The organism is Neobacillus sp. SRL179 (assembly GCF_984799095.1).
The window spans coordinates 35,001-92,671 of sequence record NZ_OZ481792.1 but is presented as its reverse complement, the minus strand read 5'-3'; the positions used below and the strand labels follow the sequence as shown (position 1 = coordinate 92,671).

Annotated in this window: 53 protein-coding genes and 4 rRNA genes (2 of these 57 cut by a window edge); 1 reads left to right on the top strand and 56 read right to left on the bottom strand. The window is 41.0% G+C overall.

What is annotated here, in order from left to right; genetic code table 11:
- The 44 genes from AC4E8C_RS00450 to metG form a co-directional block, all read right to left on the bottom strand.
- Window positions 1–1,640 (bottom strand): 23S ribosomal RNA (locus AC4E8C_RS00450) (it extends 1,297 nt beyond the left edge of the window).
- 196 nt (window positions 1,641–1,836) lie between these two features.
- A 16S ribosomal RNA gene (locus AC4E8C_RS00445) occupies window positions 1,837–3,386 on the bottom strand.
- The 16S and 23S rRNA genes sit together here, the layout of an rRNA operon.
- A 347-nt stretch (window positions 3,387–3,733) precedes the next feature.
- The gene (lysS, locus tag AC4E8C_RS00440; protein WP_490209417.1) at window positions 3,734–5,218 is read right to left on the bottom strand and encodes a lysine--tRNA ligase; all 1,485 of its coding nucleotides are present in this window, start codon (window positions 5,216–5,218) and stop codon (window positions 3,734–3,736) included.
- Between the two features lie 205 nt (window positions 5,219–5,423).
- Window positions 5,424–6,425 carry a tRNA dihydrouridine synthase DusB gene (dusB, locus tag AC4E8C_RS00435; protein ID WP_490209415.1) on the bottom strand — a complete coding sequence of 334 codons (1,002 nt, stop codon included), beginning with the start codon at window positions 6,423–6,425 and terminating at the stop codon, window positions 5,424–5,426.
- A 74-nt stretch (window positions 6,426–6,499) separates the two neighbouring features.
- Window positions 6,500–6,703, bottom strand: a complete 204-nt coding sequence (locus AC4E8C_RS00430; RefSeq protein ID WP_490209414.1) for a helix-turn-helix domain-containing protein — start codon at window positions 6,701–6,703, stop codon at window positions 6,500–6,502.
- Window positions 6,655–7,182 carry a 2-amino-4-hydroxy-6-hydroxymethyldihydropteridine diphosphokinase gene (folK, locus tag AC4E8C_RS00425; RefSeq protein WP_490209412.1) on the bottom strand — a complete coding sequence of 176 codons (528 nt, stop codon included), beginning with the start codon at window positions 7,180–7,182 and terminating at the stop codon, window positions 6,655–6,657. The genes AC4E8C_RS00430 and folK overlap by 49 nt, the downstream gene beginning before the upstream one ends.
- Before the next feature lie 2 nt (window positions 7,183–7,184).
- A complete protein-coding gene (gene folB / locus AC4E8C_RS00420) occupies window positions 7,185–7,544 on the bottom strand; it encodes a dihydroneopterin aldolase (RefSeq protein WP_490209410.1) in 360 nt (119 codons plus the stop codon).
- A complete protein-coding gene (gene folP / locus AC4E8C_RS00415) occupies window positions 7,537–8,379 on the bottom strand; it encodes a dihydropteroate synthase (protein WP_490209408.1) in 843 nt (280 codons plus the stop codon). Before folP ends, folB begins: the two co-directional genes overlap by 8 nt.
- A 175-nt stretch (window positions 8,380–8,554) precedes the next feature.
- Window positions 8,555–9,484 carry a cysteine synthase A gene (gene cysK, locus AC4E8C_RS00410; RefSeq protein ID WP_490209407.1) on the bottom strand — a complete coding sequence of 310 codons (930 nt, stop codon included), beginning with the start codon at window positions 9,482–9,484 and terminating at the stop codon, window positions 8,555–8,557.
- Window positions 9,485–9,632: 148 nt separating this feature from the next.
- Entirely contained in the window at window positions 9,633–10,532 is a 900-nt protein-coding gene (locus AC4E8C_RS00405; RefSeq protein ID WP_490209406.1) for a peptidyl-prolyl cis-trans isomerase, read from the bottom strand.
- A 97-nt stretch (window positions 10,533–10,629) separates the two neighbouring features.
- On the bottom strand, window positions 10,630–11,508 hold the full coding sequence (hslO, locus tag AC4E8C_RS00400; protein WP_490209405.1) for an Hsp33 family molecular chaperone HslO: 879 nt from the start codon (window positions 11,506–11,508) through the stop codon (window positions 10,630–10,632).
- Window positions 11,509–11,544: 36 nt separating this feature from the next.
- Entirely contained in the window at window positions 11,545–12,312 is a 768-nt protein-coding gene (locus tag AC4E8C_RS00395; protein ID WP_490209403.1) for a type III pantothenate kinase, read from the bottom strand.
- 107 nt (window positions 12,313–12,419) lie between these two features.
- Entirely contained in the window at window positions 12,420–14,381 is a 1,962-nt protein-coding gene (gene ftsH, locus AC4E8C_RS00390; RefSeq protein ID WP_490209402.1) for an ATP-dependent zinc metalloprotease FtsH, read from the bottom strand.
- A 135-nt stretch (window positions 14,382–14,516) separates the two neighbouring features.
- Window positions 14,517–15,056, bottom strand: coding sequence for a hypoxanthine phosphoribosyltransferase (gene hpt, locus AC4E8C_RS00385; protein ID WP_490212425.1), 540 nt, complete (start codon window positions 15,054–15,056; stop codon window positions 14,517–14,519).
- Window positions 15,057–15,082: 26 nt separating this feature from the next.
- Window positions 15,083–16,468: a tRNA lysidine(34) synthetase TilS gene (gene tilS / locus AC4E8C_RS00380; protein WP_490209400.1), complete on the bottom strand. Its 1,386-nt coding sequence runs from the start codon at window positions 16,466–16,468 to the stop codon at window positions 15,083–15,085.
- Window positions 16,469–16,926: 458 nt separating this feature from the next.
- The gene (locus AC4E8C_RS00375; RefSeq protein ID WP_490212424.1) at window positions 16,927–17,946 is read right to left on the bottom strand and encodes a protein kinase domain-containing protein; all 1,020 of its coding nucleotides are present in this window, start codon (window positions 17,944–17,946) and stop codon (window positions 16,927–16,929) included.
- Window positions 17,915–18,652, bottom strand: coding sequence for a vWA domain-containing protein (locus AC4E8C_RS00370; protein ID WP_490209399.1), 738 nt, complete (start codon window positions 18,650–18,652; stop codon window positions 17,915–17,917). Before AC4E8C_RS00370 ends, AC4E8C_RS00375 begins: the two co-directional genes overlap by 32 nt.
- Window positions 18,653–18,746: 94 nt before the next feature.
- Entirely contained in the window at window positions 18,747–21,221 is a 2,475-nt protein-coding gene (spoIIE, locus tag AC4E8C_RS00365) for a stage II sporulation protein E (protein ID WP_490209398.1), read from the bottom strand.
- Between the two features lie 311 nt (window positions 21,222–21,532).
- Window positions 21,533–21,970, bottom strand: coding sequence for a S1 domain-containing RNA-binding protein (locus tag AC4E8C_RS00360; RefSeq protein ID WP_490209396.1), 438 nt, complete (start codon window positions 21,968–21,970; stop codon window positions 21,533–21,535).
- Between the two features lie 95 nt (window positions 21,971–22,065).
- The gene (locus AC4E8C_RS00355) at window positions 22,066–22,485 is read right to left on the bottom strand and encodes an FtsB family cell division protein (RefSeq protein WP_490209395.1); all 420 of its coding nucleotides are present in this window, start codon (window positions 22,483–22,485) and stop codon (window positions 22,066–22,068) included.
- Complete coding sequence (yabQ, locus tag AC4E8C_RS00350) at window positions 22,464–23,096, bottom strand: spore cortex biosynthesis protein YabQ (RefSeq protein WP_490209393.1); 633 nt, start codon at window positions 23,094–23,096, stop codon at window positions 22,464–22,466. Before yabQ ends, AC4E8C_RS00355 begins: the two co-directional genes overlap by 22 nt.
- Window positions 23,093–23,395: a sporulation protein YabP gene (yabP, locus tag AC4E8C_RS00345; RefSeq protein WP_490209391.1), complete on the bottom strand. Its 303-nt coding sequence runs from the start codon at window positions 23,393–23,395 to the stop codon at window positions 23,093–23,095. Before yabP ends, yabQ begins: the two co-directional genes overlap by 4 nt.
- Window positions 23,396–23,473: 78 nt before the next feature.
- Window positions 23,474–23,746 carry an RNA-binding S4 domain-containing protein gene (locus AC4E8C_RS00340; protein WP_490209390.1) on the bottom strand — a complete coding sequence of 91 codons (273 nt, stop codon included), beginning with the start codon at window positions 23,744–23,746 and terminating at the stop codon, window positions 23,474–23,476.
- Window positions 23,747–23,764: 18 nt separating this feature from the next.
- Window positions 23,765–25,237, bottom strand: a complete 1,473-nt coding sequence (gene yabN / locus AC4E8C_RS00335) for a bifunctional methyltransferase/pyrophosphohydrolase YabN (RefSeq protein ID WP_490209388.1) — start codon at window positions 25,235–25,237, stop codon at window positions 23,765–23,767.
- Window positions 25,238–25,241: 4 nt separating this feature from the next.
- Window positions 25,242–26,873, bottom strand: a complete 1,632-nt coding sequence (locus tag AC4E8C_RS00330; protein WP_490209386.1) for a putative polysaccharide biosynthesis protein — start codon at window positions 26,871–26,873, stop codon at window positions 25,242–25,244.
- Window positions 26,874–27,300: 427 nt separating this feature from the next.
- Entirely contained in the window at window positions 27,301–27,837 is a 537-nt protein-coding gene (spoVT, locus tag AC4E8C_RS00325) for a stage V sporulation protein T (RefSeq protein ID WP_490209384.1), read from the bottom strand.
- 188 nt (window positions 27,838–28,025) lie between these two features.
- Entirely contained in the window at window positions 28,026–31,562 is a 3,537-nt protein-coding gene (gene mfd, locus AC4E8C_RS00320) for a transcription-repair coupling factor (protein WP_490209383.1), read from the bottom strand.
- 133 nt (window positions 31,563–31,695) lie between these two features.
- A complete protein-coding gene (gene fin / locus AC4E8C_RS00315) occupies window positions 31,696–31,926 on the bottom strand; it encodes an anti-sigma-F factor Fin (RefSeq protein ID WP_490209381.1) in 231 nt (76 codons plus the stop codon).
- Window positions 31,927–32,064: 138 nt separating this feature from the next.
- Window positions 32,065–32,625, bottom strand: a complete 561-nt coding sequence (gene pth, locus AC4E8C_RS00310) for an aminoacyl-tRNA hydrolase (protein WP_490209379.1) — start codon at window positions 32,623–32,625, stop codon at window positions 32,065–32,067.
- A 339-nt stretch (window positions 32,626–32,964) separates the two neighbouring features.
- Window positions 32,965–33,594: a 50S ribosomal protein L25/general stress protein Ctc gene (locus AC4E8C_RS00305; RefSeq protein WP_490209377.1), complete on the bottom strand. Its 630-nt coding sequence runs from the start codon at window positions 33,592–33,594 to the stop codon at window positions 32,965–32,967.
- A gap of 142 nt (window positions 33,595–33,736) precedes the next feature.
- Window positions 33,737–34,693: a ribose-phosphate diphosphokinase gene (locus tag AC4E8C_RS00300; protein ID WP_490209376.1), complete on the bottom strand. Its 957-nt coding sequence runs from the start codon at window positions 34,691–34,693 to the stop codon at window positions 33,737–33,739.
- A gap of 23 nt (window positions 34,694–34,716) precedes the next feature.
- A complete protein-coding gene (gene glmU / locus AC4E8C_RS00295; protein ID WP_490209374.1) occupies window positions 34,717–36,090 on the bottom strand; it encodes a bifunctional UDP-N-acetylglucosamine diphosphorylase/glucosamine-1-phosphate N-acetyltransferase GlmU in 1,374 nt (457 codons plus the stop codon).
- Window positions 36,091–36,306: 216 nt separating this feature from the next.
- A complete protein-coding gene (gene spoVG, locus AC4E8C_RS00290; protein WP_003347151.1) occupies window positions 36,307–36,597 on the bottom strand; it encodes a septation regulator SpoVG in 291 nt (96 codons plus the stop codon).
- A gap of 168 nt (window positions 36,598–36,765) precedes the next feature.
- Window positions 36,766–37,140: a 2-iminobutanoate/2-iminopropanoate deaminase gene (ridA, locus tag AC4E8C_RS00285; protein WP_490209372.1), complete on the bottom strand. Its 375-nt coding sequence runs from the start codon at window positions 37,138–37,140 to the stop codon at window positions 36,766–36,768.
- Window position 37,141: 1 nt separating this feature from the next.
- Window positions 37,142–37,969: a pur operon repressor gene (gene purR, locus AC4E8C_RS00280; protein WP_490209370.1), complete on the bottom strand. Its 828-nt coding sequence runs from the start codon at window positions 37,967–37,969 to the stop codon at window positions 37,142–37,144.
- Window positions 37,970–38,023: 54 nt separating this feature from the next.
- Window positions 38,024–38,893 (bottom strand): 4-(cytidine 5'-diphospho)-2-C-methyl-D-erythritol kinase, encoded by an 870-nt coding sequence (ispE, locus tag AC4E8C_RS00275; protein WP_490209369.1) that lies wholly within the window; start codon window positions 38,891–38,893, stop codon window positions 38,024–38,026.
- A 525-nt stretch (window positions 38,894–39,418) separates the two neighbouring features.
- Window positions 39,419–39,604 (bottom strand): small, acid-soluble spore protein, alpha/beta type, encoded by a 186-nt coding sequence (locus tag AC4E8C_RS00270; RefSeq protein WP_490209367.1) that lies wholly within the window; start codon window positions 39,602–39,604, stop codon window positions 39,419–39,421.
- A gap of 122 nt (window positions 39,605–39,726) precedes the next feature.
- Window positions 39,727–39,990: a biofilm formation stimulator Veg gene (veg, locus tag AC4E8C_RS00265; protein ID WP_007084178.1), complete on the bottom strand. Its 264-nt coding sequence runs from the start codon at window positions 39,988–39,990 to the stop codon at window positions 39,727–39,729.
- Between the two features lie 246 nt (window positions 39,991–40,236).
- Window positions 40,237–41,121 carry a sporulation peptidase YabG gene (gene yabG / locus AC4E8C_RS00260; protein WP_490209365.1) on the bottom strand — a complete coding sequence of 295 codons (885 nt, stop codon included), beginning with the start codon at window positions 41,119–41,121 and terminating at the stop codon, window positions 40,237–40,239.
- A 274-nt stretch (window positions 41,122–41,395) separates the two neighbouring features.
- Entirely contained in the window at window positions 41,396–42,274 is an 879-nt protein-coding gene (gene rsmA / locus AC4E8C_RS00255; protein WP_490209364.1) for a 16S rRNA (adenine(1518)-N(6)/adenine(1519)-N(6))-dimethyltransferase RsmA, read from the bottom strand.
- Window positions 42,267–42,827 (bottom strand): ribonuclease M5, encoded by a 561-nt coding sequence (gene rnmV / locus AC4E8C_RS00250; RefSeq protein ID WP_490212423.1) that lies wholly within the window; start codon window positions 42,825–42,827, stop codon window positions 42,267–42,269. Before rnmV ends, rsmA begins: the two co-directional genes overlap by 8 nt.
- Window positions 42,828–43,045: 218 nt before the next feature.
- Complete coding sequence (locus tag AC4E8C_RS00245; protein ID WP_490209362.1) at window positions 43,046–44,227, bottom strand: ubiquitin-like domain-containing protein; 1,182 nt, start codon at window positions 44,225–44,227, stop codon at window positions 43,046–43,048.
- A gap of 237 nt (window positions 44,228–44,464) precedes the next feature.
- On the bottom strand, window positions 44,465–45,232 hold the full coding sequence (locus AC4E8C_RS00240) for a TatD family hydrolase (RefSeq protein ID WP_490209360.1): 768 nt from the start codon (window positions 45,230–45,232) through the stop codon (window positions 44,465–44,467).
- Window positions 45,233–45,701: 469 nt separating this feature from the next.
- Window positions 45,702–47,657: a methionine--tRNA ligase gene (metG, locus tag AC4E8C_RS00235; protein ID WP_490212422.1), complete on the bottom strand. Its 1,956-nt coding sequence runs from the start codon at window positions 47,655–47,657 to the stop codon at window positions 45,702–45,704.
- A gap of 460 nt (window positions 47,658–48,117) precedes the next feature.
- Here metG and abrB point away from each other — a divergent pair, with 460 nt between their 5' ends.
- Window positions 48,118–48,402, top strand: a complete 285-nt coding sequence (gene abrB, locus AC4E8C_RS00230; RefSeq protein ID WP_488327220.1) for a transition state genes transcriptional regulator AbrB — start codon at window positions 48,118–48,120, stop codon at window positions 48,400–48,402.
- A gap of 31 nt (window positions 48,403–48,433) precedes the next feature.
- Here abrB and rsmI read toward each other — a convergent pair whose 3' ends face one another.
- The 12 genes from rsmI to AC4E8C_RS00170 form a co-directional block, all read right to left on the bottom strand.
- Complete coding sequence (rsmI, locus tag AC4E8C_RS00225; RefSeq protein WP_490212421.1) at window positions 48,434–49,312, bottom strand: 16S rRNA (cytidine(1402)-2'-O)-methyltransferase; 879 nt, start codon at window positions 49,310–49,312, stop codon at window positions 48,434–48,436.
- Window positions 49,275–49,577 (bottom strand): GIY-YIG nuclease family protein, encoded by a 303-nt coding sequence (locus AC4E8C_RS00220; protein WP_490209358.1) that lies wholly within the window; start codon window positions 49,575–49,577, stop codon window positions 49,275–49,277. The genes rsmI and AC4E8C_RS00220 overlap by 38 nt, the downstream gene beginning before the upstream one ends.
- Window positions 49,567–50,307 carry a tRNA1(Val) (adenine(37)-N6)-methyltransferase gene (locus tag AC4E8C_RS00215; RefSeq protein ID WP_490209356.1) on the bottom strand — a complete coding sequence of 247 codons (741 nt, stop codon included), beginning with the start codon at window positions 50,305–50,307 and terminating at the stop codon, window positions 49,567–49,569. The genes AC4E8C_RS00220 and AC4E8C_RS00215 overlap by 11 nt, the downstream gene beginning before the upstream one ends.
- Before the next feature lie 61 nt (window positions 50,308–50,368).
- On the bottom strand, window positions 50,369–50,743 hold the full coding sequence (gene yabA / locus AC4E8C_RS00210; protein WP_490212420.1) for a DNA replication initiation control protein YabA: 375 nt from the start codon (window positions 50,741–50,743) through the stop codon (window positions 50,369–50,371).
- 13 nt (window positions 50,744–50,756) lie between these two features.
- A complete protein-coding gene (locus AC4E8C_RS00205; RefSeq protein WP_490209355.1) occupies window positions 50,757–51,584 on the bottom strand; it encodes a PSP1 domain-containing protein in 828 nt (275 codons plus the stop codon).
- A complete protein-coding gene (gene holB / locus AC4E8C_RS00200; RefSeq protein WP_490209354.1) occupies window positions 51,577–52,584 on the bottom strand; it encodes a DNA polymerase III subunit delta' in 1,008 nt (335 codons plus the stop codon). The genes AC4E8C_RS00205 and holB overlap by 8 nt, the downstream gene beginning before the upstream one ends.
- A gap of 32 nt (window positions 52,585–52,616) precedes the next feature.
- On the bottom strand, window positions 52,617–52,946 hold the full coding sequence (darA, locus tag AC4E8C_RS00195; protein WP_490209353.1) for a cyclic di-AMP receptor DarA: 330 nt from the start codon (window positions 52,944–52,946) through the stop codon (window positions 52,617–52,619).
- 245 nt (window positions 52,947–53,191) lie between these two features.
- Window positions 53,192–53,818, bottom strand: coding sequence for a dTMP kinase (gene tmk, locus AC4E8C_RS00190; RefSeq protein WP_490209352.1), 627 nt, complete (start codon window positions 53,816–53,818; stop codon window positions 53,192–53,194).
- A gap of 106 nt (window positions 53,819–53,924) precedes the next feature.
- Complete coding sequence (locus AC4E8C_RS00185) at window positions 53,925–55,373, bottom strand: aminotransferase class I/II-fold pyridoxal phosphate-dependent enzyme (RefSeq protein ID WP_490209350.1); 1,449 nt, start codon at window positions 55,371–55,373, stop codon at window positions 53,925–53,927.
- 95 nt (window positions 55,374–55,468) lie between these two features.
- The gene (locus AC4E8C_RS00180) at window positions 55,469–55,684 is read right to left on the bottom strand and encodes a sigma factor G inhibitor Gin (RefSeq protein ID WP_490209349.1); all 216 of its coding nucleotides are present in this window, start codon (window positions 55,682–55,684) and stop codon (window positions 55,469–55,471) included.
- 207 nt (window positions 55,685–55,891) lie between these two features.
- A 5S ribosomal RNA gene (gene rrf, locus AC4E8C_RS00175) occupies window positions 55,892–56,008 on the bottom strand.
- A gap of 78 nt (window positions 56,009–56,086) precedes the next feature.
- Window positions 56,087–57,671, bottom strand: a 23S ribosomal RNA gene (locus AC4E8C_RS00170) (it continues 1,353 nt past the right edge of the window).

Here is a 57,671-nt window from a genome sequence, read left to right as displayed (position 1 = left end):
CTCGCTAGAGGCTTTTCTTGGCAGTGTGGAATCAGGAACTTCGGTACTAAATTTCCCTCGCTGTCACAGCTCAGCCTTCACGGTGAACGGATTTTCCTATTCACCAGCCTAACTGCTTAGACGCGCATATCCAACAGCGCGCTTACCCTATCCTCCTGCGTCCCCCCATCACTCAAACGATAAAGAGGTGGTACAGGAATATCAACCTGTTGTCCATCGCCTACGCCTTTCGGCCTCGGCTTAGGTCCCGACTAACCCTGAGCGGACGAGCCTTCCTCAGGAAACCTTAGGCATTCGGTGGATGAGATTCTCACTCATCTTTCGCTACTCATACCGGCATTCTCACTTCTAAGCGCTCCACCAGTCCTTACGGTCTAGCTTCAACGCCCTTAGAACGCTCTCCTACCACTGACACCTGATGGTGTCAATCCACAGCTTCGGTGATACGTTTAGCCCCGGTACATTTTCGGCGCAGAGTCACTCGACCAGTGAGCTATTACGCACTCTTTAAATGGTGGCTGCTTCTAAGCCAACATCCTGGTTGTCTAAGCAACTCCACATCCTTTTCCACTTAACGTATACTTTGGGACCTTAGCTGGTGGTCTGGGCTGTTTCCCTTTTGACTACGGATCTTATCACTCGCAGTCTGACTCCCACGGATAAGTCTTTGGCATTCGGAGTTTGTCTGAATTCGGTAACCCGATGAGGGCCCCTAGTCCAAACAGTGCTCTACCTCCAAGACTCTTACTACGTGAGGCTAGCCCTAAAGCTATTTCGGAGAGAACCAGCTATCTCCAAGTTCGATTGGAATTTCTCCGCTACCCACACCTCATCCCCGCACTTTTCAACGTGCGTGGGTTCGGGCCTCCATCCAGTGTTACCTGGACTTCACCCTGGACATGGGTAGATCACCTGGTTTCGGGTCTACGACCACATACTCATTCGCCCTATTCAGACTCGCTTTCGCTGCGGCTCCGTCTTTTCAACTTAACCTTGCATGGGATCGTAACTCGCCGGTTCATTCTACAAAAGGCACGCTATCACCCATTAACGGGCTCTAACTACTTGTAGGCACACGGTTTCAGGAACTATTTCACTCCCCTTCCGGGGTGCTTTTCACCTTTCCCTCACGGTACTGGTTCACTATCGGTCACTAGGGAGTATTTAGCCTTGGGAGATGGTCCTCCCTGCTTCCGACCGGATTTCTCGTGTCCGGCCGTACTCAGGATCCACTCAGGAGGGAACGAAGTTTCAACTACAGGGTTTTTACCTTCTATGACGGACCTTTCCAGATCGCTTCATTTACCCCGTTCCTTTGTAACTCCATGTTGAGTGTCCTACAACCCCAAGAGGCAAGCCTCTTGGTTTGGGCTATGTCCCGTTTCGCTCGCCGCTACTCAGGGAATCGCGTTTGCTTTCTCTTCCTCCGGGTACTTAGATGTTTCAGTTCCCCGGGTATGCCATCAATACCCTATGTATTCAGGTAAAGATACTGCTCCATTACGAGCAGTGGGTTCCCCCATTCGGAAATCTCCGGATCAAAGCTTACTTACAGCTCCCCGAAGCATATCGGTGTTAGTCCCGTCCTTCATCGGCTCCTAGTGCCAAGGCATTCACCGTGCGCCCTTTCTAACTTAACCTAAAAGGTTATTTCTCTTAATTACTTAAGAGAGAAAACTAAAATGGCGATTACTCGATGTTTTCTTGCTTCTTCTTACGATTATCTAGTTTTCAAAGAACGATTAAAAAAAGCTTTGAGAGAATTGCTCCCTCAAAACTAAACAAACAAAAAACGTCAAACAATTTATCAGTCCACAAGGACTGCATATTCCTTAGAAAGGAGGTGATCCAGCCGCACCTTCCGATACGGCTACCTTGTTACGACTTCACCCCAATCATCTGTCCCACCTTAGGCGGCTGGCTCCTTACGGTTACCCCACCGACTTCGGGTGTTACAAACTCTCGTGGTGTGACGGGCGGTGTGTACAAGGCCCGGGAACGTATTCACCGCGGCATGCTGATCCGCGATTACTAGCGATTCCGGCTTCATGTAGGCGAGTTGCAGCCTACAATCCGAACTGAGAATGGTTTTATGGGATTGGCTAGGCCTCGCGGCTTTGCTGCCCTTTGTACCATCCATTGTAGCACGTGTGTAGCCCAGGTCATAAGGGGCATGATGATTTGACGTCATCCCCACCTTCCTCCGGTTTGTCACCGGCAGTCTCCTTAGAGTGCCCAACTGAATGCTGGCAACTAAGAACAAGGGTTGCGCTCGTTGCGGGACTTAACCCAACATCTCACGACACGAGCTGACGACAACCATGCACCACCTGTCACTCTGTCCCCCGAAGGGGAAATTCCTATCTCTAGGAGTGTCAGAGGATGTCAAGACCTGGTAAGGTTCTTCGCGTTGCTTCGAATTAAACCACATGCTCCACCGCTTGTGCGGGCCCCCGTCAATTCCTTTGAGTTTCAGCCTTGCGGCCGTACTCCCCAGGCGGAGTGCTTAATGCGTTAGCTGCAGCACTAAGGGGCGGAAACCCCCTAACACTTAGCACTCATCGTTTACGGCGTGGACTACCAGGGTATCTAATCCTGTTTGCTCCCCACGCTTTCGCGCCTCAGCGTCAGTTACAGACCAGAAAGCCGCCTTCGCCACTGGTGTTCCTCCACATCTCTACGCATTTCACCGCTACACGTGGAATTCCGCTTTCCTCTTCTGCACTCAAGTCCCCCAGTTTCCAATGACCCTCCACGGTTGAGCCGTGGGCTTTCACATCAGACTTAAAGGACCGCCTGCGCGCGCTTTACGCCCAATAATTCCGGACAACGCTTGCCACCTACGTATTACCGCGGCTGCTGGCACGTAGTTAGCCGTGGCTTTCTGGTTAGGTACCGTCAAGGTACCGGCAGTTACTCCGGTACTTGTTCTTCCCTAACAACAGAGCTTTACGACCCGAAGGCCTTCATCGCTCACGCGGCGTTGCTCCATCAGACTTTCGTCCATTGTGGAAGATTCCCTACTGCTGCCTCCCGTAGGAGTCTGGGCCGTGTCTCAGTCCCAGTGTGGCCGATCACCCTCTCAGGTCGGCTACGCATCGTCGCCTTGGTGAGCCGTTACCTCACCAACTAGCTAATGCGCCGCGGGCCCATCTGTAAGTGTCAGCGTAAACCGACTTTCAGCTTTTCCTCATGAGAGGAAAAGGATTATCCGGTATTAGCATCGGTTTCCCGATGTTATCCCAGTCTTACAGGCAGGTTGCCCACGTGTTACTCACCCGTCCGCCGCTAATCTTCAGGAGCAAGCTCCTAAAGATTCGCTCGACTTGCATGTATTAGGCACGCCGCCAGCGTTCGTCCTGAGCCAGGATCAAACTCTCCGAGAAAGTTGATTTAGCTCATTTTGTTACGTTGGCTTAGTTTCATACGAAACTAATATTATTGTTTGTTGACGTTTTTGTTTGTTTAGTTTTCAAAGAGCATTTACTCAATCGCCCAAAAGCAACTTTATAATCATATCAAGTTATCAACTTAATGTCAACAACTTTTTTGATTAATTTTTTCTTTCAAGTTACTGTCTCGCAGCAACAGATATAACTATACCACCATTAAAACTTTGGTGCAATAGCATTTTAAACTTTTTATATGAATTAGTTAAAATAAAAGTATTCAAAAAAATTACTGTTCAAAATGATAAAAAAAGCGCCAGCTGCACTGGCACCTTTTAAAACTATTAACGATGACGCATTAATGGGAATAATAGTACATCACGTATAGATGGAGAATTAGTTAATAGCATAACTAAACGGTCTATTCCTATTCCAAGTCCACCAGTAGGCGGCATACCGTATTCTAATGCCTCGACAAAGTCTTCGTCCATTTCATGTGCTTCATCGTTACCCTGCTCACGCTCTTTTAACTGCGCTTCAAAGCGCTCTCTTTGATCGATTGGATCGTTAAGCTCAGTAAAGGCATTAGCATGCTCACGGGCAACAATAAACAGCTCAAACCGGTCAGTGAAGCGTGGGTCCTCATCATTTTTCTTTGCAAGTGGAGAAATTTCCACCGGATGACCATAAATAAAGGTTGGCTGAATTAGTTTTTCTTCTACCTTTTGCTCAAAAAACTCATTTACAATATGACCATAAAGCATATGTTCTGTAATTTCCACTCCGTGCTCTTTTGCAAGGGCGCGTGCTTCTTCTACACTCATCTCTTTCCAAAAGTCTACACCCGTATATTCTTTTATAGCATCAACCATATGGAGTCTTTTCCATTCTGGTTTAAGATCCACTTCATACTCACCGTATTGAACAGTCGTTGTTCCTAATACTTCTTGGGCAATATGAGCCACTAGGTTTTCAGTCAGGCTCATGATGTCGCGGTAGTCAGCATAAGCTTCATAAAGCTCAATCATGGTGAATTCTGGATTATGACGGGTAGATACCCCTTCATTTCTAAAGACACGGCCAATCTCATATACCTTTTCAAGTCCGCCGACAATTAGACGTTTTAAGTGAAGCTCAATGGCAATCCGCATAAATAATGGGATATCAAGGGCATTATGGTGCGTAATAAACGGTCTAGCCGATGCACCGCCAGCAATCGCATGCATCATCGGCGTTTCCACTTCTAAATAACCATGGTCATCAAGATAACGGCGCATCGATTGAATAATGCGGCTTCTAGTAATAAAGGTCTCTTTGCTTTCTTGACTCATGATTAAATCCAAATAACGTTGGCGGTACCGCTGCTCAACATCCTTAAGTCCATGGAATTTATCAGGAAGGGGGCGTAGAGCTTTTGTTAAAAATACAAAATTCGTAACTTTTATTGAAAATTCGCCCATTTTTGTCCTAAATAACGTTCCCTCAATCCCAACGATGTCACCTAAATCGGCAGAGTTGAAAATCTCATACTGTTCATCTCCGACAACATCTTTCCTAACATACACTTGAATTTGCCCAGACAGATCTTGGATGTGAGCAAAACCAGCTTTCCCTTTACCACGTTTGGTCATGATCCGGCCCGCAATGGTTACAGAAATATTTTTTTCCTCAAGAACTTCATTTTCTAGTTCTCCATATTGTTCCACTAATTCTTTTGTCAAATGAGTACGATCAAACCTTTTGCCAAATGGATCTAGTCCATTTTCACGCATGGTGTTCATTTTTTCGCGTCTGACCAAAAATTGGTCATTCAATTCTTCCTGACTCATGACTAATTCAACTCCATTACTTTCTTTATTTATGTAAAACCTTAAAGAATACTCGCCGATTTTTTTACATACTATATTATTTTACACAAACATGGCAATTCAGACATCAAAAATGTTTGAAAAAGAATAAAACTGCCAGTATTTCTACTGGCAGCTTCAATCGGTAAACAAAAACATTATAGAAAAACCGACTTAGCTTGTCAAATTAACCCACAATTAACTGACTTTGTTCTTTTGCTTCTACCTCAATTACTAAATCATTTAGAACGCTCACAACTTGGTCTCTTGTCGTGCATTCATTGATGGCGTTCCGCGCGTTTGCATTACCGCGAACCCCTTTTAAATACCAGGCTGCATGTTTACGCATCTCACGGACAGCGATATCCTCATTTTTCAAGGCAATTAAGCGGTCCATATGAAGGATGCATACGTCCATCTTTTCCTTAACGGATGGCTCAGCCATTAACTTACCCGTCTCCAAGTATTGCACGGTACGATAAATCATCCATGGATTACCTAGCGCAGCTCTTCCAATCATCACGCCATCCACACCGGTTTCATCCAGCATTCTTTTGGCATCTTGTGGTGTTTGCACATCGCCATTGCCAATAACGGGAATGTTAATAGATTGCTTGACTTCGCGAATGATATCCCAATTTGCTTTTCCTTCATACATTTGCACACGGGTACGGCCATGAAGAGCCACAGCTTTTCCCCCTGCCGCTTCCACCATTTGGGCATTTTTAATCGCATAAATATGATCTTCATCCCAACCCATCCGCATTTTAACAGTCACGGGTTTTTCCACGGCATCAACAACCGCAGATACCATTTCATAAATCTTATTCGGATCTAAAAGCCACTTGGCCCCTGCATCACACTTTGTAATTTTTGGTACTGGGCAGCCCATATTGATATCAATAATATCGGCATTTGTATTTTTATCAACAAATTTTGCCGCTTCGACAAGGGTTTCCTTTTCACCGCCAAAAATTTGCAAACTTAATGGTTTTTCACGCTCATCAATATAGAGCATATTCATCGTTCTTTCATTTTTCAAAACGATTCCCTTGTCACTAACCATCTCCGCACAAACTAAGCCTGCGCCAAATTCTTTTACAGTCAAGCGGAAGGCAGAGTTACATACCCCTGCCATAGGGGCTAATACAACGGGATTCTTTATTTCGATATCACCGATTTTTAACATTCGGCGTCCTCCTAATAACTGTATAATAATATTTTAAGACTTGAACCGGCTTAACCTCCATACCCAACGTTGATTTATTCTTTGGGTGTTAAGTCATCTATACTAATTTTTAAAGAATGAGCTATTCTTTCAAGCAGGTCACCTGCTGGGCGGTTTCCTCTTTCAATTTCACCTAAAATTGAAACAGATACACCTAATTCCCTTGAAAAACTCTCTTGAGTGTAACCTTTTAATTTTCGATAGGCTCGAATACGTCTACCCCATTTTTCCGTTTCCATAGTCTGACTCCTTCTTTATCAGGTAATTCATTTAACAATAAGTTAAGAGGTTTTTCCACCCCAGGTATCCTCATGTCAACATTCATTTCTAAAAGTGGAATCAATACAAATGCCCGTTCCGTCATTCTTGGATGCGGGACAACAAGCTTCTCTGTCTCAATATTTTCTTGGTTAAAAGTCAAAATGTCAAGGTCAATTGTCCGGGGACCCCATCTGATTTCCCTTTTTCTGCCAAGTTCTAACTCTATACTTAAGCATACCTTTAACAATTCCATTGCATTTAAAGCAGTTCGCACCTCAATTGCCATATTCAAAAATAAATCTTGGTCTTCATAACCAACAGGATCTGTTTCATACACGGATGAATTATTTACCATATTAATGGCAGGATAACTAATTAATCGTTGAATCGCACTAACCATATGATCATATCGGTTTCCCATATTCGAGCCAAGGGAAATAAATGCTGTATTTTCCACTTTTATCTTCTCCTTGTTATTTCTACTGCCACAGATTGATAATGACCCGGTATAGGAGGATCTGGTTTCATTACTTTAACAGTAACATCGGAAACTAGTGAGAACGTTTGTAAAATGACAGCCGCAATTTTTTCCGCAACAGCTTCAATAAGCTTATAAGGGGTTCCTTCCACTATCCCTTTGCATACTTGGTATAATTCCCCGTAGTTTACAGAATAGTTTAAGTCATCAGTTTCTCCGGCCTGTTTCAAGTCTACGGACACCGCTAAATCCACAGCGAACCGCTGACCCAGCTTATTTTCCTCTGGGAAAACACCGTGGTATCCAAAAAACTCCATTCGATTTACATAAATTTTATCCAACGATTACACCCTTTCCCATCATGGCATCCATCATTTTAGCCATTCTGCTCATTTCTTTCACATCATGAACCCTAACCATCTGACAGCCTTTTTGAATTCCATAACAGATCGTTGCACCCGTACCTTCCATTCGTTCTTCTACAGGAAGGTCTAATGCTTCGCCAATCATTCGTTTTCGAGAAGTTGCTAAAAGGATTGGGTATCCGAGCATAACCAGCTTGTCCAGATTCTGCATCATCAGCAAATTTTCCTGATAGTCTTTAGCAAAGCCAATTCCTGGATCTAAAATAATATTCTCATCACTAACTCCGGCTTTTTTCACAATGGCAATACTCTCATATAAGTCATTTAACACATCTCTGATAAAATGCTGATAATTTCTATCCTGTCGGTTATGCATTAAGATAATCGGGACACCTAGGCTTGCTGCGACAGAGGCCATTTGATCATCAGCTTTTGCCCCCCATATATCATTAATGATATGGGCGCCTGCTAAAATGGCCTCTCTAGCTACTTTCGATTTATACGTATCTATGGATATAGGCACTTCAATATGTCTGGTTATTGCTTCAATGACAGGAACAATCCGTTCAATTTCCTCCTCATCGGAGATCATTTGATAACCAGGCCGAGTCGATTCCCCGCCAATATCAATGATATCAGCTCCACTTTCGACCATTTCTTTTGCATGTTTAACTGCCATATCTATATTGTTATATCTCCCGCCATCTGAAAAGGAATCTGGCGTGACATTTAAGATGCCCATTACAATTGTTTTCTTTCCGTAATTCAATGTATATGGGCCGCATTGGATTGATTGTGAAGCAGATTGCATTATACATTCCCCCTATGCAGAGCATACATACTATTTTTTATCATACAGGAAAATAAAGATGTTTTCATAATTTCCGCATAATGGTGCCACATAATCCTCAAGCTGATTCCTTAGGTCATACTGTCCCCTTACAATAGAAAAGAGCCCTGGCAATCGCCAAGACCCAATTATTTTATTATTCAGCGTCAAATTGGTAAAGGGCAGTACTTAAATAACGTTCACCGTTATCTGGAATAATAGCAAGAACCTTTTTACCTTTTCCTAGTTTTTTAGCAACTTCAATCGCTGCATGAATCGCTGCGCCTGATGAGATTCCTCCAAGAATCCCTTCTTCTCTAGCGACACGACGGGCTGCTGCAAATGCATCCTCTGTGCCCACTTGAATGACTTCCTCATAAACGTCTGTATTTAGAACATCTGGTACAAAACCAGCTCCAATACCTTGAATTTTGTGAGGACCAGGTTTTCCACCTGATAATACAGGGGAATCAGTAGGTTCTACGGCGTAAATTTTGATTTCAGGGAATTTCTCACGTAGGACTTCACCAGCCCCAGTAATCGTTCCACCAGTACCGATACCGGCAACAAATGCATCCAACTGATCCATTTGTTCCACAATCTCTTTACCCGTTGTTTTACGGTGAACTTCTGGATTTGCTTCGTTTTTAAATTGTTGTGGTAAGAAATATCCATGCTCCTTAACAAGCTCTTCCGCTTTAGCAATAGCACCCTTCATACCTGCTGGACCAGGTGTTAGTACTAGTTCAGCTCCATAAGCGCGAAGCAGGTTTCTTCTTTCTAAACTCATTGTCTCAGGCATAACAAAGACTGCATTATAACCTTTTGCAGCAGCGATCATAGCTAAACCAATACCAGTATTCCCACTAGTTGGTTCGATAATGGTATCAACGCCTGGTTTAATTAATCCTTGTTCCTCAGCCGCTTCAATCATTGCTAAAGCGATACGATCTTTTACACTGCTGCCAGGATTAAAATATTCAAGTTTCAAATAAACCTCTGCACTGTTTTCATCTACTATTCTGTTTAATTTTACAATTGGTGTTTGGCCGACTAAATCGGCAACTGAATTTGCTACACGAGCCATCACGGCACCTCTATTCCGAGTATTTTTATTGGATTTAATATATTATGAATTTAACAGCTTTATACATGTTTTGTCAATTGTTTTGCAATGAAATTTTTGAATAAAATGAAAATTTGTGAATAAAAAAAACACAGGAACTTTTCCTGTGTTAGTCTAAGTCATTATTGCCGTAAAACCATTCCACTTTAGCATCATCCCAAAAAGTAGATGCTGATGCTGGGGACTTCATTTGCTCTAAAGCAATTTGCCTGCGTATTTGGTCTTTCACTTCTTCATAGGAATAATTTTTACCGCTTATTTTTCCCTCAAGTTTGATTAACACATATCCATCTTTCACCTTAAATGGTTTGCTGTATGCGCCCTTCTTTAGCCTCTTAGCGGTATCAATATATTGTTTTGGGTATCGCTCATCCCCTTGACTTATATAGCCAATATCGCCGCCCTCATTAGCGGAAAACTCCTCAATCGATCGTTCCATCGCTAATACAGAAAAACTAGAACCATCCGCTAACTCCTTTGAGGTCTTTTCTGCTTCTTTCTTTGTTTTTACAACAATATGCGATACATGATAGGCAGCCGGTACATTGAAGAGCTGTTTATTTTTAGTATAATAGCTTTTCAACTCTTTATTGGAAACCTCCACATCTCTAGTCAAAAGTTCCTCAAGTAAAAGACTGCTGCGAATTTGTTCCTTCCACTTCTTCTCATCCTGATGATTGTTTTTTTGACTAAAAGAATTATACGTGGTCTGCAGCATTCTAAACTCACGTTCCACATCCGCGTCAGACACTTCAATCTGATACTTTTCTGCCATCTCTTCAATAACCTGTTGGTCAATCATTTCCCTTAGTACATCTTTTCCATATCGGGCTTCTAATTCATTTAGCCAGGCCTGCCTTGAGATTTCTGTTTTTCCCACTGTAGCAACTGCTTCATCTTGAGCAGCGGAACCGAATGCCGCATCTGTCCTTGACAGGAAGAAGGCAATCGTTAGGCAATTTAGCATAATAAGGCCGGCAATAACCATCCAAAGCTGCTTCTTTCCCAACCTGTTCTCCTCCAACACGAAAAGCACTAGTGCCCCCTGAGCACTGGAGCAAGTCATGATTCTTTTTTAGTCATCAACCCCATGCTAGTCGGAAAAACTATTTAGCATCTTTTCTTAACTCTTCCAATTCTTCTTTGGAAAAGAGGTATTTTTCATTACAGAAGTGGCAATGTGCCTCGGCCTGGCCATCCTCTTCAATCATAGCCGTTATTTCTGCTGCACCTAAACCGACAATAGCATTGGCAAATCGGTCTTTTGAACAATTGCATTGAAAGCTTACCGGCATTGTTTCTAATACCTTCACCTGATCTTTTCCAAATAATTCTTCAAGGATTTGCTCTGGCGTTAAGCCGCGTTCCACTAATTTTGATATTGGCTCAATCGTTTTTAAGCGGTCTTCGAGTTTCTCAATAATTGATTCTGGTGTACCCGGCATTAATTGAAAAATAAATCCGCCAGCGGCTAGGATGGTATCATCGGGATTAACTAAAACACCGACACCAACAGAGGATGGAACCTGTTCTGATGTTGCGAAGTAATAAGTAAAATCCTCTCCTAATTCACCAGATACAAGGGGAACTTGTCCTGAAAAGAAATCACGCAGACCAATATCCTTCACGACGGCTAACATGCCGTCTGTCCCAACCGCACGGCGAACATCCAGCTTCCCGTTTTCATTGTGTTCAAAGTCAACTTCGGGATTGGTTACATAACCGCGAACCTCTCCTTTTGCGTTACTGTCAACAACAATGGGACCAAGCGGACCTCCACCATTAATTTTAATGGTCAATTTATCGTCACCTTTAAGCATGGCCCCCATCATGACCCCCGCAGTCAGCGTACGGCCAAGTGCAGCAGAAGCTGTTCTCCATGTTTGATGACGCCGTTGTGCTTCACTAACGGTTTCTGTTGTTCTAACCGCATAGGCGCGAATATTTCCATCATATGCTAGTGCTTTTACAAGATAATCATTCAAAAGTGTCTAACTCCCTTCTAGTTGTATTCCTATAGGTTATCCTATGTTCCGTTTATAGATAAGCTGCAAACCCTTTAAAGTTAAATAAGGGTCTACCACATCAATTATTGTCGATTCCTGGGCAATTAAATTGGCAAGTCCGCCGGTGGCAATAACGGTCGGTTTTCGATCACTTTGATCAATCATCCGTTTGACAATACCTTCAACTTGTCCAACATACCCATAGACAATCCCTGCTTGCATGGCTGAAATTGTATTTTTACCAATTACATTGTCAGGCCGGGCAATTTCAATCCGAGGCAGCTTGGCAGCTCTCGAATAAAGGGCCTCGGTAGAAATTCCGATTCCTGGTGCAATAGCCCCTCCTAAATATTGACGCTCCTCATTCACATAACAATAGGTGGTTGCTGTGCCAAAATCAACAATAATGAGGGGACTGCCATACTCATGAATCGCTGCTACGGCATTAACAATTCGGTCTGCCCCGACTTCTCTAGGGTTTTCGTATTTTATATTAAGTCCGGTTTTAATTCCGGGTCCAACAACAAGAGGCTTAATGTGAAAATACTTTTGGCACATTCTTTCTAAGGCAAACATAATAGGAGGCACAACGGAAGAAATAATAATCCCGTCTATATCTGTAAATGATAGACCTGCGTGATCAAATAGCGCTTTTATATTCATTCCAAACTCATCTTCGGTACGGTTGCGATTAGTTTCAACCCGCCAATGATATTTAAGTTCTTCACCTTGATAAACACCTAATACAATATTGGTATTTCCCACATCAAATACAAATATCAAATCTATCACTCGCTTTACAAATTCTTTTCATTACACGCAACATCATAACATAAATAGAGGGTCGATGAAAAAAAAGAGTGCTTCGCTTGAAGCACTCTTTTCATTCATCACTTATTATAATCAATTTCATCAGAAGGTTTATCTAAAAAGGACTTTTCCTCTTTTTCAGTTTCTTCCTTCTTTGAATTAATATTTACCTTCACGTCATCTGTTTTCTTGGGTCCAATATTAACCGATTCAAGGTGTACAGAAGGTTCTGGCATATGACCATGTTCAACCAAATATTTAATTTGTTCTGCAACAAGTGTTTCAACCTGAAGAAGGGTTGTCGCAATAAGGTTAAGTTTATCACGATTTTCTGTAAGAATCTGTCTTGCTCTTTCATAACATTCTTTAATAATTCGTTGGATTTCAAGGTCAATTTCATAGGCAATCGCATCAGAATAATTTTGCTCATTATTAATGTCACGACCTAAGAACACTTGACCACCGGAATTCTGACCGAATTGGAGCGGTCCAAGTTTATCACTCATTCCGTACTCCGTTACCATTTTTCGAGCAATGCTTGTTGCACGTTGGAAGTCATTGTGTGCACCCGTACTTACTTCACCGAAAACAATTTCTTCAGCAACGCGTCCACCTAACAAGCCAACAATTTTATCAAGCAATTCTGGTTTTGTCATAAAGTAACGATCTTCTCTTGGAAGCATCACAGCATAACCGCCGGCTTGCCCACGTGGGACGATCGTAACTTTGTGAACCATGTCTGCTTCATCGAGGACTAGCCCAATGACCGTATGTCCACCTTCATGAAAGGCCACAATGTTACGTTCTTTTTCAGAAATAACCCGGCTCTTCTTGGCTGGACCGGCAATTACCCGGTCTGTTGCTTCATCAATATCTTCCATATCAATCTTCTTTTTGCTGCTTCGGGCTGCAACTAATGCGGCTTCATTCAATAAATTCTCTAAATCAGCACCTGAGAAACCAGGTGTCCGCATAGCAATATTTTTTAAGTTAACCGATTCATCTAAAGGTTTATTACGCGCATGAACCTTTAAGACAGCCTCACGTCCAACTACATCGGGGCGGTCAACCGTAATTTGACGGTCGAAACGTCCTGGACGTAACAAGGCAGGGTCAAGAATATCAGCACGGTTTGTTGCCGCAATAATGATAATTCCCTCATTTGCACCGAATCCATCCATTTCAACTAACAATTGGTTCAGTGTTTGTTCACGCTCATCATGACCGCCGCCTAAACCGGCACCACGCTGACGTCCAACTGCGTCAATTTCATCGATAAAAATAATACAAGGGGCATTTTTCTTAGCATTTTCAAATAAGTCACGTACTCGGGATGCACCGACCCCTACAAACATTTCAACGAAATCAGAACCACTGATGGAGAAGAAAGGTACCCCTGCCTCACCAGCTGTAGCTCTTGCCAACAAGGTTTTACCTGTCCCTGGAGGTCCTACAAGCAAGACTCCTTTTGGAATACGGGCTCCAAGTTCAGCAAATTTACGTGGATCTTTTAAGAATTCAACCACTTCGACTAATTCTGCTTTTTCTTCATCTGCACCGGCAACATCTCTAAAACGAACCTTTTTCTTATCATCGTTATAAAGTTTTGCCTTTGACTTACCAAAGTTCATCACACGGCTGCCGCCGCCTTGAGCTTGGTTTAATAAGAAGAAGAATAAGATAAAAATAATCACGAATGGAATAATGGATGTGAAAAAGGTCACCCAGCCGCTAGTTTCCTTTGCAGGCATTACTTCGACTTTGGAGTCAGCCTTGTCAATCCGATCAAGAATTTTTTCACTGTTAGGAATATACGTTATAAACTTTTTACTTTTTGCTTCAAGTTCACCGCGAACTTCATAGACGCCTCGTTCAGGCTGCATGGAGAATGATTTGACTTCACCATTTTCTAATTGTGTTACAAACTTATCATAAGAAATTTGATCTGTTGGTTCGTTACTTCCATTGAAGAAACTCACCACACCAATAATGACTAAAAATATCAATAAATAAAAGATGGTATTACGGAAAATCCGATTCATCTCTTACCTCCTCCCGCGGATAAAAACTATATTAAATAGTATCATAGAAAATCTTACTAATTCAAGGAATTACTCTCATTGATAATAGGTCTGGTATATAGCCAGAACGGCAGTAGAAATTTCCTTATCCTACAATTATTCACTGTATACTTCGGGTTTTAGCACACCAATATATGGAAGATTGCGGTATTTTTCAATATAATCCAATCCATAACCAACTACGAACTCATCTGGTACAATAAATCCAACATAATCGGCTTTGATTGCACTTTTACGGCCAGTAGGTTTATCAAGCAATGTAACAATTTTTATTGATTTTGCTTTTCGATAATGGAATAAGTCGACTAAATAACTTAAGGTCAAGCCACTATCAATAATATCTTCTATAATTAATATGTCTCTTCCTTCAACTGATGTATCTAGGTCTTTTAAAATTTTTACCTCTCCTGATGAAACAAAACCGGTCCCATAGCTGGAAACGTCCATAAAATCCATTTCAAGATAGCAATCCATATTTTTTAATAAATCGGCCATAAATGGCATTGCACCTTTTAATACTCCAATAGCAAGCGGGAAACGGTCTTTGTATTCTTCTGTTAACTCCGCTGCTAGTACTTTTATCTTTTCTTGAATTTCCTCTTCTGAAACCAAAACCTTTTCAATATCATCTTTCATCATAAATTGTGCCCCCTAGAAGATCATTACTTAATATATGTGAGTTGTATATATTGTTTTGCTGTTGGATCTATCCCCTCAAAAGAAGACTTTTTTAAATTGGGAAGCCAAATAATGGTACCAACACTATCTGTCACAACAGGCCAACTATCCCGGTCCTGTACAGGAACTTTTTGATCAATAAAAATATCCTTTAATTTCTTTGAACCTTTTATACCCTTTAATGTCATTCGATCACCCATCTTTCTTGTCCGAATGACCATTGGCCACGTAATATGGTCAATATTAAAAAAGGCTGTATTAGGCTGTCTCCCTGGTAATTCCTTATTTAATTGGTCTATTCTAATACTTCCGCCATTTGGAAGTTGAATCGTTCCTGGACCATAGATTTTAAAGCTATAGGGTTCAGCGGTTTTTTGCTGAAATAGGAACGATAATTGAAAATAGGAACGAATAACGTTCAACCCAATTGGGAAATCAAGTTTACCTGAAGGCTCATGATGATGTATTAAAGAAAATACTTGATCGATATGTACGGCAGAAAGAGAAGCTGGTTTTTCTTTGTAAAGATAGTTTAATATTAGTTGAATCCCTCTCCTTTGTAAAGGTAAAGGCACCTTAAGAAATTCTTTAATGTCAATAGTAATTTGGTCCTCTTCCCTTTTTGTTACTACCGTTTTTAGTCGTTCTGCTGTTAATTCCAGTAGAAGGGCTTCATCACTTTGCAGCTCTTCACTAAATCGTTGAAAATGTTCATGAACATGGCTGTTCTCTGTCTTTAAAAATGGGAGTACATGTTTACGAAAACGATTCCGGCTATAGATCCCTTTTTCGTTACTAGGGTCCAGCCGTGGTGTAAGATTGTTCTGTTTACAATAGTCCCAAATTTCGTCTTTTGTCAAACATAAGAATGGGCGGAAAATCGTCCCTTCATAAAATGGGCGGGAAAATGGGATCCCTGCTCTTGCTTTTCCACTGCTTCCTCTTGTCAGACGCATGAGCATCGTCTCAATTTGATCATCGCCATGATGGCCAAGTGCCAGATATGGAGCCTCATGCTTCATCATCATGTTATGATAAAATTCATATCTTACATCTCTTCCAGCCACCGACCCACTTTTTCCTGTAGCCTCCATTATTTCTGGCACATTGATTTGAAGCATTTCAAATGGAACTTCTTGCTTTTCACAAAAATCCTTCACAAACATAGCATCAAGAAAGGATTCTTCTCCTCGAAACATATGATCTACATGTGCAACGACGATAGACAAATTTCTTTTACCCTTTTCCTGAATCAAGTAGTGAAGCAATGCTAATGAATCCGGCCCACCTGATACGCCTACAATGATTTTTTTGTTTTCAAGATTGAATGAATGGCGCTGAAGAAAGGACGCAATCTTTGATTCCAACATTTGTTTGCACTCTTTCTAAACTAACTTTAATATTTTCAGCTCAAGCGCACGACGTCGCTAAACGGACGCTTCCGCTTTTCTTTTTGTCTAGCTCCAGCGCCCAGCGGCTAGTGTCCTTCCGCTCTCCGCCCTACGATAAGTCAACATCGAATCGCCTCCGGCTCTTCGTGTTTCCTTTATCTCAGTTGGAGCGCTGCAGGCCATACGCCGCTAAACGGACGCTTCCGCTTTTCTTTATAGCTTACCACTTTTAAGAATGAACTATCAAAATAAAGGTGTTACAAATTCAGTAGAAATTTTTCCATTTTCTTTACTGCTTTTTTCCATTAAAATCAGACCTTCTATACTTACGAATCAAAATACAAATAGTTTCATTTTATTATCTAAGAATTTATACTTTCTATTTTGATATATGTCCAGCCCATACGCCGCTGACCAGGGCGCTTACGCTTTTCTTGTTAGGGTAAATTATTTAAAGTATACCAGCCATATAACACGCCTAGAACAGCTGTAATAAATAAAAATTCCAGCCAGCCGCTTTTTTTCTTTTTCTGCCTGTAGGTTCTCCTTGTAACAGAAACAGATTGATTTCCGGCTGCTGCATTTTTGACTTTTTTCTGAATAGAAGAAGGCGCGCTTGTACCTGTTGCTGAGGAGGGTGTTGGAGAAGTCTTTTTCTCAACCATCATATCTAATAAATCCTGCCTCATTTCTTTCGCGTTACGGTAATGCCCCTGAAGCGCCTTGACTATAATCTTCTCAAATTTCATTAGTTCTGGTTTTTGCCGTATCGCTTCTCTTAACTGTGTTATTCCCCCTGATGTCTTTGTAAAACGTTTCGGATAAGCTGTATTAATCATAATCATCCCTACGGCGAATAAATCATAGGAGGTTTCTGCCTTGCGGGAGCCTAACCCCCAATAGCCCCGGTCATAAAACTCTGTAAATTCTTTTATGGCTCTCCCCTGAATAGTAGTCCCCCCTACATCAATACATCTTATTTGCGGCGGCGGACCAGTCACAATTAAGTTCTCTGGTTTTAGATCTCCAAATACCCAGCCATTCGTATGAATGAAGTCTAATTCAGTCAGCAGCTGTAAAAATAAAACACTTGTCCATGACTTCCCTTTGATTTGCAGAAATGATAAAAAATCAGGTCCTTGGATATATTCCATGACATAAAAAGAGATTCGGATGCCGTTCGTTAGCCAATCGTCCACATCAAGCAAAGAAGGTCCGAGGGAGTGTCCCTGGACCTTAGCAAAGGATTTCAGCACATTTACCTCTGAGGTAATTGACATACCGTTATCACTCATTTTTAGTGCGACATGTGTGTTTTTGTGTTTCGCAAGGTAGACAACCCCATTTGCGCCAAATCCCAATTCTTTTATGATCGTATAACTTTTTTTATACCACTTTCCTGTAATGACTGTCCCTGGACGCGGGTTACATTGACTCTTCAAAGTATGATTCATCATCACGTGCAAGCAGACTCCTTAATGATTGTTTTTGATCGAAGGCCGATAATGCCGTCCGCAATGCGGGACCAGTCGGGGTAATTCCACCTGTAGATAATTGGGAAAACACACTTGTCAAAACTTGCAGTTTTGGTGTCCAATCCAGCAATTTTTCGACATCATTCTTTTTCCCGGGAAATACATAAACAGAGAATTGATTTTCTCCTGTACGTGCATTTAAGCTTAGAGACAAATCAAGTAACGCCTCTTTTACGGTTGGAAGTTTATGTTTCATACTGGCACTGGTATCGACAAGAATCAACACCTCTAATTCGACAGTTTCACCTAATTCATCGACGACTTCCATCACTTCCCCGCGTTTTTCAGGCGGCAGGTCTTCCATTGTTTGTGAACGGCCAAGAATCTGCTGTAACTGATTATTCACAACGCCTTGAATGGTTTGGTTCATTGCTTTCCTTGTAACCATTTGGACGGTTTGCGACAGTCGTTCCGCATAAACAATTTGACTAACTCCGCCGCCGGACATGGCGATTCCTTCAATTTCGGTTATTCCTTTTTCATCAATCACGTCTTGTTCCATAACCCCGATGACATTTACTGTAATCCCTTGTTCTTTTGCGAGCGCTGCCATTGCAATAGGGTCATCACCTTGGTTCGAGCATCCATCAGTAATAAGTAAAATCTGCCGAATTTTTCCTGTATACATAACCTTCTCCCTCCATGAAAACGTATTGGTACCATTTTCGACGGGATCCAAGTGATTTATACATAATGTCATGATGTTGGGTTAAAATAATCGGTTATGCTTGCTTCTTTAACTTATGAATGGGGATGGATGCCCACTTCGGTGTATTATGTCTAATTTTTGCTACTGTCACGGTCATATCATCATCAATGAGTCCCGATCTAGACCTAATCACTTCTTCCATAATTAAATCTGCCACCTCTTGAGGTTCATCTGTTTCTAATTCTTGTACTTTTCGTTTCATCCATAAGTCATAATTTTCTACATGCTTTGGCCCTTCAAACACGCCATCACTCATCATAATCAGCAAATCGCCCGCTTTTAATTGCTCACTGACGACATCCACTTCAAATTCTTGAAGGATTCCCATTGGCAGATTACTCGCCTGTATCTTTATTACCTTATTTCCTCTTTTAATAAAACTTGGCGTTGACCCAATCTTAAGGAATTTTGCCGAGGCATCTTTTAAATCAATCATTGCTAAATCCAAGGTTGAAAAAATTTCATCAGTAGTTCGCAGCGATAAAATGGAATTAACCGATTTAATTGCCACCTTTTCCTCAATGCCTGATTGTAATATTTTTTGTAATAGCTTCAGTGTTTCTTTGCTCTCATAATGAGCCCGTTCTCCATTCCCCATGCCATCACTAATGGCAATCGCATACTTTCCTAATCCCAGCTCAATAGTTGAAAAGCTGTCACCAGAAATGAGTCCCCCATCCTTGGCTGCATGGGCTACCCCTGTTTCCACCGTAAAGGCTTTGGATGATCGAAACGTTACCTGACAGAATCCATGCGGTACTGTTGCACATTCTTCTTTATTGACAATAATCGTTTCCCCCAGAATATCTGATAACATGGGAGCAATTAATTTTTCACACTCCCCGTGTCCATTACAAAATGGCACAGCCATCTCGATATCAACATTTCCCTGCTCCAAACTGTAGATTTCAACTTGTTCAATATGAATCCCAAACTCCTGGATTGCCTCCATAATTTGCTCTTCCTGTTTGTGATGATTCTCACGTTCACGCTGTATTTCCTTCGCAAAATTGTCCATTACTTCGGAAACACCTAATAATTGCTCAGCAACTAATTTCCGACTTTCCCGAACCTGCTTCTTTAAGCGTTGATTAGCTTGAAAAAATGTTAATTCCTGACCAATTGTTTCATAAACCTTTTTTGAACGGGTACAAAGTTTATCCCACTCCCTTGCTAATTTCGGAGAAACATTTCCATCATTTAAATCCATTTCATGAATAATTTCTTCCATCGTGGCATAGGTTGTATTAAAATTCTTTGCCCAGCATTGTTCCTTTTTAAAGCATGTTTGACACGTTCTTTCCGTTACATTACTCATGAAGTAATCCATTTCCCGGTCATGTTCCTCTTCATCTGGCATGACTTCCATTTGTGAAAAACTTTTTGACAGCGCGTGGAAGACACCTGAAAATTGTGAAACCCGCTGGGCCGTAACATCGCGCATTTTTCGCATATACTTTTGCTGCTCTGCCGTGTATTCGGGTGTTCCTGGGATATATTTTGCTAATTTAGAAGTAAACACTTGTGGTGTTAACAGGAATAGGACAACTGCAGCAGATGTCTCTAAAACCGTTTGTAAAATGGAGCCGCCGCCCTCACCATACATGCCGATCAGCAGGGTGGCAATAAATAAACCAATAGATACACCGATTTTTTTCCCTTCCTTTAATAAACCGCCAAGTACGCCCGAAAAGGCAAGTAAACTCATATGGTAGAAACTTGAAACACTGGCTAGGCTAAAAATTAATCCCGTCACTACACCAACTGTGGAGCCTACCGTTGCGCCAGCAATGAAGGAAAATACCAATACCAAATATCTCGACATAATATGTTCAATCGACAAATCATACACCTTCCAGCCGATGGTTCCGGACATAATGGAAGCGAGCATAATAATAAGGCAGACGATTTCTTCTGTTTTTAATAATTGCCTGCGTTTATTCATTATTAATAAGGGTATACTCTGTAAAAAAATAAGGGTCAGGATAAAAGCAAGACTTGCTTGAACACCTACCATTAATAGATCATATAGCGCCAATTGTTGAGAGACTATGAAAGTTTCTGCTAATTTTCCTATTCCTAGAATGATCCCAACAAAAAATGGCATTGACCGGACTTCGTTCTTTATCCAATTTTGACAAACCCGAAAAATGAGTAAGAATAATATACTGACTGCGAAGGTAAAGGCAGCATTGCCCAAAGAAATTGTTGCTGCCCCGACGACTAGCCCAATCAGGGCAAGCGGTGCCCGGTCCCTTTTGATTAAATAAACGGCAGCAAAGAAAGGTAGACAAAAAGGGGTCAGCTTCGCCAGAATTAAGGCTCGTCCAAGCAAAAATCCTACAAATAATAAAAGATAACCCTTTTTTATGAAAAAGGACTCAAGCATGTACTGGATTTTCCTTAGTCCTTTCCCCAGATCCCACTTTGAGGAATGAAGGTTGACTTCTCCGACTGGTTCTATGAAACTCACGTTTGTCTTTTCCATAAATCACACTCCCTATACTTTCATCGTTGCCCATTATTATAAAGTTAATAGTCTTAAAAGTTTGTCAAAATAGTGAACAAGCTCAAATAATCGTTCGACGGTTTTCACTATAATCATTCAAATACCATAAACATGTCGTATAAAGGAGAAATGGTGTCAGGCACCATCGAAACAGCTGGACTATTCTTAATGTAGTAAGCTAAAACTATAAAAATGATAAAAACACAAAAAAAGACAGGCCCTCATCGGCCTGTCTTTTTATATTCCATGTAATTAAAATCCGCTCTATTGTTACAAGTGTGCGCAGCAAGTTAGCCCCGTTTAGCTCCTCTTCCTCCACGCTTAGACTCTGTATGTCTCTTTAAGGAAGTTAAACGATCTTCACTATCTTTTAGGAATTTCGCCATTTTTGACTCGAATGTTTCCGGTCTATTAGTATTCCGATCGTTGGATCTGCTTTGACGAGGGCGTTGCGAATGTGAGTTCGAATATTGTTTTTTTTCTGGTTCTGGCCGATCTTTTGCCTTTTTAATCGATAAGCCAATTTTTCCATCCTTCTCAACATTAAGGACCTTCACTTCGATTTGGTCGCCAACCTTTAAATGGTCGTTGATATCTTTTACATAATTGTCTGCAACCTCACTAATGTGTACCAATCCAGTTGAGCCACCTGGCAGCTCCACAAACGCTCCAAAATTAGTAATACCTGTTACCTTTCCTTGTAACTTGCTGCCTACTTCAATTGACATAAAAAGAATGTTCCTCCTTATAATGGTAAAAAACCAATCTTACTATATAGTATACAGAAAGGGAAAATTCAGTGTCAATAACTCGCAACAGTGCGCTAATTTTCCTTTTTTTCTTCAGGAATGTTAAAGATAACTTCATTTTTCTCCGAGAAGAAATACTCTTTTCTAGCTAACTTCCCAATGTAATCATCATCATTTAATTTAATTATGTCTTCTTTTAGGATTGCCTGCTGCTTTTTAAGATCAGACAGCTGGTGATCAAGCTTCTTTTTTTGTGCAACTTTTGCTTCGAGCTTAGTGGTTTGGGAAATGTAACTTGAAATCATTAAATAGGATAGTAAACTCGCAAATACAAAAAATAACGATAACCTTCTAATTAATAATTTTCTTTTCCGTGCTGAGGCAATTTCAGCGTATTCTTGTTGTTCCACATAGGTTGTCTGAATTTTTGAGACACTCTTTTTCGGCTCAGCGCCCATTTCCCTTCCCTCCTTTACTCTTTTCTCTTTTTCCATTTATCTATCCACTTATTAATATAATTCCTTATTTCCTTAAAATTTCCTGCCGTTTTATTATATAACTTCTCGACGGTTTTTTTAAGACCTTTCGGCAAAAGTTTCCAAAATAATTCCACTATTGTTCGCAATGGCACAAAAATAATTTTAAATACGATTAATACAACCTTAAAAACAAATTTGACAAGGGTTAAGAGTCCCCTGCCAAGTCCAAGAATAATCGTAATCGTAAACATAATAAGGCCAATGACAGGTTTATAAATCAGGAGCTGGAAGGATTTTTGCAAAAATTTATAAATAGCAACAATCGATTGGATCAACGTTTCAAGCAGTTTAAGGTACACACCTTTAAACAAGCTTTGATAGGCAGCAAACCCACACACAAGGGCGATAAAGATATAAAATCTTAATTCCCCATTATTGACTAAAAATAACGTATAAAAAATAAGTAATGCTTGAATGATCCAAAATAATAAATCATTGATAAACACAATCCAAGCCTTTTGCTTAGGTCGTTTTAAGAAGCGTTGATACGTATCAAACATGACGCCGAACAACGATCCCATCCCAATCATTGAAATCATCGTAAGAAATTGCGTTGAAAGGGTCATCGGAATAACTTGCTAAAGAAGCCTTTAGCTTTCTCCCCATGCTGTTCATCAAGATAAACTAAGTCAAAGATTTTCCCCTTTATGGAAACAATCCCTTTTTCAACATCCAAGTTTTTCATGTGTAGATTTTGTCCTTTAATGGCTAAAAACCCCATTACCGTTTCTAAAAGGAATTCTTCATTATCAAAGCTCTCAACCTGTTTAACCCCTGTAATATCAAGAAGCTTTCTTCCTCTCATAATCACATCATGATCTGGAACACTGCTCTTTGTTGAATGATTATCATTATATTGGTTCATCCTTCATCCCTCACAATCATTTGTACAACCCTTTTGTACATTTTTATGTGAAGGATAAGGGAAATAGAACATTATATCTTAGAAGCTATCACTCGAACCTAATTTCTCTTCTTTTAAAATGGTATACATCTCAGCAGCTTCATCCTTACGGGATGTTTCTTGAATACGGTCAATTCTTGCCGTTACCCTGCGCTGTCCAAGGCGAATGGTTAATTCATCCCCCACTTTAACAGTGGAGCTTGCCTTCGCTTCCTTTCCATTAATCTCAATTCTGCCTTGATCAGAAACTTCCTTTGCTAAGGTCCGTCTTTTTATTAATCTAGATACTTTTAAAAACTTATCTAAGCGCATGTAAAAAATCCCCCTTTATTATAGTCCCTTGGCTTTTGCTTCATCCCAGTAGTGGTCGAGTTGTTCAAGTGTATGTTCCTCAAACGGCCTTCCGCTTTCTTTCACCTTTTTTTCTACATGGTGAAATCTGCGTGTAAACTTTTCATTGGTTTCAAACAGTGCCTCTTCAGGGTGAATCTTTAAGAACCTTGCTACATTCACGAAGGCAAATAACAAGTCACCAAATTCTCCCTTAGCGAATTGCATGCCTGCCTCTGTGCCATCCAATTCTGCGATAAATTCATCAAGCTCTTCTTTCACTTTCGCGAGCGCGGGGGTAATTTCCTGCCAATCAAAACCAACCTTTGCAGCTTTTTTCTGCAGCTCATACGCCCGCAGTAAATTAGGCTGACTCTTGGACACACCTTCGAGTAAAGATTCTGGCGTTGTCCCGCCTTTTTCTTGTTTCTTTATTTCCTGCCAGTTCTGGACGACCTCGTCCGCATTGTCGGCCTTACCTGTTCCGAACACATGCGGGTGCCTCCGGATCATTTTAGCGGACACCCCTTCAATAATATCGTCGATGGAAAAATACCCATCATCCTCACCAATTTGAGCATGAAGCATCACCTGCAGCAGGACATCGCCCAGCTCTTCAACTAAATGATCAATATCACCTTCATTAATCGCCTCAATGACCTCATAGGTTTCTTCAATTAAGTATCTTTTTAACGATTCATGGGTCTGTTCTTTATCCCATGGGCAGCCGTCAGGGCTTCTTAAGATTGCAATAATTTCTCGAAGTTTAGTGAAATTTTTTAATAAAATTTCTTCGTTTTTCACTGGCGGGACATAGACAGACGTCAAATTGTTCAGCGAAACATTTCGGTCTAACTCATACAAAGCCACCTTTTGAATCACTTCTTGACTGCTTCCTGCTGCAGTGACAATATATACCTCATAATCATCAGGTAATTTTTCCATCAAGGTTAACTTGACGTTTGATGCAATAAATTGATCATACACCTGGCTAATAATCAGGTGCTGTTCGATTTGCAGCTGGCTGCTCACAAGTGAATTACCATCTAGCAGTTGAAATCCTTCAATGGGATCAATTTTTAATGAGGCAAATAGTGCATCAATAAAGCTCTGTCCCCCGCCGATGATAATCTCTATTCCCATTTTGGGGCCATTCTCTATTAAAAGCTGCACGGTCCGCTCGGCAACCAGTGGATGGCCAGGCACAGCATAAACAACCGTGCTATTCTTGGCATTCTCCAATAAATTCTGGGTAATTTCTTCATAAACTGCTTCAAACTGATCATGTTTTTCATACACATCGTCAAAGGATCTATAGGTGATTCCTTCGTTTTCTAACTCCGTGACGACAGGATGTTCCTTTGTTCGTAAAAATAAGTTTTCACTTCCTGCAAGTAATTTCTTATATACCCCAAATGGCAGCTGTTCTAAATCTCCAGCTCCCAATCCAACAATTTCGATTTTTTTTACCATATCATTAACTCCTATCTTTTCGTGCTAATAGATGGATTAGCTTACTTCCCAGTGGGAATAAGGCAAGTTCTTCCTCACGAAACAAACGACCGCGGATAATAATCAATAAAAAGAGAAACCCGCCTAGGGTAACAGCGCTCAACGATTGCAAAGCAGCTCCCATTCGGTCTAATTCAAAGAAATCTACAACAAAGTTGGTCAAATATATATAGATTCTTAATACGATGACCATGGCAGCTGTGGCCGTTAGGATGGGTTTCCACCATTCAGAAGAAACGAGCGGACCATCGATTATGTTTTTAAATCTCACTAAAAGGAAACCACAGACAAGACCTAAAGTGATTAAAGAGGAAACAGCCGCTCCCATGGTTCCCCACAATGGAATAAAAATAAGATTTAAACTGTATTTAAGTGGAAAGGAGACCACTACGGCAATCGCAGGGAAAAGCAGGCTTCCCAAACCTTGCATCATCGCAATAATGGTGGAGATCATCGACGTAAGGAAAATGACAAAACCAAGAACGCCCAATACGGCAGAACCCTTATCATTTTCAAACAGCATTGTATTGGTTGGTTCGATTATAGCCCAAAGACCCACAGAGGCTCCAATTCCAATGACGATACTCACTCTCATGGCCAACTGAATTTTCTCCTGTATTTCCTGCTGTTTTGCCGCTAAGCGAGCCCGGCTTATCAACGGCACCAGGGTTAGCGACATAGATGTTGCTGCAACGGTACCTAGTTGAATTAACGGTTGCCCCCTGTCATAAATTCCTTTTACACTTTTAGCAAGATCCTCGTTCATTCCATTTGCGACAAGCAAGGAGTATAGATTCAAGGCATCTGCTAATTGAATAAAAATCATCAGCATCCCACTTAAACAAATCATCAACCCTTGGAACAGGAGCGCCTTAACAATTACGCTGATGTCTGACCTGTACCTCTGACCTCTTCCCCTTAATGGCCTGATTACTTTCCATTCTTTACGAATCCATAAAAACATAAACAAGATAAGTCCAGAAATGACACTGCCTGTAATGGAACCAAACATCGCTCCGCCACCGACCAGATAGAGAGAATAGCCCTGCCGTATAAACAGGTAGGATAAGAAAAGAATAGTTACGACCCGTACTGTCTGTTCACCAACTTGCGATAAGGCAGTTGGCACCATATCGCCATTGCCTTGATAGTAACCTCTCAATAAGGACCCAATCGGAGATGTCAAAAAAACAATCGAGACAACCCTCAGTAAAATCGCTAAATGGGGATCGTTCATCCAGCCGGCAATTCCCTCTGCTCCTAGATAAAGTATAAGGAAACAAACAATCCCAAAAGCTTGTAGAAAAAGAAACGAGACGAACAGCAGCAAACGGGAATTTCCTTCATCGCCTTTTGCTTTCTGCTCCGCATACAGCTTTGAAATCACAACAGGAAAGCCAGTTGTTGACAAAACGATCGCCATCCCGTAAAACGGATATACTTGCTGATATATGTAAAAACCGATGTCACCCACGATATTCTGAAAAGGAATGCGATAAAAGGCACTTAAGATTTTTGTTGCAATTGCCGCAATGGTTAAAATAAAGGCCCCTCTAAAGAGCGCCTTTGATTGATTTACGGGCCTTGTTGACTTCATTGCTTCACCTACTAAAGTAAACTCCAAGGTATTATAGCATACAAAACCGCGCTAAACGTTTCAAACCATTTACAAAGTATGAAATGTAAGGCGCCATACCTCCTTTTACGAAAAAAAGACAGCCTCAGCTGTCTTTTTTGTGTAGTAAGAAAGTATAATTTTCAGCCTTGAGAATTGTCCAGCTCCAGCGCCCTAACGGCTAGTGTCCTTCGCTCTCCGCCCTACGATAAGTCAACATCGAATCGCTAACGCTCTTCGTGTTTCCTTTATCGCGTTTAACGGGCAGTAGATTCTCAACTGCCCGTAAGAACCCGATCGGTTCAACTAACAATCAGCGAGAAAAACGTTCGCTGATTGAAGTTTCACCTTATCTCAGTTGGAGCGCTCCAGGCCATACGCCGCTGACCAGGGCGCTTCCGCTTTTCTATTACGATTCCATTTGTCTTGCTAAGAACCCTGCAGCTGTTTCGACTGCCTTTTGTTCGACTTCTCCCAGTGTTCCTTCTCGGGAGAAAATAATAACAGCACCAATTGGATCACCATTTGCAATAATTGGCCCAATTGTATAGGAAGAAACCGTCTCATCGTTACCGTCAGCCAAAGCAATATCACCCTGCTGTGTCTGAAGAACAGAATTCCGTTCCTCCATTGTCTTCTCCACTAAATCACTAATATTCTTGTTTAAATAATCTTTTTTAGAACCGCCTGCAAGGGCAATATACGTATCTCTATCACAAATTAATACAGGGTTACCGAGGCTGTCAAATAGGGCTTCTGCATATTCTTTGGCAAAATCGCTTAACTCGCTGATTGGTGAATATTTTTTTAAAATTACTTCCCCGTCTCGGTCTACAAAGATCTCTAACGGGTCCCCTTCTCGGATACGCAAAGTCCTGCGTATTTCTTTAGGAATAACAACACGACCCAAATCATCGATTCGACGAACAATTCCAGTTGCTTTCATCCAATGTTGCCTCACTTTCATCTGATGATTTTACTAACATGGTAATGATGTAAATCATCACCAGCTTTGAAATTAGTATCTTTCATCTGGAAAGTTCTATTCACAAACATTTCATTTTTTCACAACATGGGAAATATGTCACATATTTTCTAAAAAATCGGGAAATAATCGGACTTGCAAAGTTATGATTATTTGACAGGATTGCCTTGATCTCTTTTAGCCGTTGGAATTCCTTTAACCATTTCACTAACGACATGGAGCCAAGCACCTGTATCATATTCTTTAGTTTTAATGACGATTTTTAATCGTGATCCTTCCATACCTGGAGAAACGTTTCGTCCAAATTGATTGCCAAGATGGAACAGCTTGCTTCCATCAATGCTGTTAGTCATTTGCTCATTGACAAAAATGGTGACTTCCTGTTTGTTTTGTTTAATTTGGTCGACGCCATTTAACAGAGCATATACCTTAATTTCCGCAATTTGGAACAGGTAATCCACCTCATCTGGGTATTCCCCGAAACGGTCGATCATCTCTGTTTGCAGCTCTTCAATATCCTCAAGTGCCTGCACACCTCTAAACCGCTTATACATCTCAATCTTTTGATGTCCATCCTTAATATAGCTGTCCGGAATATAAGCATCAATTTCAAGGTCAATTTCTACCGTCTTTTTAACTTCCCCTCCGAGATCTCCTTTTCGCTCTTCTATCGCTTCTTTGAGCATTTGCGAGTAAAGATCAAATCCTACAGAGTCAATAAAGCCGTGCTGTTGGGCACCTAATAAATTTCCTGCACCGCGGATAGATAAATCCCGCATTGCAATCTTAAACCCTGAACCTAATTCCGTAAACTCTTTAATCGCTTGAAGCCGCTTTTCAGCAACCTCTGTCAGTACTTTATCTTTTCGATAAGTAAAATAAGCATAGGCAACGCGATTGGACCTGCCCACGCGGCCGCGAAGCTGATAAAGTTGGGAAAGTCCCATTCGGTCTGCATCAAATACGATTAAGGTATTTACATTCGGGATATCCACACCCGTTTCAATAATGGTTGTGCTGACAAGCACATCAAATTCACCAGCCAAGAAGCTGATCATGACAGATTCTAATTCATTTTCCGTCATCTGCCCATGGGCAAACGTAACCCGTGCATCAGGCACCAGCATGGATATTTCCTCGGCCTTCCTCTCGATATCTTCCACTCTGTTATATAAGAAATAAACTTGTCCGTCCCTGGCAAGCTCACGCTCAATGGCTTCACGTACCAAGGCTCCATTGTACTCCATGACATAGGTTTGTACAGGGAACCGATTTTCAGGTGGTGTTTCAATAACCGATAAATCGCGGACACCGAGCATCGACATATGAAGGGTTCTCGGAATTGGTGTAGCCGTGAGTGTTAACACGTCCACATTTGTTTTCAGCTTCTTAATCTTTTCTTTATGCGTCACACCAAAACGCTGCTCTTCATCGACGATTAACAAGCCTAAATCACGGTAGATGATATCCTTTGACAGCAAACGGTGGGTTCCCACCACAATATCGACTGTGCCTGCTTTTAAGCCTTTAATCGTTTCTGTTTGTTGCTTTTTCGAGCGGAACCGGCTTAATAAACCAATATTAATCGGATAATCCTGAAAACGCTCTCGTAATGTCTCGAAATGCTGCTGCGCCAAAATGGTGGTTGGCACTAGAAAGGCTACCTGCTTTCCGTCCGCTATCGCCTTGAAGGCAGCGCGAATCGCGACCTCGGTTTTCCCATAGCCCACATCACCGCAAAGAAGGCGGTCCATTGGACGAGGTCTTTCCATATCCTTTTTAATTTCATAAATGGACCGGAGCTGGTCCTCTGTTTCTTGATAGGCAAACGATGTTTCGAATTCTCTTTGCATATCGCCATCAGGTGAAAAGGCGTAGCCAACAGCCGCTTCCCGTTCGGCATATAACTTGATTAAATCATCCGCAATATCCTGAACGGAGGATTCAACCTTCTTCTTGACCTTCTTCCAATCGCTGCCGCCAAGTTTATAAACCTTCGGCTCTTTCCCCTCCGAGCCCACATATTTCTGGACTAAGTCGATTTGTTCCACCGGGACATACAATTTATCTGTTCCTTGATAGCGGATGTGCAGGTAATCTTTATGGACGCCATTAATCACTAATGTTTCAATTCCTAAATATTTACCAATCCCGTGGTTAACGTGGACTACATAATCGCCAATTTTAAGCTCCGAATAACTTTTAATCCGTTCTGCATTGGATAATTTTTGTCTATTAGTTGATTTTTTGACCCGCTTATTAAATAACTCTTCTTCCGTGATGACAGCTATTTTTTGAATAGACAGTTCAAATCCGGCATGGAGATTTCCTTGCATAATCTGGACTTTACCGGGTAAGAGCTGCGAGTCTCCCTTAACAATGCCGGCGTTGATTTCATAGTCTTCTAGCACCCGTTCGAGCTTTTTTACCCGCTCTTCATCAGGTCCTAAAAAAAGGATTGAGTAATTGCCTTTTTTCCATCGTTCAATCTCCGCCTTTAGTAAATGCATTTGTCCATGGAAATTCTGCATTTGCTTACAAGCGATATTAATAATATTTTGCGGGCTTGTATTGGCTACATGCCGTAAAAACAAGGACATATATAGGATTGGAAATTCCTTTTTTTGCAGCATAGCCGCCAAGTCATGAGAGATATGTAGGTCATGGATAATTTGTCCTTCACTCAGTAAGCTTGTATACCATTCTGCCTCTTCTTTTATGAGAGAGTCATTCATCTCTTGGACCCTGCTTATTTCATCAATAAATACAAGTCCATTACTTGGTAGGTAGTCTAGTAAACTAGCAGGCTTGTCATAGGCTAGTGAAAGGTATTTGTAAACTTGGTCTGGCTTTTGCCCGTTTTTTAACTGTTCCAGCTCATGGCTGATATTTTGGCTTAGCTGCAATTTAGCTTTATCATCTTTTAACTTTCTTAAGCTCTTCGCTAATCCTTCCTCCAGCTTACTAATTATTCGGCTGAGGTTATCATCATCTAACAGTATTTCGGTTGCTGGGCCAATTAGAACTTCCTTGATTTTCTCTTTTGAGCGCTGGTCATCCAGTGAGAAATAACGAATCGAGTCAATTTCTGTGTCAAACAATTCAATTCTAAGTGGATCTGCCTCTGTAAGCGGATAAATATCAATAATTCCTCCCCTTACACTAAATTCTCCTGGTGTCGTAACCATTTCTGTTCGGGCATAACCCATTTTAACTAATGTCGTTAACATCTTGTCTATATCGATATCTTCCCCTAGCTTTAACGACAATTGATAGTGTCTCCATTGTGATTTAGGGGGAATAATTTTCTTTAAACCGGAAATAGGAACAATTAATATTCCCCGTGCTTCCTTACTCCAGTGATTTAAGGCCTCCATTCTTTGCGCCTTTAATTCTGGACTGGCAATACTTAGTTCCGCTGCAATTAACTCATTGGCTGGGAAAAGAAAAACATCTTTTTCACTTAATAGATTGACAATATCATCATAGAGTTTTTGTGCTTGTAATAGATTATGGGTAACCAGCATGATCGGTCTGTCCATCTGTTGATAAATCGACGCAGTCAAAACTGTTCGCGATGAACCGGATAAACCGGCTATCAGCTGTTCCCTTAAGCCTTCTTTCACTCCATCAATAATGGAATGAACATCTTCCTGTTTCAGGAATAATGACGTTAAACTATTCAAGGTTTCTCCTCCCTCCTAAACAATATACTAATGTTAATATTTAATATTTATATCATGTTATTAGTAGAAAATACTAAATAGAAAAATGCTTTGGAAGGGTTCCAAAGCTGTAGAGAAATTCACTCTCTATATGTTAATGAATAAGAAAATCATATTGATGGTAGTCTGGGTTCCGTTCTAATGCTTCCTGGCAATCTTCACAAATGGCTGTAATATGAATATCTCCAGTTGGGTCATACGAAACCATTTCCTGTCTTTCCTGATCTGTTAACTTATGCAGACCAAGGGTTTCGGAGTGAATCGATGTTTGTTCTATAGAACCAAGATTTGTACCGCAATGACGACAATGATAATGGATTGACACGCCTGTCCCTCCCTATTCTAGGATTCATTCATAGTATGTACCTGATAGGGGGAACTTATTCAACTAGCGATTCTTGTATATGAATCTAATTTGTCGTTTTGATTTATTGTATGAAAGTATAACATGTATCATGAACAATTACTGATTATAATCATTCATTACCTGCAGGAAAGGCTTCTTTAGCCATGCTTCACATGCCTCGGCACTCTTCTTGACTGCTTCTTCAGTAAATGGCCTTTCCTCAGGGCGAAAACGTCCTAGTACATAATCCGGGACACTCATCCCAGGTTCCGGCCGGGCAATTCCAATCCGAATCCGGTTAAACTGTTGTGTTCCCAAATGGGCAACAGTCGACTTAATCCCATTATGACCGCCCGGACTCCCTTTTTGGCGGAGTCTTATTTTTCCAACGGGCAAATCGAGGTCATCATAAATAACTAAGAAGTCCTCTATTTCTATTTGATAGTAATCCATCACGGCTCTGATGGATTCGCCTGATAAATTCATATAGGTAAGTGGTTTTAAAAGGAGCACCTTTTCCCCATTATGTAAACCAATTCCATACAATCCCTTAAACTTTGATTGATTAAGGGGGATGGAAAAATGATTGGATAAAGTATCAATGACTTCAAAACCAATATTATGTCTGGTTTGCTCATATTGTTTTCCAGGGTTACCTAAACCAACGATACATTTCATTTGAGTTCCCACCTCTTTCGGTTCAGCCAACCTTTTAAAAATTTTCCGAAACATCATTAATCTCCCATTGGATCATTTCTGTTGTATATGCATCAAAAGACGTAACCTTAACCAGGTTACGTCCAACTCTTACTCTTCGTTAACTATCTAGCTTAAAGTACCCCGCTAAACGGGCGCTTCCGCTTTTCTTTATGTCCAGCTCCAGCACCCAGCGTCTAGTGGCCTTCGCTCTTTTCCCTACGATAAGTCAACATCGGATCGCTTACGCTCTCCGTGTTTCCTTTATCTCAGTCAAAGCGCTCCAGTCCATACGCCGCTAAACGGGTGCTTCCGCTTTTCTTATTCAGGAGTGGTTTCTCTTCCTTCTTCATGATCTGGATGGCCGCCATCTTGCTGCTCACCAGCGTTAATTTCTTCTTCCTGTCTTGGCGGAAGAATCGAAGCCACCACTTCTTCGTCTTCATGGTTGATGGTAAACCCACCGACTTCTGGAATATCTCCTACTAATACCGTCTCACCTACCTGCAGATTGGATATATCCACTTCAATTTGCTGTGGGATATTGTCTGGGGTAGAGGTAATTGATAATTGGTGAACGGACTGTTGCAATACACCGCCATCTTTTACTCCGATAGCATCGCCCACTAAAACCAGCCGCACATCCACATTGATCTTGGAGGATTTATCGACAGCTAGAAAGTCCACATGGAGAATGGCCTTTTTAAACGCATCCTCTTGGTAATCCGATAAGATGACATCTTGCTTGCTGCCATTTACATCAAGAGAAATAATTCCGTTCCTGCCAACCGCACGGATTGTCTTGGTTAAATCCGCTGAACTTACGGACACCGGTGTACTTTCAACCTTGGAGCCATAAATAACAGCTGGGATATTTCCATTTTGTCTAATGTTCTTTAAGGCAGAACGACGAAGTTCCTTACGTTCCTGTGCTTGTAAAACAGTGCTCATGTGTTTAGTCACCTTCCTATTTTAGTTAAGACTATCTTTATAAAAATACCCTAAAACAGGAAGGTCTAATCACCTTTTACATAATAAGTAAGATTGCATGCTGCCTTTAGAATGAGCCGCTGTGCGCAGCCTGTCTTTTCTTTTAATCAAATAATGTACTTACAGATTGTTCTTCGTGGACACGGATAATAGCTTCTCCAATTAACGGTGCCACAGAAAGGTGAATAATTTTATCGCTCTTTTTCTCTTCTGGAAGAGAAATAGAGTTTGTCACGACTAATTCTTTAATTTTCGAGTTTTCAATTCGCTCAATCGCAGGTCCCGATAAAACAGGATGTGTACAACAAGCATACACTTCCAACGCCCCGTTTTCTACTAAGGCATTAGCTGCTAGTGTAATTGTACCAGCTGTATCAATAATGTCATCGATTAAAATCGCAACTTTTCCTTCGATATTACCAACGATATTCATGACTTCCGCTACATTTGGTCTTGGACGACGTTTATCAATAATGGCAATCGGAGCTTTCATTCGTTCCGCTAATTTTCGTGCTCTTGTTACACCGCCATGGTCTGGAGACACAATGACAATATCACCGTCAAATTTTCTTGATTTAAAGTACTCTGCCAAAATAGGTACGCCCATTAAATGATCTGTTGGAATATCAAAGAATCCTTGGATTTGCGGTGCGTGCAGATCAAGACAAATCACACGGGTTGCACCAGCGGTTTCAAGCAAGGTTGCCACTAATTTTGCCGTAATTGGTTCACGAGCGCGTGCTTTACGATCCTGACGAGCATAACCGTAATACGGCATAACAATGTTAATTGTTTTAGCAGAAGCTCTTTTTAAGGCATCAATCATGATTAATAATTCCATGAGGTTTTCATTAACTGGTGAACTTGTCGATTGGATGACATAAACGTCACAGCCACGGATACTTTCTTCAATATTAATTTGAATTTCACCGTCACTAAATTGATTAACAGAACATTTTCCTAGTTCTACTCCGATTACTTTAGCAATCTCTTCTGCCAACGGCAGATTTGAGTTCAAACTAAACACCTTTAAATTCGGATCTAAATATTGATTTGACATGATTGCCCTCCAATTATGATTGCTTATTTCTTACTATCAAGCTTCTGAACGTAATTTTCCTTATTCACTTGCCTTGCTCTTGCAATCGACAACGCTTCACCTGGTACATCTTTTGTGATGGTTGAACCAGCAGCAACATATGCACCCTTACCGATTGTAACAGGAGCAACTAAATTGGAATTGCAGCCAATAAAGACTCCATCTTCAATTTTAGTTAAGAATTTATTTTTACCATCATAATTCACAGTAATAGAGCCACAGCCGATGTTTACATCACTGCCGACTTCAGCGTCACCAATATAGCTAAGATGAGATGCTTTACTGCCTTTGCCAAAAACAGCCTTCTTGATTTCAACAAAGTTACCAATCTTGACCTCATCATAAATAGTGGATTCAGGACGAATATGGGCAAATGGGCCGATATTAACATGATTCCCAATTTTGCTCTTATGTGCATAGGATTGACGAATCACTGTTTCATTGCCAATTTCGCAATCATCAACTTCTGTATGTGGTCCAATTAGACATTCCGTACCAACAATCGTTTTTCCTTTAAGAATCGTTCCTGGGTAAATAACCGTATCTTGGCCAATTTCTACATTTGATTCAATATACGTGTTCGCAGGATCAATAATCGTAACCCCGTTACGCATATGAGCAATATTTATGCGGGCCCGCATGATTCGTTCTGCTTCCGCTAGCGCAACACGGTCATTGACACCCAGGGTTTCCTCCAAGTCACTTGTTTGATAAGCTGTAACAACTTCACCTTGGTTTTTCATAATTTCGATAACGTCTGGTAAGTAGTATTCCCCTTGAACATTCTCATTAGAAACATTTCTTAATGCTTCAAATAATGCCCGGTTATCAAAACAATACGTACCTGTATTAATCTCATTAATTTTACGTTCTGCATCAGAGGCATCTTTATGTTCAACAATTTTTTCAACAAGCCCATCTTCATTGCGAATGATGCGGCCGTATCCTGTTGGATCATCTATTCTCGCTGTAAGAACGGTAGCTTTTGCCCCCAATTCTTCATGGTGTTTAAACAAAGCCTCCATTGTTTCAGCCTTAATTAAAGGAGTATCACCGCATACCACAATGGTTACGCCCTCTTTTCCATCCAGCATGCTGTCAGCCTGCATAACCGCATGGGCTGTCCCAAGCTGCTCTTCCTGTAAGGCATAATGGCTCTTGTCACCCAATTGTGCCTGAACCATTTCAGCACCATGACCAATAATGGTAACCATTTCTTTCACATTTAATTGTGTTATTTGATCCACAACATGTTGAACCATAGGCTTTCCACAAACCGGGTGTAATACTTTATATAGCTTAGATTTCATCCGTGTTCCTTGTCCTGCGGCCAAAATCACAGCATATCGATTAGACATGTTAAGTCCTCCAATTTACCTTTTTATCCATTAAAAATATTAACGTAAATGGGCGCGGTTTTCAAGGAATGTTGAATAAATGGCTATTTTCGCTATATTGAGTTAATTAAAAAAAGGGGAAAATAATGAGGATTAAGGGGTTTGGGATTGAGGAATACTGGGTAAACACAATAAAAAGAGCCTTACTATGAAGAAAGGCCCTAGTTGTAAAAATCCTTAGGAAGCTCCAGCTTCTTCAAATTCTACTTCCAATTCACCTAAACGGTGATACTCCGCCAAAACAGCTTCTTGGATTTTACCGCGTGTACCCGAATTGATTGGATGCGCAATGTCACGAAATTCTCCGTCTGGAGTACGTTTACTTGGCATAGCTACAAATAAACCGTTATTTCCGTCAATAACACGAATGTCATGGACAACAAATTCATTATCCAATGTGATTGATGCAATCGCTCTCATTCGACCGTCCGTATTAACCCGGCGTAATCTTACGTCAGTTACTTCCATGTGCTCACACCCTTTTTTGTTATATAAAATGCTAGTTAAGTAATTCAACAATAAATCCTATAATCCTTCTAAAATTTTAAAATTTTTTTGAAAAATTAGGGCAAAATAGTGAACTTTTGTAAAATTCCTTATTTTCTAATGCAAATTTATATAAAAAAAGCGCTCGAATTATTTCACGAGCGCGACGACTTCAATTTCGACTAAGGCATCTTTTGGCAAACGGGCAACCTCTACACAAGACCGAGCTGGTTTATGTGTGGAGAAATATTCACCGTACACTTCATTCACAGCAGCAAATTCATCCATATTTTTAATAAAAACAGTTGCTTTAACGACCGTTTCAAGTGACGCTCCTGCTTCCGCTAAGACAGCCTGTAAGTTTTTGAATACCTGGTGGGTTTGTTCTCTAATGTCACCTGTTACCATGGTTCCTTCGGCTGTTAAAGGTATTTGTCCTGAACTATAGAACAAATTATTGACAACAATCCCTTGGGAATATGGCCCGATTGCAGCTGGCGCTTGATTAGTTTGCACTACTTTCATCTTAATCCCTCCATATTGTAAAATAGTTACCAGCTTGTACACTGATCTTTTTTTCTTTTACATCAACATCAGATAATTGCACAAGCGATAAATATTCATCCACTAACCGTTCTTGTATTTTCTCTGACTCCACTAAAACAGCAATTCCTGCCAAATGGGAATTAAATTCCTCCAGCATGCTGATCATTCCCATAACCGTTCCGCCAGCCTTCATAAAATCGTCAACGATCAGGACACGGGAATTCTGCTTCATACTTCTTTTTGACAATACCATGGTTTGGATCCTTTTCGCTGATCCCGATACATAATTTATGCTTACCGTCGGTCCCTCCGTTACGCGGCTGTCTCTGCGGACAATGACCACAGGGACATTTAACTGACTTGCGACCGCATAAGCAAGGGGGATTCCCTTGGTAGCGACTGTCATTACCACATCAATCTTTGAGTCCACATAGGCAGAGGCAATAATCCGGCCAGCTTTTTGAACAATTTGCGGGTCACCTAAAATATCCGTTAAATAGAGATATCCTCCCGGTAATAAACGTTCAGGACTTCCAATTAACTGGCATAGTTCATTTATAAATGGTTCTGCTTTTTCCTTGCTAATTTTAATAAAAAATTTCACACCGCCTGCAGCCCCTGGAACTGATTGCAAGGTACCAATCCCTCGTTGTTCAAAAGTCTCCTTGATGATTGCCAAATCTTCGCTAATCGATGATTTTGCCGAGGAATACCGTTCTGCAAAAAAAGTAAGTGGGACAAGCTGACGAGGATGGTCTAGCAAGTAATTCGTCATATCAATTAAGCGTTCACTGCGGCGAAATTTCATAATTAACCCCCAAAACCGAATATTCTATTTAAAGAATATCACTATTGTACGCCTTTAATCAAGAGAGTGTCGTTCTCCCAGCATTCGGACGGCAAATACTTGATCACAAAATCCTCTTAGACCGTTATAGATGCGATGCATCCTTGAATCGTGCTGGACCATTCCAAATACCGTCGGCCCGCTGCCGCTCATCAATACAGCATCTGCACCAAAGCGCTTCATTTGTTCCTTAATTTGTGCAACCTCCGGATGAAGAGGTAAGGTAACATCTTCAAGAACATTCCCCACATGATTACATAACTTTAAATAGTCGTGCTGATGAATGGATTCAATCATGGTGCCAATTTGTGGATGATTGGTTCCATTCAGATCTAAGCGCCGATATACTTCAGCGGTTGAAACCCCAATAAAGGGCTTTGCAAGAATGACCCAACAAGTGGGAGGCGGCGGGAGTTCCGTTATCACTTCTCCTCTTCCCGTTGCCAATGCTGTGCCCCCATATACACAAAATGAAACATCCGAACCAATTTCACTGCCAAGTACAGCCAATTCATCCAAACTTAATCCCAGTTCCCAAAGCCGGTTTAAGCCTCTTAACGTGGCAGCGGCATCACTGCTGCCCCCTGCTAACCCTGCAGCCACTGGTATTGTTTTTTCAATCGAAATCAATACGCCCTTCTTTACATTAAAGCGATTCTTTAACAGCTGGGCAGCTTGATACGCTAAATTACGCTGGTCATCAGGAACATATCGATTATGGGAATGAATATGTATTGACCCTTGTTCTAATAAGGTTAATTCCACCCGGTCAGCTAAATCAATGGTCGTCATGATCATTTCCACCTCATGATAGCCATCCGGGCGTTTATGTAAAACATCCAATGCTAAATTTATTTTAGCCGGTGCTTTGACTAAAAGCTTCACTACGTCACCTACTTTACATTAATCCCGCTCATGCACCTAGGGGGGTGCCTCCGCATTCCTTTTCCAAATTCCACATTTTGTCCTATTTTACCACAAAACGATAAATGTAAGACCTTAGTTATGAGATATAGTCTTAAAAAATATTATTTTTTACTAAATTTCGTCGAAAAAAGGATAATAATATCAAAAAAGGGCCAGTGACGGAGGTCCTTTTGGATCCCGGCACTGGCCCTGCTGTGGCGAGCTTTGCTTAAACGTATTGCGGAATATAGAAAAGCGCAAGCGGCCTGGTCAGCGGCGTATGGCCTGGAGCGCTCCAACTGAGATAAGGTGAAACTTCAATCAGCGAATGTTTTTTTCGCTGATTGTTAGTTGAACCAATCGGGTTCTTACGGGCAGTTGAGAATCTACTGCCCGTTAAACGCGATAAAGGAAACACGAAGAGCCGGAGGCGATTCGATGTTGACTTATCGTAGGGCGGAGCGCGAAGGACACTAGCCGCTAGGTCGCTGGAGCTGGACATCTTTAAGAACGCGGACCTTGGTTGGCCAGTTGTTCCTGTGCAAGTTCGACGGCACGCTTTACCATATTCCCTGCATCTCTTGCCCGTATGCCGCCCCATCCTTCTTTTTGGACGACATCATAAAAACCAAGTTCTTTTGCTAACTCTTCTTTAAAGTGTTCAGACATGATCCCTCTTCTTCTGCCCATCTAAACAACCCCTTTCTTGCCACAGCATTAGTAGTATTGATAAGAAAGAGGTTTTTCATTAAAGTTTTTAAACAGCAAAAAGCAGTAAACAAATTTGTTTACTGCCACCCATTGCTTATATACTAGCTTAGCGCTACATGTCCTGCTGCATCATCATAGAAAGTGATTTGAACTGTTTCTGTTAATACATCTGCGTAACTGTAAGAAACACGTTCGAATGAATTTTCGTCTTGATCTAGTTCAATAACAAAAACAGATGGGTAAGTTTCAGCTAAAACTCCAGAACGTTCGATTGTTTTCCTTCGTCCTCCATTGGCTTTAAGCAATAATCTTTTTCCCAAATTTGTGTCAAGAGCCTTTTTGATATCGGCTAAGGTTTTTGGCATTCGGTCCACCTCACTGTGTAAAGTATAACACACTGACATATTTCTGTCAAACAAAAATATAAATTATATCAGTCCGACAAAATGATTGTCAATATTTTTTATTCTACTTTTTCCACTATTTTTCAACATTTATTATGGTTACCTGATGGCTGTGTATTATGTATACTGTGTAAAAAAATAGACCCATTAGAGAAAAAGGGAGCTTTTTGATGGAAAATGTCCAATGGCTCCACAATTCTAATAGGTTTATTCTTCATCCTCCTGGATGGGCCGATATGGCATGCCTGTACGCAGGACCCCTCTTGTTTCAATCCCTCCAAGACCCTTATCACCGGTTAATGTATTTCGGATGACATCCCAGACATTGATTCGCTCCATAAAAGGGGTAAAGCTTATTTTAGCCACAATATACACAGGATCAAGAGCATGTATGTTAATTCTAGATGGAGAACTTGCGAAATTTGCACCGGCGTGAATGAGTGATTCAAAATGGGATTGACAGGCTCCTGCAAAAATCACCAGCTGATCTAGATGAGGAATCTTCTTGCGGGCCTCTCTGACCGTTTGGACAAAGTGTTTTGAATGACGATAGGCATTAATGTCCGTTATCTTCCCTTTTGCCTTTGAATAGGCATCATGGCCTGTTACAACAAGGATATCAGGACGGTACATATCAATTAATTCACCAATTCTATTTGCCATTTCTTTCTCATTGCAATGGATACCTAGCACAGGAATACCGATTTTTTCATATAAACTCATGCATTTTTTTAAATAGATAGGATCGCCATCCAGATGGAGCACCTTGCCGGGCATTTGAAAATAGTTATTCGGTTTTATATATCCACCTGTTGCCTCATACTCCTGACGGTGTTTTATCAAATCCACATCCTGTGAAAATAGCCTTAACGACTGTTCCTCAAGCGTCCGATACTCTTGGCGAAGCTTCATTCGTTGGTCTTGATTGATGACAATCAAATCCGTGTATGGGGCATCAGCGATTAGTCGTAAATCTTCACCATATAGAATCGCTACTTTTTGATGATTGATCGTGCGTATATCGATTACGCGAAATAGCAGATCACAGTTATATGATTTTCTCCCAACAATATTATTTATATTTATTTCCACTGCTGTCACTCCAATAAGACCAGCCACGGCCTTTAAGTATGAGTTCTCTCATAGGCTATGCGGGTGAATTTGTCCTTGTGAAAAATTTATTAAATATGGGTCGATAGAAGTATATTTAAGAAACGATAAAGAGCCCTCATGGATAGACCATGAGGACAGATTGGGCTCTTGTTTTTCGCTTTTTGTCCTCATGAACCTCTCATGCGGACTGACGAGGGTCTTTTCTTTCCTTCTTGTCCTCATGAACCAAACAAAAAGGAGGACAGCAAAAGTTCTAACGGAAATGAGGATATAGTTCATCACTTAAGCGGCCAAATTCCTCCAAAGATAGTGTTTCTCCCCTGCGGGCAGGGTCAACCCCACTATTCGATAGGGCGGTGAGAATGGACTCCTTCTTTTGTTTCCCGTCCGGAAGCTGACTGGTTAGGTTATTTAAGATTGTTTTTCTTCGTTGTGCAAAGCACGATTTTGTCACCTGAAAAAAGAAGCCTTCATCCCTTACTGAAACAGCAGGTCGGTCCCGTTTTGTCAATCTAATCACCGCAGAGTCGACATTAGGCTGCGGCACAAAAACGGTTTTAGGAACAATCATAACAGTTTCTGCTTCGGTATAGTATTGAACAGCAATTGAAAGTGACCCATAATCCTTCGTACCGGGCTTGGCTGAAATACGATCGGCTACTTCTTTTTGTAACATACAAACAATCCCGCGGATGGGCAATTTCTCCTCAAGCAGTTTCATAATGATTGGGGTGGTTACGTAATAAGGTAGATTGGCTACGACCATAATATCATTCAAATCTTCAAATTCTTCGTCCATCACCTGCTGAACGTCTGCCTCTAATACATCCTTATGGATGACCCTCACATTTTCATAGGGCGACAATGTTTCATTCAAAATGGGTAATAATCTTTGGTCAATTTCAAAGGCAACCACTTTTTTACTCGTTCGAGCCAGCTGCTCGGTAAGAGCGCCAATTCCCGGGCCAATTTCAATCGCCCCTGAACTTTCAGTCAAATTGGCAAAGCTAACGATTTTTTTTAATATATTTGTATCAATTAAAAAGTTTTGACCGAGGCTTTTCTTAAAAGAAAAACCATATTTTTCTAGAATAGCCCTCGTTCTTACAGGGGTGGCAATATCTTTATCCATGTTGTTCCTCCTGACGTACAACACTTAACGCTTTTGCAAATTCTTCTTTGCTGATTTGAAACATCATTAAGCGTTTATGCAGTTGTTTTCCATTTGTATAACCGATTTTTAATAATTTACCGAGGTACATCCTGCGTTCTTTAGCACCCGTACCCCCAATGAGACCAGCCATCAGCAAGTCCTCTTGGGTGATTTCTTCTAAGATTACCTCGGACATGGTTTGCGCATCTTTTAGTGCCTCTCTGATAGCCTCTGGGCTGGCATGCTCTACACCAAGCCCTTTACCATTTCTGGCGATAGCAGCTTCCTTAGTCAGAAAAGCGTGTTTGCAGCCTGGTACCTCCGCTGCAATGGTCTTTCTAATCTTTTCACCAGGAAAATCCGGGTCTGTAAAAATAATGACACCCCGTGTTTCATGAGCACGCTTGACTTTTTCAATCGTCATTTGATTGACTGCAGATCCATTTGTTTCAATCGTGTCGGCATCAACTGCCCGCTTAATGGCTGTTGTGTCATCTTTTCCCTCAACCACAATAATTTCTTTAATCTTCATGTTATCAGCCATATCCTCCGTAATATAATCCATGAAATTGAAAAAAACTTGAAACATTTTTGTAATGTCCATCGTCTATATTAGTAAACCCACTCATACAATAAAAGTAAGAAAAGGTGCTCTAATTGCCCCAAAAAAATTGTATGTATCGTAGTAAGTATAAAGAAAATCAACAAAAAAGCAAAATGCAGAGGAATCATCCCCTGCATTTGCGAACATTATTGCAAAATCTTTATTTTAACCTTCTTACGTCCCCAGCGGTAGGCTTCTGCCTTGGAAGGCATTAATAAATCAATAATGTTCCCTTTAATGGCTCCACCTGTATCAGCTGCCACAGCGTATCCGTAACCTTCCACGTACACTTTGGTGCCAAGCGGAATGACTCTCGGATCGACCGCAATCACCTTCATGTTTGGATTTGCACGGAGATTCAGACCGGTTGCTGTTCTTCCTGAACAACCATTACAATAAGCAGTGTAGGCAGTAGCCGTTACGTAAAACTCTTTTCCTGTTTCCTCTGCACCACGTGAAACTTGCAGGGCTAAATCCTTCGTTCCGACAGCCACAACTTTATCCTTTTTCGTAAGTATGTTCTGCTCAGTCATTAACTTCCTGGATACTTCCTTGCCATTTTCTAATACGACTTCGTATTGTTTAGCTACACGCCCATGTTTACCAGGAGAAATGACTTTTTCTTGCCCTTTTTCCAAACTATCATCTTTTTTTGTTACCACGGCAAACTGTACGGGTTCTTCCACTACATCGGTGACTTTTTCTACGCGAATGACGTTAACAACACCATTCTCTGCTATGGTTTCTGTTAATGACGGTTCAACTCGGTCTAATTCATTTAGTTTGATGCCCTGTTGTGTTAAAAAGTCAGCGACCGTAGCCGAAGTGGTCCAAACTTGTTTTTCCTTCCCGCCATCCAAAAATGTAAGATGATAAGCAATATTTAGCTTAATATTCATCTTATCTCTTATTGCCGCCTGTGGTTTAGGTGAAATTTGGTCTTGTTCTTTTAAAACAATGTTCTGTTCTTTTAGAAATTCAGCCACCGTACTGGCTGTAGTCCAGATCGTTTTCTTCTCGTTGTCTTTGACAATGTGAACCATGTTCGCCTGCTTCCAAACGACATTAAGGTTTTCATTTACCTTTTTATTTGCCTTTGGATACAGGTAGTCTTGTGAGCGAAGGGGCACATCCAGTTCATCTAGTAATTCTTTGATGGTATCTGCATGTGTTTTGACGATCTCAGGCTTGCCATTAAGCGTTATTGCTACAGTGTGCTTTGAACCCTCAAAAAAGAGAATCCCAAGAGCTGTCAGCAAAACTAGGAAACTAGCAAAAGCAATGATCAAATTCCTCCCACTCAAAGACTCGGAAAACAGGTTTTTCATGTTTTTGAATACGATGAAAAACGCCTCCTTTTCTCGGAGAGAATATAGAATACCTTGCTGTCGGCTGTCAATCCTTACATTTCCTGCAAATGTATTTCTAATTATGCACATTATTGGAAATTTTGCAAAGAAAAACTTATCGACACGGTTATCCTATGTTGAAAAGGAGACATGTAGAACTTTTTGTTATCAGAAAAAATTAGGACAAGCTTCTAGACCTTTCGACAAATTCTCTTATCATTTTATGGCGAAACATTTTTTAGCATTTCGTGTCGTTGCTTCCGCTACTTCTTCAAAGGTCAATCCTTTTAATTCGGCAATTTCTTTAGCAACCAGCTTTACATAACTTGGCTCGTTTCTTTTTCCACGGAATGGATGGGGGGCCAAATACGGACAATCTGTTTCAATTAACAACTTGTCTAAAGGTATTTCGGCTGCAACCTCTTTTGGCTTTTTTGCATTTTTGAAGGTTACTGGACCGCCAAGAGAAATATAAAAATTCATTTTCACACATTCTTTGGCCACCTCCGGGCTGCCGCTGAAGCAGTGCATAATCCCCCCTACTTCCTCTGCTTGTTCTTCCTTTAGAATTTCCACAATATCGGCTGTTGCCTCACGATTATGAATGACAATGGGAAGCTTTACTCTTTTGGCCAGACGAATTTGTTTGCGAAAAACTTCCTTTTGAATATCTTTTGGTGACTTGTCCCAATGATAATCCAAACCCATTTCCCCAATTGCGACAACCTTTGGGTGGGCAGCCAACTCCTCTATCCACTTTAAATCTTCATCCGTCATATCAATTGCATCAACAGGATGCCAGCCAACACAAGCATACATAAACTCATATTTTTCGGTTAACTCCATGGCCCGCTGAATGGTTGGGCGATCAAAGCCAACAATGACCATATTGGCAACTCCCTCAGATTGCGCCCTTGCAATTACGTCCTCTAAGTCTTCATTAAATTGTTCGTCATTTAAATGTGCATGTGTATCAAATAGCATAATAAAGCTCCTTTTACATTTTTTTCAAACGTTCTAGCATGAATATCTATCATTTTCACTCTTAAAAGGTAAACTACCCTTTTTTGCTAAAATCCATGATGAATGGCATAAAAAGTAGAAATATCCCGAAAATTGTTACACGTGAAACATTGAAAAGCTGAAGCGCCTGTTTAGCGGCGTATGGACTGGAGCGCTTCGACTGAGATAAGGTAAAACTTCAATCAGCGAACGTTTTTCTCGCTGATTGTTAGTTGAACCGATCGGGTTCTTACGGGCAGTTGAGAATCTACTGCCCGTTAAACACGATAAAGGAAACACGGAGAGCGTTAGCGATCCGATGTTTACTTATCGTAGGGCGGAGAGCGAAGGACACTAGCCGCTAGGGCGCTGGAGCTAGACATATTTCAAAGCGGAAGCGCCCTGGTCCTAAAGAAAAAACGCCTTAATTCAGGCGCCTTTTCTTTTATCTTTATTTCACCTTTGAACCGTTTGGCAAAGTTTGATCCACGGTTGCTAAAGACAGCTGGCCATCCTTAGATCCAGCTAAAATCATTCCTTGTGATAGCTCTCCACGTAATTTAACCGGCTTTAAATTTGTGATACAAATTACCTTGCGGCCGACCAATTCTTCTGGTTTATAATATTGGGCAATCCCTGAAACAACTTGACGCTGTTCATAGCCAAGGTCAAGCTGCAGCTTAAGAAGTTTATCTGCCTTTTTGATTGGTTCGGCTTGCGTCACTTCCGCTACACGCAGATCAATCTTCATAAAATCATCAATGGAGATTTCAGGAAGCTCCTCTGGCTTTTCTTCCTTCTTTTCTTCCACAACCGGTGTGGAACCTTGCATTTTTGTTTTGATGAATTCCACTTCGTCAGCAATCTCAAGTCGAGGGAATAGTGGGGTATCCTTCTCAACCTTTGTTCCACTTGGAATCTGGCCAAATTTTTCGAGACTCTCCCATGCTTTCAACCCGTCATCATGTATGCCTAACTGTTTAAACATCCCTTGCGGTGTACGAGTTAAAAACGGTTGTAACAGGATTGCCGTACGCCGTAATGACTCCGCCAAGTGGACCATCACACTGGCAAGTTCCCCTTTCCGGTTCTCATCCTTTGCCAATGTCCACGGCTGTGTTTCATCAATATATTTATTAGTTCGGCTCACTAACTGCCAAATGGATGTTAATGCTACGGAGAACTCCATTTTCTCCATTGCTTCCTCGTATTTTTCTACTGTTTCACGATTAACCTGCAGCAACGAGTCATCATATTCACTTACAGAACCAGTATAATCCGGAATAACTCCAGCAAAATATTTTTCTATCATGGCAACGGTGCGGTTTAACAGATTACCAAGGTCATTTGCTAAGTCAAAGTTAATTCTTTCGACAAATCCTTCTGGTGTAAAGACACCATCAGCGCCAAATGGAACCTCTCTTAATAAATAATAGCGAAGCGCATCTAGACCATACCGATCAATCAAGGTAACCGGGTCGACGACATTGCCTTTAGATTTGGACATTTTTCCATCCTTCATCAAAAGCCAGCCATGGGCAAATACCTTTTTAGGAAGCGGCAAATCCAAAGCCATTAACATGATAGGCCAATAAATGGTGTGGAAGCGGACAATTTCTTTTCCAACTAGATGAACATCAGCAGGCCAATATTTCTGATACTTCTCATCATTCTCCGTACTATAACCTAATGCAGTAATATAGTTAGATAAGGCATCAATCCAAACATAAATCACATGTTTAGGATCTCCTGGAACCTTAATGCCCCAATCAAACGTTGTTCTAGAAACAGCTAAATCTTCCAAACCTGGTTTGATAAAGTTATTAATCATTTCATTCTTCCGTGATTCCGGTTGAATGAATCCAGGGTTTTCCTCATAATACTTAAGAAGTCTGTCAACATAGTTACTCATTCTAAAAAAGTATGATTCTTCTTTTACCTTTTCAACAGGGCGGCCGCAATCAGGGCATTTTCCGTCAACTAATTGGCGGTCCGTAAAAAATGACTCACAAGGAGTACAATACCAGCCTTCGTATTGATCAAGGTATATATCTCCCTGTTCTAGGAGTCTGGCAAAGATTTTTTCGACAACTTGTTTATGCCGATCTTCCGTTGTACGGATAAAATCATCATAAGAAATATCAAGTTTATCCCATAGTTCTTTGATTCCGCTAACAATCCCATCCACATACTGCTGCGGTGTAATTCCTGTCTCTTCTGCTTTTCGTTGAATTTTTTGTCCGTGCTCATCAGTACCTGTTAAGTACATAACATCAAACCCGCGCATCCGTTTATAACGGGCCATCGCATCACCAGCCACCGTGGTGTATGCATGGCCAATATGTAAATTTCCACTTGGATAGTAAATCGGTGTCGTTAGATAAAATGTTTTTAATTTTTCCACCATCATTTTCCTCCTAAAAAATCACAAATCCTATTAATCCATTATTGCCTCTTTTTTCGGCTTCTATCATCAAAATATACCGAAAAATAAACATTTGTGCAAGAAAGCCTCATTATAGACTTCCATTTTTTTAAAATTTCTTCCTTATACACCCATAAAGGTATATAGACCTACGAACCATATGAACGAGAGGGATTTTGTAGAACTTTGTCGAATAATAACACATAGGTTCATAATAAAATATTTTCATTACAATAGTATTATAAACCTATATTAGGATAGAGAACTCTAGTAACACCTTGATAAATAAGACATATTCAATTGGAAAAAATTATCACTTTATTTTTAACATAAAATAATTGACGGATATGGGAACTACTGGTATTATTAATTCATAAGAAATTTGTCGAATTATGGCGAATAAATAGATACAGATAGGGTATATACGAGAGGAGTTTTTTAAATGAAATCTACAGGTATTGTTCGTAAAGTTGATGAATTAGGTCGTGTCGTGATTCCGATTGAATTAAGACGTACACTTGGAATTGCTGAAAAGGATGCACTTGAAATTTATGTGGATGACGAGCGCATTATCTTGAAAAAATACAAGCCAAATATGACTTGCCAAGTAACTGGTGAAGTGTCTGATGATAACATGACACTTGCTGGTGGAAAATTAATTTTAAGCCGTGAAGGTGCGGAATTATTAATAGAAGAAATTCAAAAAAACTTTCAATTAGCAAAATAAAAAAATCCAGCCTAAAATGGCTGGATTTTTTTTATTCTTCAGTTATATGATAAGCCTGATAAACTTCTCGTTTGCTTAATCCACGATCCTTTGCAGTTTGTTTAATCGCTTCTTTGGAAGACATACTGCCTGTGGCTATGTAATGATTTACGTGTTCTTCAAGCGATAAAGGTTCCCACCAGCTTGTTTCTTCTTCCGGTTGTAGATCGGTTCCCTCCACAATGATACAAAATTCACCACGGATTTCATCCTTTTCCGACCAAGCTATGACCTCTTCGAGCGTTCCACGAATAAACTCTTCGTATTTCTTCGTTAACTCCCTGCAAATGGCAATATTCCTATTTCCAAGAACATCGAGCATGATCGCTAGTGTTTCTTTTAGGCGATGTGGTGATTCATAAAAGATTAATGTGGCTATTTGCTTCTTCAGGCTTTCTAATTCGATCCGCTTATCTTTCTTGTTCCGATTTAAAAATCCGTAAAAATAAAAGGGCTGGCAGGAAATCCCCGAAGCAATCAGGGATGTAAGTGCTGCATTAGCTCCCGGTAAGGGTACTACTGTCACATGTTCACTAATAGCAGCTGTAACCAATTCATATCCTGGGTCCGAAATGGCAGGCATTCCAGCATCACTAACGAGAGCTACTTTTAATCCCTGCAGGATTTTTTGGATCAGCTTCTCTCCGCTCGATTCTTTATTGTGCTCATGATAACTAACTACTGGCGTCTCTATTTCAAAGTAATTACATAACTTTCGTGTATTTCTTGTATCTTCAGCAGCAATTAGGTCTGCTTCCTTTAAAATTCTGATAGCACGAAAACTCATATCCTCCAAGTTTCCAATCGGTGTAGGAACTAGATAAAGAATTCCTTTATTCGCCTCGTTCTCGAAGCTTTTCTGCTGCCACATCATCATCACCGTTCCTTATTAAAAACTCCAGCTTTTTCTTCCTGGATAATTGTTTAAACTGATACTCAGCCTTTAATGCATCACTTTTATCCTCAAACTCTTGAAAATAGGTCAATTGGACAGGTCCTCTGCCTCGTGTATATTTGGCTCCTTTACCTTCATTATGCATCTTAATTCTTCGATCAAGATTATTTGTATAGCCGCCGTACAGACTGCCATCGCTGCAGGTAAGAACGTAAAAGTAATGAGGGCTGCTACTCTCCATATAAAATCCCTCTTATTTCAGGTGTGTATTCACCCGCTTCATTATAAACCACCAGGGGCGGCAAAATCTTCAAATCAGGGCTGCCATCCTTAATAGCCTCGACTAAAAGCGTATTGGCCTCCTGCCCTTGCTTAGGATAAACAAATTGAATTCTTTTTGGCTCAAGCCTATATTTTCTCATTAACGTAATCATATCAATAAGCCTGCCTGGACGGTGAACAAAGGCTACCTTTCCGCCCTGTCGAACTAATTGACTGGAGGCTTTTAAACAATCTTCTAATGTACAGTAAATCTCATGCCGTGCAATTGCCAAATACTCATTTGGATTGACTTCAGCCTTTGACGGGGTTGTAAAATAAGGAGGATTACAGGTAACCACATCAAAAGTACCGAACCCAAGTTGTTTCGGCATGTCTTTAAGATCACCATGAATCATGGTTAATCGGTTTGAAAGTCCATTATAGTCAATACTTCTTATTGCCATATCTGCTAAACGTTCTTGTATTTCTACACCTGCTATATTGCCTTTTGTTCGAGCACTGAGAAATAAGGGAATAACCCCATTTCCGCTGCAAAGATCAAGTAAATTACCCTTTTGAATAGGGACATAAACAAATCGGGCCAGCAAGACGGCATCGAGTGAAAAAGCAAAAACAGATGGGCTTTGAATGATCCGTAAATTTTCCGCTAATAAATAATCAAGCCGCTCATCGTCTTTTAAGTTCACCACAGGGATCCATCCTATCTAAATATGTATGAAAATAGAGGCTGATATGGTCAGCCTCTTTAGGTTATTTCTTATTAAGAAATGAAAGACAGAATAAACAATCTCCATCCTTCCGCAAACTTCCAAAGTGAAGGTTACAAATATGAAACCCTTCTTGATAAAGACGGGCGAGGTTATCATATCCTTCTCCAACATCAAAAAGCTTGCCTCCGGGAGATAGCACGTCAGACTGACTGCCTTTTTTATTCTCCGATTCTTTCTTTTCTGCTTCGGTGGTTACATCTAAACGGCGCCTTAGATGCTCATTTTCAAGCTTTAAATAATGATTCTCTTCTAGTATTTCAGCTAAGTGCTGCTTTAATTCTCCCAGCTGTTGGTAAAGATGGCCAATTTGTGTTTCCATATTACTAACTGATTCAAATATTTCCTTCTTATCCACGGCTTCCACCTCATTAATCTGTGGATTGTATAGAAAAGGCACCTTCTTTAATGATTTCATCCAAAGTATACTCCAGAACCCGTTCTTGTTCCTTTAGTTCAACCTGAAGTACCCGCTCTAATATATTTAATCCTACCACTTTTCCTTTACCTTGTGGTGTATCAATCATCTCCCCTAAATCAGGCAGAGCTTCTTTAGCGGATTCATATTCATCATTTTCATATTTTAAACAGCACATAAGTCTGCCGCATAACCCAGATATCTTTGTTGGATTTAGTGATAGATTTTGGTCCTTCGCCATTTTAATGGATACCGGATCGAAATCACCTAAAAAAGTAGAACAGCATAGCATTCTTCCACATGGACCGATCCCACCGAGCATTTTGGCCTCATCACGGACACCTATTTGACGTAATTCAATCCTGGTCCGAAATATTGCTGCTAAGTCTTTTACCAGCTCACGGAAATCTACTCTTCCATCAGCTGTAAAGTAAAAGATGACCTTGTTTCGATCAAATGTATATTCAACATCAACTAATTTCATATCAAGCTGATGCTCATTCACTTTTTCATTACAGACCTCGTAAGCCTCGAGGGCGGCCTGCTTGTTTTCCTCTACAATCATTTTATCCTTTGGGTCAGCAATTCTAACCACCCTTTTTAATGGAAGGACCACATCGTGCTCTTCAACTTGTTTACGTGCGATGACTGCTTTTCCATATTCAACGCCGCGGACAGTTTCCACGATCACAAAGTCATCCTTTTCGATTGAGAGGTCTCCTGGATCAAAATAATAGATTTTCCCCGCTTTTTTAAAGCGTACTCCTACAACATCATACAAATGAAGATCCCTCCTGCAATTTTAACACAAGCTGTTCCATCATTAGCTGAGGATTCATATTTGCCTGCAGCTTCCTTTTGGCATCAAGAATAGCTGACATTTGATCCGTTAAGCGCCGTCCAGATGTTTGCAGTGCATATTGTCTTAACCGTTCAGTTTCTCCTTTAAAAACAATTTGCTCCTGCTTATCTAATTGTATATATAGTAAATCCTTAAAAATAAGAAGTAATAAATCTAAACCACGTTGAATCTGCTCTTTTTCCTTAAAGTGCAAAAACCATCCTTCCTGGAGTGTGACCATTGCCTCCAACGGATTTTTTTTTAACACCTCATATAATTTTACCACTATTTTTTGGGCTTGTGCAAACCATTCATCGACATTTAATTTGAGAGCTTCATCCATGTTATTGGTTAGCTGGGCTAATAGCGGTGCTTTTACTAGTTCAACGCCATTTTCAACGAGCTGCTTGACCATAACCGGCGGTGCTAATGGCTGAAATGCTAATATTTGGCATCTAGATAGGATGGTTGGGAGCATTTGCTGGAGTTGTTCGGTTAATAGAAATGCAACCGTTCCTGGATTTGGTTCTTCCAAAAACTTTAGCAAACTATTGGAAGCACTCACACTCATTTTATCCGCATGTACAATCAGGTACACCTTTTTCAAGGACTCTACTCCTTTTTTGGCAAACTCTGCTTGCAAACCTCTAATTTGGTCTACTTTAATCGATAAACCATCAGGTTCAATTAAATGTACATCGGGATGATTTCCACTATTAATCCGCTGACAATTATTACAGGTTTCACAGGGCTGATAGCCATCAATCGGTGCCTTACAAAAAAGGGCTTTTGTGAGTAACAAAGCAATTTCCCTTTTTCCTGTTCCTCTCATGCCCTCCAAAAGGTATGCATGGGCAACTCGATTTTTCAGCAAGCTGTTCTTTATCATTTTCAAGACGGTTGGCTGCAGCTCTTCTAGTTGGTCCCATGTTTTTCCCAAGCTAATCACTCACTTATCTAAATTAGAAATAGTTAAAAATGCACAAAATGTTCAATTGGTAAGACGAATACAGTTGCCCCGCCTACCTCGACTTCTACTGGATATGGAACATATGAATCTGCATTTCCACCCATTGGTGAAACTGGGGCCACGAGTTGGTCTCTAGACCTGCAGTTGTCTTTAATAATTTGAAGGGCTCGGTCAACCCGAATATCCTCAGTACCTATCATAAAAGTAGTGTTCCCTGACTTCAAAAATCCACCGGTACTAGCTAATTTGGTTGCTCTAAAATTGTTATCTACTAGTGCCCTGGATAAACGATTACTATCCTGATCTTGAACAACGGCGATGATGAGTTTCATATGAACACCCTCTCTTCTATTTATTACAACTATAGTTTCCACTTACTTTATATTATAACAGGTTCCACGCCAGCATTCCTTTGTAATAGATTGAATACCAAATTAATTTTAATCCAGCCCTATGTAAGCTTTATGTATTTGATAGTTTTAGCCCCCCTTATTACCAGTATAAAAATAAAAAGCCCTCCAAAGAAGGCATTTAAAATCTTTCGTGAATAGGTATACGTTTATAGTAATAAAAAGTTTTATAAATTCAACCTCTCCATTAATACTTTATTCGAATCAGAGACTACCTTTTCAATTTCCTGATTGGCATTTACTCTGATGATTCTTTTAGGAAACCGTTTTAAAACTTCTTCATATCCCTCTCGTACTTGAACATGAAAATGAATCTCTTCTAGGTCTAGCCTATTTACTTCTCTTTCTTCGTTCTTCCTAATTCGGCTTAAACCTGTTTGTGGATCTAGGTCCAAGTATAAAGTTAGATTTGGCATAAAGGTTCCAATTGCAAATTCATTAATGGTGAGGACTTCATCAATCCCTAACCCTCTTGCATGGCCCTGATAGGCTAAACTGCTATCAATAAACCGATCACATAATACGATCTTACCTTCAGTTAGAGATGGAATAATTTTTTCTACTAAATGCTGTCTTCTCGCTGCAGCATAAAGGAGGGCCTCTGTCCGGCCATCCATTTTGGTATTATTCTTATCCAGAATAACCGAACGTATCTGTTCAGCAATATCAATACCGCCGGGTTCTCTTGTCACCACTACGCTCTTCCCTCTGCTTTCAAGGAAATCTTTTAGGTAGCGTATCATCGTTGATTTTCCAGATCCCTCGACACCCTCAAGGGTAATTAAGTAACTCATATATCCTACTCTCCTATCATTGTTACGTCTATGTTGTCATAAGAAAAGCGCAAGCGTCCTGTTCAGCGGCTACGGCCTGGAGCTAAACAATTCTCAAAGTCAAAACTTATAAATTCTTATGTAAGACAAACGTCTTAATCATCCTGCTTTTTAATAATGATCCACCTTGAAACCTTGCCCCTGAAGATAAAAGCTGATTCAACCTATTTAGTTTTTCCTCCGTTATTCTTTCCCCTTTTAAAAATAAAGGGATCCCAGGAGGATAGGGGGTAATATTCTCGGCACAAACAGCACCGGCTGCTTGGTCTATTTGCACTTGTCCCACCGCTATGCCAGCCATTTCATGATAAGGAATAGCCAGCTCTGAAATCTTTAGACCGCTAGTGTGATATTCTTCTTTGAGCTCAAATACAGGCAGATCTCTGAGCGCTTTGTTTATTTTCTCAGCGGTCTCTTCCAATGGATAGAGTTGACAAGCTTTTAATAGCGGCAGAATGAATAACACATTAAAAGGATCAGCTAATTCCGTAAAAATCCCCAACTTCTCCAATTGTTGTTGGAGTTCAAAACCATTTAATCCGCATCTTGACTGGATCGTGATTTTTAAAATGTCCCCTTGGTCATTTGGATAGTCTAACACTTTGATTCCAGGAATAACAGCTAATGCGCTTTTAAAGCGTTTGACTTCATATTGTAAAAAGGACAAATCCCTTTGTTCATATGTAGCTAAGTAATTTCTGGCTAGGTCCAGCGAGGCCATGATGGGGTAGGAAGGGCTGCTCGTTTGAAAAATATCTAAGTAGTCTTTTACCTTTTCATGGTTTACCAAATGACTATTAACATGCAAAAAGGACCCCATTGTCATCGCAGGTAATGTTTTGTGTGCTGAATGAACAACGATATCTGCACCTAACGCAAGAGACGAGGCCGGGAATGATTCGCCAGCGATAAAATGCGCTCCATGTGCTTCATCCACTAATACAGGCAGATGATGGTCATGAGCCAGAGTTATAATACTTTGTAAATCATAAATCATTCCATAATAATTAGGATAAGTGACTACAATAGCTTTTGCATCAGGATAAAGCGCTAGTGCCTGTTCAACTGTCTTCCTAGTAACGCCGGCCGTTATTTTCCACTCTTGATTCCATTCAGGTTCAAGAAACACCGGGATTGCCTTTGCTAACCTTAAGGCATTTAAGACAGACTTATGACAGTTTCGTTGGACAAGGACAATATCACCTTCTGAACAGGCTGCCATAATCATGGCAAGGTTACCTGCGGTTGACCCATTCACAAGGAAAAAGCTTTTTTTCGAATGATATAAATCCTGTAATAGTTCTTCTGCTTCGAGTATTGCTCCCTCTGGTGCATGTAAGTCGTCTAATCCCGTTAGCTCTGTTGCATCTATTTTTAATAGTTGTTCAAAGTATTCACTTGCTGCAGCGGGTGCAAGCTGCCCATATTTATGTCCTGGAACATGAAAAGAAACAGGGTTCTTGTTAACATGTGCTTGAATTGCTTCAAATATAGGTATTCTTGATTGTGAGTTCATTTATCTATCTTCCTTCTAAGAGTCTTATTTATTTTAACAAAAATTTTATAGCTATTCCTATTTTCGCCAAAAAAATAAAGCCCTTTAAGGACTTGTTATGAAAAAATTTCTGGAGTTGTTATTTTTCTTAGCTGTTTTAGAAAATATTTATATTTAGGATCATTTGTATCTGTTTGAATTAAATCCGTTTCACAATCGGTACATATAAACGAAGTGTATAGATGTATACCTCTTGGTTTAAGATTCTCACAAATAACGCACGTTTCCTCATAATGATTATGTGCTAATGAACTCAATCCCTCCACCTCCATACACCCATTCTGTCCTTAAAAACTAATTTGTATACAATTTTTCGAATTGTCTTGTTCAACGCATCCTGTATTATACTATGTTACAAATAGCCATTGGGTGTATGTCTATAGGTGTTTTCTTTAAATACACTTCGTACTTTTTTACTTTTTTCTTAAATTCTTTTATAGAACGTAAAAAGACAACCCATTACAGGTTGTCTTTTGTGTGCCTGGCAACGTCCTACTCTCACAGGGACGCGTGTCCCAACTACCATCGGCGCTGAGAAGCTTAACTTCCGTGTTCGGTATGGGAACGGGTGTGACCTTCTCGCCTTAATTACCAGACTATTTAATTAGAGGTTCATTCCCTCAAAACTAGATAATGCAGAAGAAGTTTTAAAAACTCAAGTTCACCTAATATAAATGGTTAAGTCCTCGAACGATTAGTATCAGTCAGCTCCACATGTCGCCACGCTTCCACCTCTGACCTATCAACCTGATCATCTTTCAGGGTTCTTACTAGCTTGACGCTATGGGAAATCTCATCTTGAGGGGGGCTTCATGCTTAGATGCTTTCAGCACTTATCCCGTCCGCACATAGCTACCCAGCGATGCCTTTGGCAAGACAACTGGTACACCAGCGGTGCGTCCATCCCGGTCCTCTCGTACTAAGGACAGCTCCTCTCAAATTTCCTGCGCCCACGACGGATAGGGACCGAACTGTCTCACGACGTTCTGAACCCAGCTCGCGTACCGCTTTAATGGGCGAACAGCCCAACCCTTGGGACCGACTACAGCCCCAGGATGCGATGAGCCGACATCGAGGTGCCAAACCTCCCCGTCGATGTGGACTCTTGGGGGAGATAAGCCTGTTATCCCCGGGGTAGCTTTTATCCGTTGAGCGATGGCCCTTCCATGCGGAACCACCGGATCACTAAGCCCGACTTTCGTCCCTGCTCGACTTGTAGGTCTCGCAGTCAAGCTCCCTTGTGCCTTTACACTCTACGAATGATTTCCAACCATTCTGAGGGAACCTTTGGGCGCCTCCGTTACTCTTTAGGAGGCGACCGCCCCAGTCAAACTGCCCACCTGACACTGTCTCCCACCCCGATAAGGGGTGCGGGTTAGAATTTCAATACAGCCAGGGTAGTATCCCACCGACGCCTCCACCGAAGCTAGCGCTCCGGCTTCTCAGGCTCCTACCTATCCTGTACAAGCTGTACCAAAATTCAATATCAGGCTACAGTAAAGCTCCACGGGGTCTTTCCGTCCTGTCGCGGGTAACCTGCATCTTCACAGGTACTATAATTTCACCGAGTCTCTCGTTGAGACAGTGCCCAGATCGTTACGCCTTTCGTGCGGGTCGGAACTTACCCGACAAGGAATTTCGCTACCTTAGGACCGTTATAGTTACGGCCGCCGTTTACTGGGGCTTCGATTCAGAGCTTCGCTTGCGCTAACCCCTCCTCTTAACCTTCCAGCACCGGGCAGGCGTCAGCCCCTATACTTCGCCTTGCGGCTTCGCAGAGACCTGTGTTTTTGCTAAACAGTCGCCTGGGCCTATTCACTGCGGCTCTTCGAGGCTATGAACCTCAAAGAGCACCCCTTCTCCCGAAGTTACGGGGTCATTTTGCCGAGTTCCTTAACGAGAGTTCTCTCGCTCACCTTAGGATTCTCTCCTCGCCTACCTGTGTCGGTTTGCGGTACGGGCACCTTTTATCTCGCTAGAGGCTTTTCTTGGCAGTGTGGAATCAGGAACTTCGGTACTAAATTTCCCTCGCTGTCACAGCTCAGCCTTCACGGTGAACGGATTTTCCTATTCACCAGCCTAACTGCTTAGACGCGCATATCCAACAGCGCGCTTACCCTATCCTCCTGCGTCCCCCCATCACTCAAACGATAAAGAGGTGGTACAGGAATATCAACCTGTTGTCCATCGCCTACGCCTTTCGGCCTCGGCTTAGGTCCCGACTAACCCTGAGCGGACGAGCCTTCCTCAGGAAACCTT

Coding starts and splice junctions, on each gene's coding strand:
- veg (WP_007084178.1), bottom strand. CDS start 39,990: ATGCCAAAAACCTTAGCCGATATCAAAAAGGCTCTTGACACAAATTTG.
- metG (WP_490212422.1), bottom strand. CDS start 47,657: ATGGTGGAAAAATTAAAAACATTTTATCTAACGACACCGATTTACTAT.
- AC4E8C_RS00305 (WP_490209377.1), bottom strand. CDS start 33,594: ATGAGCACTGTTTTACAAGCACAGGAACGTAAGGAACTTCGTCGTTCT.
- pth (WP_490209379.1), bottom strand. CDS start 32,625: ATGAAATGTATCGTTGGTTTAGGTAACCCTGGAAAACAATATGAGCAA.
- rnmV (WP_490212423.1), bottom strand. CDS start 42,827: ATGAAGATTAAAGAAATTATTGTGGTTGAGGGAAAAGATGACACAACA.
- yabP (WP_490209391.1), bottom strand. CDS start 23,395: ATGAACCAATATAATGATAATCATTCAACAAAGAGCAGTGTTCCAGAT.
- AC4E8C_RS00355 (WP_490209395.1), bottom strand. CDS start 22,485: ATGGAAAAAGAGAAAAGAGTAAAGGAGGGAAGGGAAATGGGCGCTGAG.
- tmk (WP_490209352.1), bottom strand. CDS start 53,818: ATGAGTTACTTAATTACCCTTGAGGGTGTCGAGGGATCTGGAAAATCA.
- AC4E8C_RS00220 (WP_490209358.1), bottom strand. CDS start 49,577: ATGGAGAGTAGCAGCCCTCATTACTTTTACGTTCTTACCTGCAGCGAT.
- AC4E8C_RS00300 (WP_490209376.1), bottom strand. CDS start 34,693: ATGTCAAATCAATATTTAGATCCGAATTTAAAGGTGTTTAGTTTGAAC.
- AC4E8C_RS00330 (WP_490209386.1), bottom strand. CDS start 26,873: ATGAAGTCAACAAGGCCCGTAAATCAATCAAAGGCGCTCTTTAGAGGG.
- AC4E8C_RS00370 (WP_490209399.1), bottom strand. CDS start 18,652: ATGTATACAGGAAAAATTCGGCAGATTTTACTTATTACTGATGGATGC.
- hpt (WP_490212425.1), bottom strand. CDS start 15,056: ATGAAAGATGATATTGAAAAGGTTTTGGTTTCAGAAGAGGAAATTCAA.
- AC4E8C_RS00360 (WP_490209396.1), bottom strand. CDS start 21,970: ATGTCAATTGAAGTAGGCAGCAAGTTACAAGGAAAGGTAACAGGTATT.
- AC4E8C_RS00430 (WP_490209414.1), bottom strand. CDS start 6,703: ATGGAAACGGAAAAATGGGGTAGACGTATTCGAGCCTATCGAAAATTA.
- abrB (WP_488327220.1), top strand. CDS start 48,118: ATGAAATCTACAGGTATTGTTCGTAAAGTTGATGAATTAGGTCGTGTC.
- AC4E8C_RS00375 (WP_490212424.1), bottom strand. CDS start 17,946: ATGATGAATCATACTTTGAAGAGTCAATGTAACCCGCGTCCAGGGACA.
- AC4E8C_RS00245 (WP_490209362.1), bottom strand. CDS start 44,227: ATGAAAAACCTGTTTTCCGAGTCTTTGAGTGGGAGGAATTTGATCATT.
- lysS (WP_490209417.1), bottom strand. CDS start 5,218: ATGAGTCAGGAAGAATTGAATGACCAATTTTTGGTCAGACGCGAAAAA.
- cysK (WP_490209407.1), bottom strand. CDS start 9,484: ATGGCTCGTGTAGCAAATTCAGTTGCCGATTTAGTCGGCCAAACACCA.
- rsmI (WP_490212421.1), bottom strand. CDS start 49,312: ATGTGGCAGCAGAAAAGCTTCGAGAACGAGGCGAATAAAGGAATTCTT.
- AC4E8C_RS00185 (WP_490209350.1), bottom strand. CDS start 55,373: ATGAACTCACAATCAAGAATACCTATATTTGAAGCAATTCAAGCACAT.
- AC4E8C_RS00240 (WP_490209360.1), bottom strand. CDS start 45,232: ATGCTATTTGATACACATGCACATTTAAATGACGAACAATTTAATGAA.
- AC4E8C_RS00270 (WP_490209367.1), bottom strand. CDS start 39,604: ATGGGCAGAAGAAGAGGGATCATGTCTGAACACTTTAAAGAAGAGTTA.
- rsmA (WP_490209364.1), bottom strand. CDS start 42,274: ATGGATAAAGATATTGCCACCCCTGTAAGAACGAGGGCTATTCTAGAA.
- glmU (WP_490209374.1), bottom strand. CDS start 36,090: ATGTCTAATCGATATGCTGTGATTTTGGCCGCAGGACAAGGAACACGG.
- ftsH (WP_490209402.1), bottom strand. CDS start 14,381: ATGAATCGGATTTTCCGTAATACCATCTTTTATTTATTGATATTTTTA.
- spoVG (WP_003347151.1), bottom strand. CDS start 36,597: ATGGAAGTAACTGACGTAAGATTACGCCGGGTTAATACGGACGGTCGA.
- AC4E8C_RS00180 (WP_490209349.1), bottom strand. CDS start 55,684: ATGGAGGTGGAGGGATTGAGTTCATTAGCACATAATCATTATGAGGAA.
- yabQ (WP_490209393.1), bottom strand. CDS start 23,096: ATGACCCTTTCAACGCAATTTCTTACGATGATTTCAATGATTGGGATG.
- purR (WP_490209370.1), bottom strand. CDS start 37,969: ATGAAATTTCGCCGCAGTGAACGCTTAATTGATATGACGAATTACTTG.
- darA (WP_490209353.1), bottom strand. CDS start 52,946: ATGAAACTCATCATCGCCGTTGTTCAAGATCAGGATAGTAATCGTTTA.
- spoVT (WP_490209384.1), bottom strand. CDS start 27,837: ATGAAAGCAACTGGAATTGTTCGTCGAATCGATGATTTGGGTCGTGTT.
- spoIIE (WP_490209398.1), bottom strand. CDS start 21,221: ATGGAAAAGACAAACGTGAGTTTCATAGAACCAGTCGGAGAAGTCAAC.
- yabN (WP_490209388.1), bottom strand. CDS start 25,237: ATGGTAAAAAAAATCGAAATTGTTGGATTGGGAGCTGGAGATTTAGAA.
- folP (WP_490209408.1), bottom strand. CDS start 8,379: ATGCAATCTGCTTCACAATCAATCCAATGCGGCCCATATACATTGAAT.
- AC4E8C_RS00340 (WP_490209390.1), bottom strand. CDS start 23,746: ATGCGCTTAGATAAGTTTTTAAAAGTATCTAGATTAATAAAAAGACGG.
- ridA (WP_490209372.1), bottom strand. CDS start 37,140: ATGAAAGTAGTGCAAACTAATCAAGCGCCAGCTGCAATCGGGCCATAT.
- dusB (WP_490209415.1), bottom strand. CDS start 6,425: ATGTTAAAAATCGGTGATATCGAAATAAAGAATCCCGTTGTATTAGCC.
- tilS (WP_490209400.1), bottom strand. CDS start 16,468: ATGTTGGAATCAAAGATTGCGTCCTTTCTTCAGCGCCATTCATTCAAT.